The 57,201-nt window shown below is 71.9% G+C and carries 45 protein-coding genes and 1 pseudogene (1 of these 46 only partly in view); 20 read left to right on the top strand and 26 right to left on the bottom strand.

All coding sequences use genetic code 11. The annotated features are described in order from the left end of the window. Positions 1–257 precede the first annotated feature (257 nt). Entirely contained in the window at positions 258–1,058 is an 801-nt protein-coding gene (locus ACIA5G_RS52840; protein ID WP_395937995.1) for a polysaccharide lyase family 7 protein, read from the bottom strand. Between the two features lie 166 nt (positions 1,059–1,224). Further along, on the bottom strand, positions 1,225–2,667 hold the full coding sequence (locus ACIA5G_RS52845) for a PLP-dependent aminotransferase family protein (protein WP_395937997.1): 1,443 nt from the start codon (positions 2,665–2,667) through the stop codon (positions 1,225–1,227). Between the two features lie 46 nt (positions 2,668–2,713). Here ACIA5G_RS52845 and ACIA5G_RS52850 point away from each other — a divergent pair, with 46 nt between their 5' ends. From ACIA5G_RS52850 to ACIA5G_RS52860, 3 genes are read left to right on the top strand one after another with little or no spacing between them, the layout of a single operon-like run. Beyond that, positions 2,714–3,931 (top strand): MFS transporter, encoded by a 1,218-nt coding sequence (locus ACIA5G_RS52850; RefSeq protein WP_395937999.1) that lies wholly within the window; start codon positions 2,714–2,716, stop codon positions 3,929–3,931. Between the two features lie 10 nt (positions 3,932–3,941). Continuing rightward, the gene (locus tag ACIA5G_RS52855) at positions 3,942–4,523 is read left to right on the top strand and encodes an SDR family oxidoreductase (protein WP_395938001.1); all 582 of its coding nucleotides are present in this window, start codon (positions 3,942–3,944) and stop codon (positions 4,521–4,523) included. A gap of 18 nt (positions 4,524–4,541) precedes the next feature. Continuing rightward, positions 4,542–4,958: a DUF6924 domain-containing protein gene (locus tag ACIA5G_RS52860; protein ID WP_395938003.1), complete on the top strand. Its 417-nt coding sequence runs from the start codon at positions 4,542–4,544 to the stop codon at positions 4,956–4,958. 23 nt (positions 4,959–4,981) lie between these two features. Here ACIA5G_RS52860 and ACIA5G_RS52865 read toward each other — a convergent pair whose 3' ends face one another. Further along, positions 4,982–6,079 (bottom strand): NADH:flavin oxidoreductase, encoded by a 1,098-nt coding sequence (locus tag ACIA5G_RS52865; protein WP_395938005.1) that lies wholly within the window; start codon positions 6,077–6,079, stop codon positions 4,982–4,984. Positions 6,080–6,172: 93 nt separating this feature from the next. Here ACIA5G_RS52865 and ACIA5G_RS52870 point away from each other — a divergent pair, with 93 nt between their 5' ends. Continuing rightward, on the top strand, positions 6,173–6,541 hold the full coding sequence (locus ACIA5G_RS52870; RefSeq protein ID WP_395938007.1) for a MerR family transcriptional regulator: 369 nt from the start codon (positions 6,173–6,175) through the stop codon (positions 6,539–6,541). Here the strand turns inward: ACIA5G_RS52870 and ACIA5G_RS52875 are convergent. Next, the gene (locus ACIA5G_RS52875) at positions 6,489–7,430 is read right to left on the bottom strand and encodes an NADP-dependent oxidoreductase (RefSeq protein ID WP_395938009.1); all 942 of its coding nucleotides are present in this window, start codon (positions 7,428–7,430) and stop codon (positions 6,489–6,491) included. The genes ACIA5G_RS52870 and ACIA5G_RS52875 overlap by 53 nt on opposite strands. Positions 7,431–7,510: 80 nt before the next feature. Between ACIA5G_RS52875 and ACIA5G_RS52880 the strand changes: the two genes are divergently transcribed. The 3 genes from ACIA5G_RS52880 (at position 7,511) to ACIA5G_RS52890 (ending at position 12,935) form a co-directional block, all read left to right on the top strand. Next, positions 7,511–8,050 carry a TetR/AcrR family transcriptional regulator gene (locus tag ACIA5G_RS52880; protein ID WP_395938011.1) on the top strand — a complete coding sequence of 180 codons (540 nt, stop codon included), beginning with the start codon at positions 7,511–7,513 and terminating at the stop codon, positions 8,048–8,050. Positions 8,051–8,169: 119 nt separating this feature from the next. Continuing rightward, the gene (locus tag ACIA5G_RS52885) at positions 8,170–11,004 is read left to right on the top strand and encodes a PQQ-dependent sugar dehydrogenase (protein WP_395938013.1); all 2,835 of its coding nucleotides are present in this window, start codon (positions 8,170–8,172) and stop codon (positions 11,002–11,004) included. A 431-nt stretch (positions 11,005–11,435) separates the two neighbouring features. Beyond that, positions 11,436–12,935, top strand: a complete 1,500-nt coding sequence (locus ACIA5G_RS52890) for a serine hydrolase domain-containing protein (RefSeq protein WP_395938015.1) — start codon at positions 11,436–11,438, stop codon at positions 12,933–12,935. 11 nt (positions 12,936–12,946) lie between these two features. Here ACIA5G_RS52890 and ACIA5G_RS52895 read toward each other — a convergent pair whose 3' ends face one another. Next, positions 12,947–13,522: a hypothetical protein gene (locus ACIA5G_RS52895; RefSeq protein WP_395938017.1), complete on the bottom strand. Its 576-nt coding sequence runs from the start codon at positions 13,520–13,522 to the stop codon at positions 12,947–12,949. A gap of 28 nt (positions 13,523–13,550) precedes the next feature. Between ACIA5G_RS52895 and ACIA5G_RS52900 the strand changes: the two genes are divergently transcribed. Together ACIA5G_RS52900 and ACIA5G_RS52905 are read left to right on the top strand one after the other, a co-directional pair. Then, a complete protein-coding gene (locus tag ACIA5G_RS52900; protein WP_395938019.1) occupies positions 13,551–13,976 on the top strand; it encodes a winged helix-turn-helix transcriptional regulator in 426 nt (141 codons plus the stop codon). Continuing rightward, positions 13,973–15,022: a hypothetical protein gene (locus ACIA5G_RS52905; protein WP_395938021.1), complete on the top strand. Its 1,050-nt coding sequence runs from the start codon at positions 13,973–13,975 to the stop codon at positions 15,020–15,022. Before ACIA5G_RS52900 ends, ACIA5G_RS52905 begins: the two co-directional genes overlap by 4 nt. On the opposite strand, the gene ACIA5G_RS52910 is transcribed toward ACIA5G_RS52905, so the two are convergent. Together ACIA5G_RS52910 and ACIA5G_RS52915 are read right to left on the bottom strand one after the other, a co-directional pair. Then, the gene (locus tag ACIA5G_RS52910) at positions 14,922–16,349 is read right to left on the bottom strand and encodes a caspase domain-containing protein (protein ID WP_395938023.1); all 1,428 of its coding nucleotides are present in this window, start codon (positions 16,347–16,349) and stop codon (positions 14,922–14,924) included. The two genes, ACIA5G_RS52905 and ACIA5G_RS52910, sit on opposite strands and share 101 nt — an antisense overlap. Next, complete coding sequence (locus ACIA5G_RS52915; protein ID WP_395938025.1) at positions 16,350–16,700, bottom strand: hypothetical protein; 351 nt, start codon at positions 16,698–16,700, stop codon at positions 16,350–16,352. It lies immediately after the preceding gene. Positions 16,701–16,735: 35 nt separating this feature from the next. Here ACIA5G_RS52915 and ACIA5G_RS52920 point away from each other — a divergent pair, with 35 nt between their 5' ends. Then, positions 16,736–17,464, top strand: a complete 729-nt coding sequence (locus ACIA5G_RS52920; RefSeq protein WP_395938027.1) for a hypothetical protein — start codon at positions 16,736–16,738, stop codon at positions 17,462–17,464. Between the two features lie 37 nt (positions 17,465–17,501). Here ACIA5G_RS52920 and ACIA5G_RS52925 read toward each other — a convergent pair whose 3' ends face one another. The 5 genes from ACIA5G_RS52925 to ACIA5G_RS52945 all read right to left on the bottom strand — a co-directional run bounded on the left by ACIA5G_RS52925 (position 17,502) and on the right by ACIA5G_RS52945 (position 33,085). Continuing rightward, a complete protein-coding gene (locus ACIA5G_RS52925) occupies positions 17,502–18,719 on the bottom strand; it encodes a cytochrome P450 (protein WP_395938029.1) in 1,218 nt (405 codons plus the stop codon). A 13-nt stretch (positions 18,720–18,732) separates the two neighbouring features. Then, on the bottom strand, positions 18,733–19,605 hold the full coding sequence (locus ACIA5G_RS52930) for a TauD/TfdA dioxygenase family protein (RefSeq protein ID WP_395938030.1): 873 nt from the start codon (positions 19,603–19,605) through the stop codon (positions 18,733–18,735). A 13-nt stretch (positions 19,606–19,618) separates the two neighbouring features. After that, entirely contained in the window at positions 19,619–28,477 is an 8,859-nt protein-coding gene (locus ACIA5G_RS52935) for an amino acid adenylation domain-containing protein (protein WP_395938032.1), read from the bottom strand. Then, the gene (locus ACIA5G_RS52940) at positions 28,474–32,244 is read right to left on the bottom strand and encodes an amino acid adenylation domain-containing protein (RefSeq protein ID WP_395938034.1); all 3,771 of its coding nucleotides are present in this window, start codon (positions 32,242–32,244) and stop codon (positions 28,474–28,476) included. The genes ACIA5G_RS52935 and ACIA5G_RS52940 overlap by 4 nt, the downstream gene beginning before the upstream one ends. 160 nt (positions 32,245–32,404) lie before the next feature. Continuing rightward, the gene (locus tag ACIA5G_RS52945) at positions 32,405–33,085 is read right to left on the bottom strand and encodes a hypothetical protein (RefSeq protein ID WP_395938036.1); all 681 of its coding nucleotides are present in this window, start codon (positions 33,083–33,085) and stop codon (positions 32,405–32,407) included. A gap of 100 nt (positions 33,086–33,185) precedes the next feature. Between ACIA5G_RS52945 and ACIA5G_RS52950 the strand changes: the two genes are divergently transcribed. The 8 genes from ACIA5G_RS52950 (at position 33,186) to ACIA5G_RS52985 (ending at position 41,625) form a co-directional block, all read left to right on the top strand. Next, complete coding sequence (locus ACIA5G_RS52950; RefSeq protein WP_395938038.1) at positions 33,186–34,391, top strand: glycosyltransferase; 1,206 nt, start codon at positions 33,186–33,188, stop codon at positions 34,389–34,391. 196 nt (positions 34,392–34,587) lie between these two features. Beyond that, on the top strand, positions 34,588–35,415 hold the full coding sequence (locus tag ACIA5G_RS52955; RefSeq protein WP_395938040.1) for an endo alpha-1,4 polygalactosaminidase: 828 nt from the start codon (positions 34,588–34,590) through the stop codon (positions 35,413–35,415). Then, on the top strand, positions 35,415–36,683 hold the full coding sequence (locus ACIA5G_RS52960; protein ID WP_395938042.1) for an ABC transporter substrate-binding protein: 1,269 nt from the start codon (positions 35,415–35,417) through the stop codon (positions 36,681–36,683). Before ACIA5G_RS52955 ends, ACIA5G_RS52960 begins: the two co-directional genes overlap by 1 nt. Positions 36,684–36,692: 9 nt before the next feature. After that, the gene (locus ACIA5G_RS52965; RefSeq protein ID WP_395938044.1) at positions 36,693–37,616 is read left to right on the top strand and encodes a carbohydrate ABC transporter permease; all 924 of its coding nucleotides are present in this window, start codon (positions 36,693–36,695) and stop codon (positions 37,614–37,616) included. Further along, positions 37,613–38,485: a carbohydrate ABC transporter permease gene (locus tag ACIA5G_RS52970; protein ID WP_395938046.1), complete on the top strand. Its 873-nt coding sequence runs from the start codon at positions 37,613–37,615 to the stop codon at positions 38,483–38,485. Before ACIA5G_RS52965 ends, ACIA5G_RS52970 begins: the two co-directional genes overlap by 4 nt. Before the next feature lie 2 nt (positions 38,486–38,487). Next, positions 38,488–39,426 carry a carbohydrate kinase family protein gene (locus ACIA5G_RS52975; protein ID WP_395938048.1) on the top strand — a complete coding sequence of 313 codons (939 nt, stop codon included), beginning with the start codon at positions 38,488–38,490 and terminating at the stop codon, positions 39,424–39,426. Further along, positions 39,423–40,730, top strand: coding sequence for an alpha-glucosidase/alpha-galactosidase (locus tag ACIA5G_RS52980; RefSeq protein WP_395938050.1), 1,308 nt, complete (start codon positions 39,423–39,425; stop codon positions 40,728–40,730). Before ACIA5G_RS52975 ends, ACIA5G_RS52980 begins: the two co-directional genes overlap by 4 nt. 13 nt (positions 40,731–40,743) lie before the next feature. Continuing rightward, positions 40,744–41,625, top strand: a complete 882-nt coding sequence (locus tag ACIA5G_RS52985) for an SIS domain-containing protein (RefSeq protein ID WP_395938052.1) — start codon at positions 40,744–40,746, stop codon at positions 41,623–41,625. A gap of 112 nt (positions 41,626–41,737) precedes the next feature. Here ACIA5G_RS52985 and ACIA5G_RS52990 read toward each other — a convergent pair. After that, a pseudogene (locus ACIA5G_RS52990) lies at positions 41,738–42,560 on the bottom strand (transposase family protein); the annotation flags it as partial. 346 nt (positions 42,561–42,906) lie between these two features. Here ACIA5G_RS52990 and ACIA5G_RS52995 point away from each other — a divergent pair. Next, positions 42,907–43,956, top strand: coding sequence for a glycoside hydrolase family 43 protein (locus ACIA5G_RS52995; protein ID WP_395938054.1), 1,050 nt, complete (start codon positions 42,907–42,909; stop codon positions 43,954–43,956). Positions 43,957–44,000: 44 nt separating this feature from the next. On the opposite strand, the gene ACIA5G_RS53000 is transcribed toward ACIA5G_RS52995, so the two are convergent. The 3 genes from ACIA5G_RS53000 to ACIA5G_RS53010 are packed head-to-tail and all read right to left on the bottom strand — an operon-like array spanning position 44,001 to position 47,310. Further along, positions 44,001–44,756, bottom strand: coding sequence for an SDR family NAD(P)-dependent oxidoreductase (locus tag ACIA5G_RS53000; RefSeq protein WP_395938056.1), 756 nt, complete (start codon positions 44,754–44,756; stop codon positions 44,001–44,003). Positions 44,757–44,767: 11 nt separating this feature from the next. Next, on the bottom strand, positions 44,768–45,760 hold the full coding sequence (locus ACIA5G_RS53005; RefSeq protein ID WP_395938058.1) for an LLM class flavin-dependent oxidoreductase: 993 nt from the start codon (positions 45,758–45,760) through the stop codon (positions 44,768–44,770). Next, positions 45,757–47,310, bottom strand: a complete 1,554-nt coding sequence (locus tag ACIA5G_RS53010; protein WP_395938060.1) for a long-chain fatty acid--CoA ligase — start codon at positions 47,308–47,310, stop codon at positions 45,757–45,759. The genes ACIA5G_RS53005 and ACIA5G_RS53010 overlap by 4 nt, the downstream gene beginning before the upstream one ends. Before the next feature lie 116 nt (positions 47,311–47,426). Between ACIA5G_RS53010 and ACIA5G_RS53015 the strand changes: the two genes are divergently transcribed. Beyond that, a complete protein-coding gene (locus ACIA5G_RS53015; protein WP_395938062.1) occupies positions 47,427–48,044 on the top strand; it encodes a TetR/AcrR family transcriptional regulator in 618 nt (205 codons plus the stop codon). Between the two features lie 11 nt (positions 48,045–48,055). Here ACIA5G_RS53015 and ACIA5G_RS53020 read toward each other — a convergent pair whose 3' ends face one another. The 10 genes from ACIA5G_RS53020 to ACIA5G_RS53065 form a co-directional block, all read right to left on the bottom strand. Beyond that, positions 48,056–49,045, bottom strand: a complete 990-nt coding sequence (locus ACIA5G_RS53020; RefSeq protein WP_395938064.1) for a response regulator transcription factor — start codon at positions 49,043–49,045, stop codon at positions 48,056–48,058. 170 nt (positions 49,046–49,215) lie between these two features. Further along, positions 49,216–50,280, bottom strand: a complete 1,065-nt coding sequence (locus tag ACIA5G_RS53025; RefSeq protein WP_395938066.1) for a radical SAM protein — start codon at positions 50,278–50,280, stop codon at positions 49,216–49,218. A gap of 26 nt (positions 50,281–50,306) precedes the next feature. After that, positions 50,307–50,849, bottom strand: coding sequence for a flavin reductase family protein (locus ACIA5G_RS53030; protein WP_395938068.1), 543 nt, complete (start codon positions 50,847–50,849; stop codon positions 50,307–50,309). A 55-nt stretch (positions 50,850–50,904) separates the two neighbouring features. Next, positions 50,905–52,260: an FAD-binding oxidoreductase gene (locus tag ACIA5G_RS53035; protein WP_395938070.1), complete on the bottom strand. Its 1,356-nt coding sequence runs from the start codon at positions 52,258–52,260 to the stop codon at positions 50,905–50,907. After that, entirely contained in the window at positions 52,257–52,607 is a 351-nt protein-coding gene (locus ACIA5G_RS53040) for a hypothetical protein (RefSeq protein ID WP_395938072.1), read from the bottom strand. The genes ACIA5G_RS53035 and ACIA5G_RS53040 overlap by 4 nt, the downstream gene beginning before the upstream one ends. Further along, the gene (locus tag ACIA5G_RS53045; protein ID WP_395938074.1) at positions 52,604–53,905 is read right to left on the bottom strand and encodes an ATP-grasp domain-containing protein; all 1,302 of its coding nucleotides are present in this window, start codon (positions 53,903–53,905) and stop codon (positions 52,604–52,606) included. Before ACIA5G_RS53045 ends, ACIA5G_RS53040 begins: the two co-directional genes overlap by 4 nt. A gap of 37 nt (positions 53,906–53,942) precedes the next feature. After that, a complete protein-coding gene (locus ACIA5G_RS53050) occupies positions 53,943–55,034 on the bottom strand; it encodes an NAD(P)/FAD-dependent oxidoreductase (protein ID WP_395938076.1) in 1,092 nt (363 codons plus the stop codon). Continuing rightward, positions 55,031–56,578: a class I tRNA ligase family protein gene (locus ACIA5G_RS53055; protein ID WP_395938078.1), complete on the bottom strand. Its 1,548-nt coding sequence runs from the start codon at positions 56,576–56,578 to the stop codon at positions 55,031–55,033. The genes ACIA5G_RS53050 and ACIA5G_RS53055 overlap by 4 nt, the downstream gene beginning before the upstream one ends. Continuing rightward, the gene (locus tag ACIA5G_RS53060; protein WP_395938080.1) at positions 56,575–56,946 is read right to left on the bottom strand and encodes a cupin domain-containing protein; all 372 of its coding nucleotides are present in this window, start codon (positions 56,944–56,946) and stop codon (positions 56,575–56,577) included. The genes ACIA5G_RS53055 and ACIA5G_RS53060 overlap by 4 nt, the downstream gene beginning before the upstream one ends. Next, positions 56,943–57,201, bottom strand: the 3' portion of a protein-coding gene (locus ACIA5G_RS53065; protein WP_395938082.1) for a SidA/IucD/PvdA family monooxygenase. Its footprint extends 1,082 nt past the window's final position; 259 of the gene's 1,341 nt are visible here — the last part of the coding sequence; its start codon lies beyond the right edge, outside the window; the stop codon is at positions 56,943–56,945. Before ACIA5G_RS53065 ends, ACIA5G_RS53060 begins: the two co-directional genes overlap by 4 nt.

Consider the following 57,201-nt stretch of genomic DNA (forward strand, 5'->3'; position numbering starts at 1 on the left):
ACCGCACCACAGTGAGCAGCGCGGAGACACGGTCGGCCAAGGCCACCGCATCTGCTTGCCACACCGTTTCGCTGTCCACGCACCAAGATTACCGAAAGTCGAACGCGTGTTCATCACTCGATCAGGTGGAAGCGGCGGCCCGGCAGGGACACCGTTGCGTGGGGAATCGGCGCTCCCGCACCGAGCAGCAAGCAACCACGAGAAAGCGCCGATTTCCCACGCCCCGGCGAAGCCGTATCTTGAAAAAAGAAGCCAGGTCAGCTATGCGAAACGGTCAGCCCGTAGAAAGCGACCCGAGCACCCTTCGTAGTACTGCTCGACGAGGACTGGTTGTACGAACCAGCCTTGAAGTACTGCTTGTAAGCGTTGAACGACGACGGGATGCCGTAGTGCGTCGTGCTGCCGTTGACGGTGAGGTTGATGGTGTTGCCGCCGGAGATCCCGATCGTGTAGGTCCAGGTCTTGCCGACCGAAACATGGCCGACGGTGTGCAGGGTCTGCCCGCCGTCGGGGGAGTTCTCCGTGCCCAGCACGATGTCGCCGCTCGAACGGTAGTACAACTCGAGCAGGGGCTTGGTCGACGACCCGCCGGTGCCGAGGTGGACCTGGCCCACGCAGACGTTCGACGTCACCGACACCACGCGCAGGGTGGCACTCATCTTGTGCGACCCGCTCAGCGACCAGTTGGCCGCCGACCCGCTGCGGTTCATCTCGCGCAGCTCGGAGCGGGCGTAGTTGGAATTCGGGGTGGTGACGCCCTTTTCCGGCGCCCAGAAGGTCATCGCGCCGTCACGGGTGTCGGTGTAGAAGTAGCTGTCCTGGAAGCCGTTCGCGCCCTGCAGCCGCGAGGACGAGATGGTGGTCGGCGACCCGGGCGAGCCGACCGGCTCCTGCAGCTGCCAGATCCCGAGGTCGAAGTTGCCGCCGGGGGCGACGGACGGATCGGCGAGGATGCTCTGGCCGATCGCTCCGGTGGTGGGTTCGGCTACCGCGGGCAACGCGGATCCGGCGGCCAGGGCCGGAACCGCCAGCAGGACGAGCATGGCACGCACGCGCATCGTGGGTGTCCTTTCGCGACGAGGACCCGGGGCGGAGCGCAGGCGCACTCCGTCCCACCATTCGTTCACGGGTGTGAATAAATGGTCTGGACAACCCGGCGGCGAAATTGAAGGTTAAGAGCGGCGCCGCATCGTGTCAAGCATTGACATCCTCGGCTGGAAGCGGTTACCCGGTCACCGGCGGCAGCACCTCGCACAACGCCGCCAGCGCCCCCGACCACGCGCTGTCCGACGGAGTCGCATACCCGACAACGAGCCCGTCACCACCCTGGACGGACGGATGCGCGAAGTCACCGAGCCCACCGACCGCCAGACCGGCCTTCGCCGCCGTCGCGATCACCTCCCGCTCGGTGCCCGCCGGAAGGTCCAGCACCGCGTGCAGCCCGGCCGCGATGCCCGACACGCGGATCCCGGGCGCCCGCGACGCCACCGCCGCCACCAGCTGGTCGCGACGGCGGCGGTAGCGCAGCCGCATCGCGCGGACATGGCGGTCGTAGTCGCCGGACGTGAGGAACTCCGCGAGCGTCAGCTGGTCGAACGAGCCGGGGGCCCAGTCCACGTGGCCCTTGGCCGCGATCACCTCGCGCGTCACCGAACGGGGCAGCACCATCCAGCCGAGCCGCAGCCCGGGTGCGAGTGACTTGCTCGCCGTCCCGAAGTACGCGACGTGGTCGGGGTCGAGGCCCTGCAGCGCGCCGACGGGCTGGCGGTCGTAGCGGAACTCGCCGTCGTAGTCGTCTTCGAGCACCAGTCCGCCCGTCGCCCGCGCCCAGTCGACGACGCCGGTGCGGCGGGCCGGGCTCAGTGCGCCGCCGGTGGGGTACTGGTGTGCCGGGGTCAGCAGGACCGCGCCGGCGTCGGTCAGCTCTTCCGTGCGCGCGCCGTGCTCGTCGAGCGGGAGTGCGGGGGTCCGCAACCCCGCGTCGGTCAGCAGGTCGTGGTACTGCGGCACGCCGTACGCCTCGACGGCGACCGTCCGCACACCACGCCCGTGCAGCACGGCGCCGATCAGGCGCAGCGCGTGCACGAACCCGGCGCAGACGACGATGCGGTCGGGCGTCGCGTGCACACCGCGGGCGCGGGCCAGGTAGCCGGCGAGGGCCGTGCGCAGTTCGATGCGGCCGCGCGCGTCGCCGTAACCGAGTGCCTCGTGCGGCGCGGCCGTCAGCGCGCGCCGGGCCGCCGCGAGCCACTGCGCACGCGGGAAGCTCGCCAGGTCCGGGTTGCCGGGCAGCAGGCTGAACCGGGTGCCGGGCGTGCGGATCGGTGTCGGCCGCGCGAGGGCGACGCGGTCGGTCCCGGCCTTCGGCGCCCGGCCGGGTTCCGCGCGCTGGGCGACGCGGGTGCCCGAACCCTGACGTGCGGTGAGCCAGCCCTCCGCCACGAGCTCCGCGTAGGCGTCGGCGACGGTGTTGCGCGCGATCGCCAGGTCCGCGGCCAGGGTCCGGGACGACGGCAGCCTCGCGCCGGGCGGCAGGCGTCCGGCGCGCACGGCCTCGCGCAGGGCGTCCGTCAGCGAGGTCCGCAGGCCGTGGCGGCCGCGGAGACCCACGTGGTCCAGGTGCAGATCGGCGCCGAGACCGCCGGAATTGGCCCGCGTTTCCGCCATGAAAATGGACCATACTCCTGAGCCGGTTCGCCTTAGCGTCGGAATCATGAGCACGCTCGACGTCCGGGAGTCCGCCGGACCACCCACCATCAGCACCCGGTTCGCCCTCCTGCTGGCCGTCGCCTGCGGGATCGCGGTCGCCAACATCTACTTCGCCCAGCCGCTGCTGGAGGAGATCGGGCGCGACCTCGGAGTCGGGCCGGCCGGGCTCGGGTTCGTGACGACGGTGACCCAGCTCGGCTACCTCCTCGGCCTGCTCCTGATCGTGCCGCTCGGGGACCTGCTCAACCGGCGGGTGCTCATCCCGGCGGGCTCGGTGGTCGCCGCCGTCGCGCTGGTCGCCGTGGCCGGGTCGCCGGGGCCGGTGACGTTCTTCGTCGCCAGTGGTGTGCTCGGGCTCGCGACCGTGGTGCAGCAGGTGATCATCGCCTACTCGGCGGTGCTGAGCGGTCCCGGCTCCCGCGGCCGGGTCCTCGGGATCGTGACGAGTGGCGTCGTGATCGGCATCCTGCTCGCCCGCACGGTGGCCGGGCTGCTCTCCGACGCGTTCGGCTGGCGCTCGGTGTACGTCGTCTCGGCGCTGCTCATGCTCGGTGTCGCGGTGGTCCTCGGTGTCCGGCTGCCGCCGGAGCGGCCGGGCCGGCCGCCGGTGTCCTACCGCCGGCTGATCACGTCGGTGTTCACGCTTACCGTGCACAACCGGGTGTTCCGCGTCCGGAGCCTGATCACGCTCTTCATGTTCGCCGGCTTCGGCGCGCTGTGGGGTTCGATGGCGCTGCCGCTGTCCGCGGAACCCTGGCACCTGTCGACGTCGGAGGTGGGGCTGTTCGGCCTCGTCGGCGCGGCGGGCGCGATCGGCGCGGCCCGGGCGGGCGCGCTGGCCGACCGCGGCCGGGCGCAGTGGGTTACCGGCGTCACGCTGACGCTGTTCGCGGTGTCCTGGCTGCCGATCGCGTGGCTGCCGCACTCGCTGATCCCGTTGCTCGTCGGGATCGTGGTCATCGACTTCGCCGGGCAGGCCGTGCACGTCACCAACCAGCACCTGATCGTCGGGGTCGACCCGAACTCGAGCAGCCGGCTGATCGGCAGCAACATGGCTTACTACTCCGTCGGGTTCGGCGGCGGCGCCGTCGCGGCGACAGCCACCTACAGCGCGTGGGGCTGGGGCGCGGTCTGCGTCCTGGGCGCCGGGTTCAGCGTCGCCGCGCTGCTGGTCTGGGCCGCCGACCGCAGCATCCCCCGCAAACCGTCCACAGTGGATTAAGGAGAACACGATGAAGGTATTCCTCGCCGGCGCCACGGGTGTGCTCGGCCAGCGGCTCGTCCCGCTCCTGGTCGCGGCCGGCCACGAGGTCGGCGCCATGACCCGCTCGGCCGCCAAGGTCGAGCCGCTGGTCCGCCTCGGCGCCGTCGCGATCCTCTGCGACGTCTTCGACCGGGACGAGCTCATCCAAGCCGTCCGCGACTTCAAGCCGGACGTCGTCCTCAACGAGCTCACCGACCTGCCCGACGACGTGACGAAGATCGGCGACCACGCGGAGCGCAACGCCCGCATCCGCACCGAGGGCAACCACAACCTGATCGAAGCCGCCCGCCGCAGCGGCTCGCCGAAGATCTTCGCCCAGAGCGTCGCCTGGCCGCTGCCCGACGGCCCTGACGCGCGGGCCGTCGCGGACCTCGAGCGGTCGGTCCTCGCCGAGGGCGGTGTTGTCCTGAGCTACGGCCAGTTCTACGGCCCCGGCACGTACAACGAAGACGCGAAGCCCGCGGAGCCGCGGGTCCGGATCGACCGCGCGGCCGAGCTGACGGTCGAGGCCCTCGACGCGCCTTCGGGTGTCGTCACCATCGTCGACTGAGCCGCTAGGGTCGTTGGCATGACAGCGTTGCCGAGCATCCCGGTCCTCGTCCGCACGTGGTTCGGCGACAACGCCGCCTGGGCGGCGCTGGTCGAGGAGGTCCGCACACCCAGTGAGGACGACTTCCTCGCCAACGTCACCCCGGTGGACGACCCGGCGTTCGAGGGCCTGGACGCCGAAGCGCTGAAGGAACTCCAGACGGACGGGCCGATCGTCTCCTTCCTCGCCGACGAGGTGACGCTCACGAGCGCCGACCACCCCGTCCTCGCCGTTCGGGTCCTGCCCACCGCCGACAGCGACACGCGGGACCTCCGGCCGTTCCGCGTGGTGCCGGCCGAGCTGTGGAGCGTGGAGAACAACATCAACCTGGCGAACATGGACTGGGCGGACTTCAGGTCGTCGACCGGGGAAGACGGCGTCCACCGCGGGTTCTGAAGGCGGGCCGAACCCACTGGAGGCTAGTGCAGCACGCCCAGCGCCGCCGGCGTGAACGGTGTGACCTCGTTTTCGCGGCCGGCAACAACTTTGGCGGCCCAGACGGGGTCGGCGAGCAGGGGACGGCCGACGGCGATCATGTCGAACTCGTCGGCTTCCAGGCGGTCCAGGACCCCGCTGATGCTCGTGGGCGTCGCGGGTTCGCCGGCGGTGAACTCGGTGTCGAGCCCGATCGAGCCGACCGTGATGGCGGGCTTGCCGGACAGCTTCTTGGCCCAGCCCGCGAGGTTCAGGTCGGAGCCGTCGAACGCCGGCTCCCAGAAGCGGCGGGTGGAGGCGTGGAAGGCGTCGGCACCCGCGTCGGTGAGGGCGTCGAGGATGACCCCGAACTCCTCCGGGGTCTCGGCGATCCGGGCGCCGTAGTCGTTCATCTTCCACTGGGAAAGCCGGACGACCACCGGGAAACCGGGGGAGACCGCCCGCCGGACCTCGGCGACGACTTCGGCCGCGAACCGGGTCCGGGCGCGGAGGTCGCCGCCGTAGGCGTCGGTGCGGTGGTTGGTGCCCGCCCAGAGGAACTGGTCGATGAGGTAACCGTGGGCGCCGTGGAGTTCGACACCGTCGAAGCCGAGGCGCTCGGCGGTGGCCGCGGCCTCGGCGAACGCCTGGACGACGGCGTTGATGTCGGCCTGCGTCATCGTCCGGCCGGGCTCGCCGGCGCTGCCGTCCGCGGAGACGGGCACGCCGGACGGTCCGATGGCGGGTGCGCCGGGGTGCGGGACCGGCCCGGGCTTGCGGGTCATACCGACGTGCTGGAGCTGGGGGAAGATCACGCCGCCGGCGTCGTGGACGGCGTCGACGACCCGGGACCAGCCGGCCAGGGCCGCGTCGCCGTAGAGGCGTGACACCTGGTCGTGTTCGCCGGACGACGGGTGCCCGACGTAGCTCGCCTCGGTGATGACCAGGCCGGTGCCACCGGCCGCACGGCGGGCGTAGTAGGCGGCGAGCTGCTCGGTCGGCACGCCGTCGGGCGATTGCCCCCGGGTCATCGGCGCCATCGCGATCCGGTTCGGGATGGTGAGCTCGCCGAGCACGAGCGGGCGGGACAGGGGGTTCGTCACGGGGATCTCCTTGGTTGAGTTCCCTGTTACGCTAAAACCTCACGTGGACGTGAGATTCAACTTCGAGTGCGGTAGATCACTCCGGGAGCGGCGATGCGGATCGGCGAACTGGCGGCGAAGTCCGGCGTGAGCGTGCGGGCCCTGCGGTACTACGAAGAGCGGGGAATGCTCGTCCCGGAGCGCAGCGCCGGCGGGCACCGCCACTACTCGGAGCGCGGTGTCGAGCTGGTCTGGCTGATCCAGCAGTTCTACTCCGCGGGCCTGTCCAGCAAGTCGATCCTCACGATCCTGCCGTGCGTGGAGACCGGGGAGACCAGCCCGGAGGCGCTCGCCGTGCTCGTGGCCGAGCGGGAACGCATCGACCGCCAGCTGGCCGAGCTGGCGACCGCCCGGAAGAAGCTCGACACCGTCATCGAGAACGCGTCGTCGGCGTCGTGCGCCGCGGACCACTGCCCGGACTGAGCACCACCAGCTTTCCCCGCCGCGGGCCGTGTTCCGCGGCGGCGTGGGCGGCGGCCGCGTCCTCGAACACTTCCTGCACGGGCACCCGGAACGAGCCCTCGGTGAACAGGCGCGCGGCGACCGCGAGGCCGTGCCGCCCGTCGGGCTCACCGCCCAGGGCGCCGACCGACAGGCGGACGCCGTGCTCCGGCCCGCTGAAGTCGGCGAGCGTGACCACCGACGACGGTGCCCCGGTCAGCGCGACCAGTTCCGGCAGCGAGCCCTTTCCGGCCACGTCGAGGGCGGCGTCGACCGGCCCCGGCACGCGCTCACGCAGTCCCGGGCCGTAGGGGACCGGCGTTGCGCCCAGCCCGGCGACGAACTCCTGGTTGCCGGGCGCGGCCGTGCCGTGCACCCGGGCGCCGCGCGCGAGCGCAAGACCGACGGCGAGGCTGCCGACCCCGCCGGAAGCGCCGTCGATCAGCAGGGTCGAGCCCGGCCGGACGTCGAGCAGGTCGAGGGCGCGGGTGGCCGTCTCGATCCCGGACGCCGCCGCGCCCGCCTGCTCCCACGGCATGGACGGCGGTTTTGCCGCCCAGAAGGCGAGGACGGCGAACTCGGCGGTCGCGCCACCGAGCCGGGCGAGGTCGACCGCGCCGAAGACCTCGTCGCCGATCGCGACGCCGTCGATCTCCGCTTCGTCGACAACGCCGGCCGCGTCGACCCCGGGGATGTGCAGCAGCGGGATCGGCGACCGCGACTTCCCGGCGCGGATGGCCAGGTCGACCGGCGACACCCCGGCCGCGTGGACGCGGATCCGCACCTGGCCGGGGCCGGCGTGCGGCTCCGGCAGGTCACCGACGGACAGGACTCCGGGCGGGCCGAACCGCTCGAACCGGGCTGCGAACACGGGGACTCCTGGGAAGTTCCGGTGGGCTGACGGCGTTCACGCTAGAAGTGATCATCGGCCGGCAGCGGGAAGTGAGAGCCGTGCGCGAGGAAGTGACGCAGAACCGGCGGTCGGACGCCGAACGCAACCGCCGCCACCTGCTTTCGGTGGCCCACACGACGTTTTCCCGGCTGGGCACGGAAGTCCCGGTCCGCGAAATAGCCCGGCGCGCGGGCTTGGCGACCGCGACGGTCCACCGGCACTTCGCGTCCCGGGACGACCTCGTCGCGGCGGTGTTCGCCGAGCAGGCATCGCGGTGCTCGGCGCAATTGGGCGCGGCTCTCGACGACCCGGACGTCCGGCGAGCGCTGACCCGGACGTTCCACCGCTTCGGCGAGTGGCAGGGCCCGCTCACGGACGCGATGCTGGCCCGCCCGTCCTACGGTCCGCTGCGTCGTGAGCACGGCGAGGTGTTCGCCCGGCTGGTGGACCGCGCACGGGAGGAGGGCGTCCTGCGCCCGCGGGTCACGCTCGAGGATGTCCGGCTGGGGCTGAGGGCGTTGACGTCGGTGCGCGCGTCGCCGGGGGATGCGGTGCGGCGCCTGACGGGTGTGGTGCTTTCCGGGCTGCTGGTCCCTTAGCCCGGCCGGTGGGCTTTAACCGTGGTTGGCCGGCTGGTCACGAAAAGATTACGTTACTCGATCGAGTGCAACCGGTGTCCCTGTTCGGGCGATAAACGACCGCCTAGAAGGGGGCCGGTATGACTTTGGGAAGGCTCAGAGCACTCAGACACGCCTTGGTGGCGGCGGTGCTGACCGGGGCGTTACTGCCCGTCATCTCCACCGGGGTCGCGGACGCGGCTCTGCCGCAGGGATTCGTGCTGAGGGACACGGACACGGGACTGGGGCAGTACCAGCTGACCGACTTCGGGTACCTGCCCGACCAGTCCGTTCTCGCCACGGCGAAGGACGGGCGTGTCCAGTGGGTCCCGGCCACCGGGACACCGCGGACGCTCGCGACGCTGCCGACCCGCGTCATCGGCGACCTCGGTCTTGTCGGATTGGCCGTCGCGCCGGACTACGCGACGTCACACAGCGTCTACCTGACGCGGTCGCTCGACGTCGGCACCGGTTTTGTCATGCGGCTGTCGCGGTTCACCGTGAGCGTGGACTCGGCGGGCGCGCCGACCGGGCTGACCGGTGAGCAGTCGCTGTTCGAGGTGCCCGGTATCCACAACGTGCACGGCATCAACGGCGTCATCGCCGCCGCGGACGGCACGCTGTGGACCTCCATCGGGGACAGCGGCGACTTCACGCAGGTGGACCCGGGAGCGTTGCGCGCCCAGGACGTCAACCAGCCGTACGGCAAGATCCTGCACTTCACCCCGGACGGCAAGGGGGTGCCGGGGAACCCTTACTACGACGCCGCCAACCCGTCGTCGACGGCGAGCAAGGTGTTCGCACGCGGGTTCCGCAACCCGTTCCGGTTCAGCATCGACCCGAACCTCGGCCTGCCGGTGGCCGGTGACGTCGGCTGGAACACCTGGGAAGAGGTCGACGTCGTGCAGCGCGGCGCCAACCAGGGCTGGCCGTGCTGGGAAGGCAATCACCCGACGCCCGGGTACAGCGGGCTCGCGGGTTGTGTCGGCGTGGCGAACCAGCCGCCCATCTTCGAGTACCTGCACGGCACCGGTGCGATGCAGGGCAACAGTGTCACGGGCGGCATCGTCTACAACGGATCGAGCTATCCGGCCGCCTACCGCGGTTCGTATTTCTTCGGCGACTACGTGACGCACAAGATCTGGACGATGAAGTACGACGACCAGGGCAAGCTCACGCAGGCTCCGCAGAACCCGCCGGTCTTCACCGACATCGGCGGCCCGACGAAGTTCGCGGCCGCGCCGAACGGCGACGTCGTCTACTCGGACATCCTGACCGGGAAGCTGCGGCGGCTGACCTATACCGCCGGCAACACCGCGCCGGTGGCAGCGGCGTCGTCGACCACGGACCCGGACACCCGCACGGTTTCCTTCGACGGCTCGGCGTCGGTCGACTACGACAACGACCTGCTGAAGTACGACTGGGACTTCGGTGACGGGGCCACCGCGGCCGACGCGGGCCCGAAGGTGAACCACGTCTACGCGGCGGGCACCGAGTCGTTCACCGCGAAGCTGACGGTGCGGGACCCGCTGGGCGCGACCGGCACGACCACGGTCAAGGTGGCGCCGGGCAACCACACCCCGGAGCTCACGTTGACCACGCCGGGTGACACCGCGACGTTCGCGGTGAACCAGCAGGTGAGCCTGGGCGGCACCGCGGCGGACGCCGAGGACGGTGCCTTGCCGATCACGTGGACCACGGCGGTCCGGCATTGCCCGAGTGAGTCGACCTGTCACTCGCACCCGGGAGTCGGCGGGACGGGAGCGAGTTTTGCGCAGCCGTTCACCGAGCACCCGGACTCGCGGATGGAGTTCACGGCGACGGTGACCGACAGCGCCGGGGTGACCGCGTCCAAGACTTATGTGGCGCGACCGCGTGAGCACCGGATCACCTTGGTCGGCACGCAGCCGGCGGCCTTGAGCATCCCGGTGGAGGGCGGCGTCAGCTCGGCGATGGTCACGGAAGGCGCGACGTTCGACGTCGAGGCCGCGCCGTTGGGCACCGACGGTCTCTCGAAGTTCACCAGTTGGCAGGGCGGTCCGACGAGCACCACGTGGGTGGTCACCGTCGGCACGACCGACATGACGCTGACAGCGAACTACGCCACGCCGATCGACCAGCGCTATGACGGCGACGCGGCGTTGCGCGCGAAGCTGGGCGCGCCGACGGCGGCCGAGGTCACCGACGGCACGGTCCACTACCGCACGTATGCCAACGGGCGGTTGTACTGGAGTGCCGTGGGTGGCACGAAGTTCATCACCGGTCCGGTGCGGGACAAGTACATCGCCTTCGGCGGCCACGCCAAGCTCGGCCCGCCGACGAGTGACACGGTGTCCACTCCGGACGGTGTGGCGCAGTACAACCACTTCAACAACAACGGCAACGTCGGGTCGATCTACTACACGGCTTCGACGGGCGCGCACGCGATCTACGGTGAGATCCGGAAGCGGTGGGCGGCGCTGGACTACGAGCGTGGCCTGGGCTACCCGACGACGGATGAGGCCGGCACGCCGGACGGCATCGGTCGCTACAACCACTTCGTCAAGGGCACCAACGTCGGTTCGATCTACTACACGGTCGCGACCGGCGCGCACGCGCTCTACGGGGAGATCCGGAAGAAGTGGGCGGCGCTGGACTACGAGCGTGGCTTGGGCTATCCGACCACGGACGAGACCGGCACGCCGGACGGTGCCGGCCGGTACAACCACTTCTTGCAGGGCGCTTACGAGCACTCGATCTACTACACGGTGGCCACCGGTGCGCACGCGGTGAAGGGCGAGATCCGCAAGCGCTGGAAGGCGCTCGGGTGGGAGGGCTCCTACCTGCACTACCCGACCACCGACGAGTACGTGTCGAACGGGGTGTACCGCAGCGACTTCCAGGGCGGCTACATCACCTACACCGTCGCGGCCGGGGCCGTCGACCGTCCTTGGTGACGCCTGAGTGAGTAAAAGCGACCCGCCTCCGGAAGTTCGGAGGCGGGTCGCTTTCGTCGGCTGAGTCGCGTGGGCAGGCATGACGGGGTTGGCGCAGCTCATCACCGAGTCCGGTGCAGCCCCGCTTTGGGTAAGGCGAAGGTCGGCTTCACTCCATATCCGTTGTGGAAGACGCAGTCCTCGGCGGAATCCGGTGGTTCGCCGGGCGCGCAGGGCCAGATCTCGAGGGTGACTTCAGCGGAAAGTGCGCGGTCCGAGGCGTGGAACAACGCGCCACCGGTCCTGGCCCGGACATGCACCTTCCTGCTCGTGCGGCTTGCGAGCCAGGATAGATCAGCCTCGCGGGGACCCGGTGGCACACGGCTTCCCCGGAGCGGGGGATGATCTCCTGCCGAACGGGCACACGATCGTGGCACCTGGCGAGGAGAAGCATGCTCGACGACGTGATGGGGGCGCTCGACACCGTCCTGCCCCGGCTGGCGGCGGTCACCGGCACTCCCGGGGTCGCCGTCGCGGTGGCGACCAGCGCCGAGCTGCGCACCGCCGCGACCGGGTTTGCGGACCTGGGCGCCGGCACGCCGATGACCGGCGAGACGGTGGCGCCGGCGGGGTCGCTCACCAAGCCTGTCACGGGGCTGGCCTTCATGCAGCTGGTCGAGGCCGGCTTGCTCGGCCTGGACACGCCGATCGACCAGGTGCTGCCCGCGGGGCTGCGTGGGCTCGACCCGGCGCCCGTCACCGCGGCCATGCTGGCCGCGCACCAAGGTGGTTACTACGGCGACATCGTCACGGCCACGGCGCACGCCGCACCGGCCGAACCGGTCCTCGACTTCGTCCGGCGCCGTCACGAATCCGGGCGCGCCGTGGAGTACGGCGGGGCGCTGCCGCTGGTGACCGAACCGGGTCCCTACTCGTATTCCAGCTTCGGTGTCGGCGTGCTGGGCGGCGCCGTCGAGCACCTGACCGGCGAACCCTACGGTGCGCGTGTCCACGAGCACGTGTTCGCCGCGGCCGGGATGGACACCACGAGCATCAACGACGGCACGCGGGATCCGTGGGCGACCGGCGCACCGGACCGGACCGGCGAGCAGGCGACCGGGTACATGGCGTTCGGCGACTGGTGCCTGCCGAGCCCGCCGCTGCGCACCTCGGCCTACCCGGGGGTCGGGATGCACACGAGCGTCGCGGACGCCGGGCGGCTGCTGCAGTCCTTGCTGCGCACCGCCCGGGGCGACCACGGTCTCGTCCGGCCGGAGTCGCTCGCGGCCATGGTGACCCCGCGGGTCGCGCGCCCGAGCCACGGCGTCCGGTCGTTCTCCGGCCTGACGCTCGAGCTCGCCGACCCGGAGCTCGGCGACGACTGGTGGTGGGGGCACACCGCGGCGTTCCCGTGGGGGTTCTGGTGGGAGGCACGGGTCTGGCCGCACCGCGACCTCGCCGCCGTCGCGGTCGGCAACCGGTGGGACATGGCGCGGTTCCACAACCCCGCCAGCCGCAGCGCTCCGGGGCTGGCCGTCGAGTGGGCCGGCCGCTGGGCCGTGTCCGGCGCGCCGGAAAGCCTCCCGGACATGGACGGGCGAGCCCGTTGGACCGGTCCCCGCCCCACCCCGGAAAGCTCGCGCTGGATGGGCGTGCTGGCCGGGGAACGCACCCACGGCCTGCTCGGCGTCACCGACCCGCTGCCGGCCACGACGCTGAAGGCGATGACCGGCGGGGCGCGCAGCCTCGGCGACACCGACCCGGGCGGTTGGGACCCGGATGCGTTCGTACGCGGGGTGGAGCAGGCGCGCGCGGCCGCCCCCGATCCGGACGCGCTCGGCACCTTGGGCCGGGAACTCGGTCCCGCGGCGGCGTTGTGGATGCTCGAGTGCGGGGCGTCCAGCGCCGACGTGACGATGCCGGTCGGCGCCTTCGCCCGCGCACCACGCTGAGCGCTCGTCCGCTACCGGCGGGTCCGGCGATCCACGGCCAGCCAGTTCGTTTCCCACGTCGTGCCGCCGTCGGCCGAGAACGCCTGCTCGAACCTCGCCTCGTCCGGGCCCGGCCGGAAGATCAGGAACCGCACCTTGATCGGGCGGCCGGCGAGCTGGTCGTCGCCGTAGAACTCGCCCGCGCCGTTGTGGAAACCGCCGTACACCGACGGGGTGAGCAGGCCGTCGCGGAGGTTGACGAAGGTCAGGCTCCACCGCTGGGCCTGGGGTTCGTACAGCCGCATGTTGAGCGCGTTGATGCTTCCGGCGGCCCCCGACACCACGAACTCCACCACGTTCGCCCGCCGGTCCAGGAGCGGACGTACGGTGCTGGTGCCCGCGAACTGCAGCCACGTGTCGGCGGATTCCGAGAGCGGCTCGGCGAGGACCCGCACCGTGCTGCGCCAGGTGCCGATCTCCCAGTCGAAGTCTTGCTGGCCACTCGCCGGCGACGCGGGAGGCGTTGCCGCGCCGCCCGACGCCGCGGTCGCGACCAGCAGGAGGGCGGAAAGGACGGCGATCAGGATTCGCTTGTATGGCACGGTCATGGTCCGACTATCGGAGTGGAGCACCGGCATGGACAAGAAGGCACCTGCAGGTAACCCCGCGCGCCCCAACCCGCTGCCCGGCTGCCCGATGGCCGCGGCGTTCGCCGCGATCGGCGGGAAGTGGAAGCTGACCCTGCTCTACTGGCTCGCCCACGGCGAGTCCCACTTCGCCGGCCTCCGCCGCCGGGGCACGCCGATCACGCCCAAGGTGCTCGCCGAACAGCTGCGTGAGCTCGAAGCCGACGGGCTTGTCGAACGTGTGGTGACCGGCCCGGTCCCGGCGCGCGTGCTCTACCGGCTCACGCCCTACGGGACGACTCTCCTGCCCGTCGTCGAAGGAGTCCGGGTATGGGGTGAGGCCCACCTGCGGCGCACGCAGGGCGGGACGGCGCCGGACTCGGTGATGAGCTGCGCCGACAGCGTCGTGCTCGCCGGGTACGCTGACCTGTCGTGATCAGGGCTGGGCTTGTTGTGATCGTCGCGGGCATCGCGGGTTTGCTCGCGCACCTCGTTGTCACCGTTCCGCCGGGAAGCTCCGGTGTGGTCACGGGTGGGTCGTGGGTCGCCATCGGCATCGGCACCCTGCTGGCGCTGGCCGGGATCGCCGACTTCTACGACTTCGGCTTCGGCGTCTTCCCCCTGGCCATCGGGATCGCGGTGATCATCGCGCAGCGCGCGACGCACTTCACCGAGGCGATCCACATGCCGCAGCTGCCGCTGGGGATCGTGGCGGCGGTGCTGATCGGCGTCGGCGTGCTCGCCGTGTCCTTCTCCGAAGGCGTGGACGACGCCATCATCAGGCTGCCGTTCTTCGCCGCTGCCTCACTGCTCAGCGACATCTTCGTCGACTTCGGTCCCGGCTGGGACGAGGTGCTGAACGTGACCACCGTTTCCCTCGCCGCCGCCGCGGCCGTCGCCGTGGTGGTGGTCTTCACCGAGGACGGCCTGAGTGACTCCGACTTCGCGGTGGAGCACTACAGCAGCCGGCTGCTGCTGGCGGCGGTGGCCGGGACCGGCCTGGCGGCGGTGCTGATCGCCGTGATGGCGTCGTTCGAGCTGGCGGTGTTCGCCGACGTCCTGCTGACGTCGGCGGCGGTGGTCGGCGGGTACCTGGTCGTGCCGCTGCTCGTGTCCCTCGTGATCTACTGGCTCACCGGGACCCAGGCGGTCGAAATCGCCCCCGTGAGCGTGGTCGAGAACGCGATCGGCGCCATGGAACGTCGCCTCACCGGGATCGGTGCGCTGGCCGCCGGCCTCGTCGCCGTGGCGGCGCTGGTCACGCTGTTCTTCTGGGGCCCGCCGGGCTGGCTGCTGGTCGTCCTGCTGGTCACGGCGGTCGTCGCGGCCGCGGCCGCGGGCTGGGGCGGGTACCGGGCGGTCACCGAACTGGCCCCGCTCATCAGGTCGGGGGTGACCCCGGGCCGGATCGCGGTGGTGCTGGAAACCCTGCGCCGGTCGGACCCGGTGTTCCGCCTCCTGCCCGGGGCAGGAAGGCCCTGACCCCGGCGGCCAGCGCGGGATCGGCCTGCCGGTCGCGGAGCACACCCCGGGCGATCCACTCCGCCTCGTCGTGGTGACCGAGGTCGGCGAGCTCGCGGATGGCCTGGACGCGCACCGCGGTCGGCAGCTCGGCGGCGGCGAGCAGCATGGCCATGGCCACGCCCCAGAGGTGCCGGGCCTGAACGTCGGTGACCTCCGCGTCGGCCGTGGCCGGAACCAGGTCGCCGGTGTCCCACCTCGGGTCGTCCCACACCCCGCTGTTGCCCAGGTCGGTGTGCAAGCGTTTGACCGCGGTGACCGCACGCGCGGTGTCCGGCGGCTGGAACTTCCGCATGGCGCTCTCGGCGAAGAACGTCTCACCGGCGCGGGCCAGCGCCGTCACGAACCGCAGCCGGGCGAACACGGGCCAGATCGGGTGCCCGGCGGCCGAGGCGAGCTCGACGTTCGTGGTGTCACCGCGGGGAAAGCCGTTCGCGAGCGCGTCGGCTTCGGCGATGGTGCGCAGGGGCGACCGGGTGGTCCGGGGCGGCGTCACCGGGGGACTCGGCGGGCTGATCGGCCGGCTCGGCGGCAGGGTGTCCGCCGGACGGTGGGCCCGGTTGCGGACCAGGGCGAACTGCCCCACCGAGTCGCTGTGCACGATCTTCGGCTCGGGGTGGTCGCGGTCCCGCATCCGCCGGCGGAGCTGCTGGTAGACCGTGAACACCGGCAGCACGGGCCCCTCGCCGGGCAGCCCGTCCCGCAGCACCCTGATCAGCTCACCCGAGAACACCGTGTGCCGCTCACCCTCGACGAACAGGGCCGCCAGGTGGCGCGGCGCCGACGCGAGGCCGCACATGCCCCGCGTCTCGATCTGCTCGAGCACCCCGGACGCCTCGTCCGACATGACCTGGCCGAAGGCGCGGCCGGAGTAGCAGCAGTCCACGATGAAGACCTTGATCGGCGCCGGGCTCTCCTTGATGGCCCGGCGCAGCATCTCGACCCGCAGCGAGTGGTGCTCCTTCTCGGCCTCGAAGGTGTCACTCGTGGCCAGCAGGAGCTCACCGTTGACGTCGACCAGCCCGTGGCCGGCGTAGTACACGAGCAACGTGTCTTCGGCGGTGCGGCACCAGCGTGAAATCTCCAGCCCCGCGTCGTCCTTGTGCCGGGGGTTGACCATCGTGCGGACGTGCTCCGGCCGGAAGCCGCCGAGCCCGGGGTCGACGAGGATCGCGGCGAGGTCCGCCACGTTGGCCCGCGCCTGGGCGATGTCGGCCAGCTCCGGATCGTCGTACTGAGCGGCGCCGATCAGGATCGCCTTGGACCTCTCGGGGTCGGCCAGGCGCATTCATTCCCCGCCGAGCTGCTTGGCCAGGGCCGCCGCGGTGTTGTTGAGGTCCTTCATCGCGCTCTTGTGGACCCGTTCGCCCTTGAGCACGACGGTCTTGTCGCCGGCCTTGACCGTGATGTCGACCTTCATGCCCCGCGTCTTGAGGTACGCCACCAGCGCCGTGGTCATCCCGGTGAAACCGCTGGTGACCACCAGCGACACGGTGTCGAGCGCCGGCCCCATCGTGCCCGCGCCGCCGGCCCGGTTGTGCAGGCGCACCTGCCCCGGGAAGTCCTCCTCGAGCCATCGCTGCAGGCCGAGCGCGTCTTCTTCGCCCTCGACCGTGATCAAAACCGTGGTCCCCGTCACGCCTCGTATCCTAGTGCGCTGGCATCATGCGCCCCATGGCGGACACGAACACCGTGGCGCGGCTGGCGGGCATCGGCACCTTCACCGAACTGCTCGACGTGCTGGCCGGACTGCGTGCCGAACACGCTCCGGCCCGGATCCTCTGCACCCTCGACGACGTCGGCCAATGCCTGTACACGAGCGGGCACGCCACCGAAGACGACCGGCTCTGGTTCGACGACGGGGACCCCGGCGACGACCCCGCCGCCCGCCGCCGGGCCGACGACGCCCGGGTCGCGCACGTCGCCGCGGCCCTCGACGACACCAAACTGCGCGTCGCGTGGGACGAGCTCCCCGGCGCGCGCCTCGGCGGGGAAGCCGACGTCGCGGCCCTCGTCGAGGTGAACCGGAACCCGGACGGTTTTTTGGACGACGTCGTGCTCGTCCAGCGGGTGCCGGTGCCCAGGGACGATCTCGCCGTCGCGGGCATCCCCAACGGCTACTTCACCGCCGACTGGGACGTCTTCCAGAACCACACGATCATCCGGCGGATGGCCACCCACGGCTACCGCCACGTGGGGATCGGCGCGTCACTGCTCGGGTTCGACCGGCCGGCCGCCCCGTCGCTTGACGAGGCTCAGGCCGTTGTCGCCGACCTGAAGCATCTCTTCGGCGCGCCTGACGCCGCCGGCTGGGCCGAGCTCACCGCTCTGCTGCCGCAGCGGCGCCTGCTGCTCCTCGGCTACACGGAGAACTTCCCCGACCTGGTGGACGATCTCGCCTGAGGCCGGAGCAGAGCGGGCCGAACGCGTCTGGTGCGACTCAGCGCAACCGAACCTCCAGGTGGACGCGGTGCCGGCCACGCGGCAGTGGCACCCAGGCCGGCTCGGCCACCGGCGTCACTCCGGGGAACCGGTCGAACAGGGTGCGCAGCGCGACCTCGGCCTCCACCTTCGCCAGCGCCACGCCGAGGCAGAAGTGCGGTCCCCAGCCGAATCCGACGCTGCCTTCGCGGCCGCCGTGCCGGGCCTGCCAGCGGACGTCGGCGTGGTGCGGGTGCGCGAACTGCGCGGGATCGCGGTTGGCCGCGCCGAGCACCACCTGCACCGCGTCACCGGCGCCGATCCGCACGCCGCCCACCTCGAGTTCCGTTGCGGCGTAACGCAAGCGGGCGAGCTGCACCGGGCCGTCGGTGCGCACCAGCTCACGCACCGCCGCCGGCCAGAGCTCGGGCTCGGTGCGCAGCAGCTCCCGCTGGGCGGGGTCGCGCATGAGCGCCAGCGCCGCGTTGGACAGCATGTGCGCCATGGTTTCGTGCCCGGCGAGCACGAGGAACACCACCAGGGCCACGATGTCGACGTCGGTCAGGTCGTCCTGGGCGGCCACCTCGCTGAGCAGGTCGTCCCGCGGCTCGGCCCGTCGCTGGTCGACCAGCTTGTGGCAGAAGGAAAACATCTCGCCGAGTGTCGGCGTGACCCGCGCCGGGTCGCCGTCGACCAGCACCTTGCCCCAGCGCCACCAGTCCGCCCAGTCCGCTTCGTCCACCCCGACCAGTTCGCAGACCACGGCCATGGCCAGCGGGTAGGCGTACTCGTCGAGCAGGTTCACCGTCCCCGGCGCCGCGCCGAGGTCGTCGAGCAGGCCGTCGACGATCTCCTGCACCCGGGGGCGCAGCGTTTCGACCCGCGTCGCGCCGAAGGCGTGGCTGATGCTGCGGCGCAGCCGGGTGTGCTCGGCGCCGTCGAGGCTGAGCAGGCTCGCCCGCAGGTAAGGCAGGTGCTCCGGCGGTGTGCCCAGCGCGAGGAACGCCTCCTCCTGCGTCTGCGCCCCCGTGCCCGGCAGGCCGGCCGGATCGTTGCGCACGGCCGGATCGGAGAGCACGGCGCGGACGTCGGCGCTGCGGGTGACCAGCCAGCCCTCTTCGCCGTTGGGCAGCCGGGCCCGGCAGACCGGCGACTCGGCGAGGATGCGGTCGTACCCGCACATCGGATCGTCGAGGACGGCCGGGTCGCGCAGGTCCACCACGGGTTCGGAAGACATCGGGGGAGCTCCTTCAGCCCTTGAGCGGGCCGCCGTTGATCGCGATGCGGTGGCCGAAGCGGGTGTGCGGGTAGTAGTCGTACGTCGCGTGGTGCTGCACGCAGCGGTTGTCCCAGAACACCAGCGTGCCCGGCTCCCAGCGCACCCGGCAGGCCAGCATCGGCCGGTTCGGCACCATCGAGAACAGCAGGTCGAGCACCGCCTGGCTCTCGTCGGCCGACAGCTGCGGGATGCGTGACGTGTAAGCCGGGTTGACGTACAGCAGCGGCCGGTCGGTTTCCGGGTGCCGCACGACGACCGGGTGCTCGCTGGCCGGCGGCTCGTAGCCCTCCGGGATCTTGTGGCCGCGGAAGGCGTGCGCGCCATCGTGGATCGCGGTGAGCCCGGCCAGCAGCTCCTTGAGCTTCGGCGACAGCATGTCGTACGCGAGGTGCATGTTCGCGAAGAGCGTGTCGCCGCCGCTGCCCGGCTCGGGCATCCGCGTGATGTGGAGCATCGAGCCCAGCGACGGCTCGGCGTCGGCGGTGCCGTCGGCGTGCCAGCCGTTGCCGAACACGTTGGCCGACTCCGGGGCGGTCGCGACCTCGAGGATGTACGGGTCGCCGTGCTCGGGCGGCGGGTTCACCGGGCGCAGCTCGCCGAAGCTCGCGGCGAGCCGCTTGTGGTCCTCGACCGAGATGTCCTGGTCGCGGAACACCAGCACGTGGTGGTCCAGGAAGGCCGTCTTCAGCTCGGTGAGCTGCTCTTCGGTCAGCTCCCGGGTCAGGTCGAGGCCGGTGACCTCGGCGCCGATGATCGGGGTCAGGCCCCGCACCGCCAACGTCCGGTAGTCGCGCGCGGGCCGCGTCGTGATCCGCTTGACCGCGTCGAGTTCGTACTGCTCCATGGTTTCCTTTCCTTCACTCGCTTGCCGGAGTGATCGATGCGGCGACGTCGGTGACGTGCGGCGCGCGCACGATGCCGTAGTGGGTGGCGGGCAGTTCGTGCCAGCGGCTCGGTTCGGGCAGCAGGGTTCGCCAGCCGCCGCGGTCGGCGACCGGCAGGCCGGGTTCGGGTTCGGTGGCCAGCCAGACGTGGCTGGGTGTCGCGGTCAGGCTCGGCAGTTCGTGCCCGGTCATGCTGCGCAGGTTGGCCCGGCACGCGCGGGCGAGCCGCCGGGCGTGCTCACCCGCGGTGCCGCCGGAAGCACCCAATTCACGCTCGAAGACCGTCTCCAGCTGTGCGTCGCTGTAGTCCGCGGCGCTCGCGCCGGGCGGCGGCGGGTCGATGAGGTGCAGCGCCCGCACGGGCTGCCCGGCCGCCTCGGCTTCGGCGGCCATGCCGGTGGCCACCCAGGCGCCGAACGACCACCCGGCCAGCTGCCAGGTGTGGCCGGGCAGCCGCTTTTGCAGCGCCGCGTAGTAGCGACGGGCCCGGTCCGCGACCGGCCAGCCGGGCGGTTCCGGCCGGCTCAGCGCCGGGTCGGCGATCACGCAGACGCCGAGCTCGGGCGGCAGCGCCTCGACGAGCGGGCGGTAGGCGTGGACGTCCCCGCCGACCGGGTGCACCAGGCACACGGCTTCTTGTGTTGTGCCTTCGCGCCAGATCTGCACGACGACTTCGCCGGTGTCGCCTGCTTCGGAAAGCTTCGCCAGCAACGCGGCCATCGTCACTTCCGGACCGAGCCACGCGAGGTCGAGGTCGACGCCGTAAAGCCGTTTCACCGAGTCGACGACGTCCAGCAGCGTCAAGGAGTCGGCGCCCAGGTTGTAGAGCGGCACGTCCGGGTCGAGCTCGGCGACGCCCAGGAGGGCGCGTACCTCCTCGGTCAACTCGGCTTCGGCGTCTCCGGCCGGTTTTGTCGTGGTTGGCGCGGTGTCGCGTTCGTGGAACTTGCGCGCCGCCTCGAGGCCGGTCGTCGCGACCAGGAGCTGCGGCAGGCCGGTGCTCAGGGCGCGGGCGAAGGTGCGCTGTCCTTCTTCGGCGCTCAGGCCGACTGCCAGGTGCGCTTGGTGCCGGGCGTCGGTTTCCAGTGCCGTGACGGCCATGCCGGTGTCGCGCCAGACGTCCCAGCCGAGGGAGAGCCGGGCAGTCGGGCCGTCGCGGTGGGCGAGCGCGTCGAGGAACCCGTTGGCGGCGGCGTAGTCCAGCTGACCGGTGCCGCCGAACTGGGCGGACAACGACGAGCAGTAGACGGCGAACGCGGGCTGGTGGCGTTCGATGAGGGCTTCCGTCAGGAGCGCGCCGGCGAGTTTGACGGCTTGGGTGCCTTCGCCGCGAGTGGCGATAAGACCGCCGGCGGCCACTCCCGCGGCGTGCACGATCCCGGCGAGGGGGCCGCCGATCTCTTCGGCGGTGATCTTCGTGAGGTCCGCGGCGAGCAGGTCGACGCGGTCCGCCCACGGCTTGAGTGCTTCGGGCAGGTGGGGTTCGCGCGCCAGCAGGACGACACGCCCGGTGGTGCGGGTCAGGAGCACTTCGGCGACGGCGGTGCCGATGCCGCCGGTGCCGCCGAGGATCAGGTAGGTCCCGTCGTGGCTCATGGGCCCGCCGGCGGTGACCGGTGTGCTTTCCTGCGCCCACCAGAACCCGGCCCGCAATGCGACGCGATCCGGCGGGGTCGGCCCGGTGAGAAGGTCGGCGATCTGGTTCAGGCCGGGCCCGGGCAGATCGACCCAGTGGCCGGGAATCCCGCTTTCCTGCGGCCCGACGGCGGTGACCCCGGCGAGCAATCCGGCTTCGGGCCGCGTGACGGCGGTGTTCGCGGGCGCGGCCCCGGCGGAGACCCACCAAGTCCTGAGTGGACGGTCATGGGCGGCTCGCAGCAGGGCAGCGGGGGTGTCGACGCAGGCCCAGGTCGCGTGGTTGACGGATTCTTCGGTGAGGGGGCCGGTGATCCCGAGGGGGAGGGTGTGGAGCCAGTCGATCTGGTCGGTGGGCAGGGCATCGAGAACTTGGCGCAGGGAGGCGGTGTCGGCCGGGTCGGCTTCGAAGGTGTCGGGGCCTCGCCTCGCGAAGCTGTCCGCGGCGTGGACCCGCACGACGCGCCGGTAGGCGGCGTCGAGGGTGGGGGTGGTTAGCGGGCCTTCGCCGGAGATGACGAGGGTGCGGTCGGTTTTGGTGGCGGTTGCCGCCCGGCGGAGGCGGACCCAGGTGGGCTGGTGCAGCCAGTCGGTTTCGGGTTGTCGCGTGACGGCGGCCCGGCGCGGGAAGTCGAAGTCGCGGGAGGCGAAGGCGGGAGGCGGGAAGTCCCACGGCGCGGGGGCGGGGGAGTGGCCCCAGTCGACGGACTTCCCGGCCAGCCACGCGGCGGCCAGCTCTTCGGGCGGGAGTGTGGCGCCTTGCGGCGCGGGAGCCTCGGGTGCGAGCTCGGCGGCGGCCAGACCGGCGCTTTCGCGTGAAAGCGGCGGCGCGGGTGTGTCGAGTGAGGGCGCGGCAGGGGCTGGCTCGGCTGAAGGCGGCGCGGTGCTTTGCGGTGCGGGAGCCTCGGGTGCGAGCTCGGCGGCGGCCAGACCGGCGCTTTCACGTGAAAGCGCCGGCGCGGGGGTGTCGGGTGAGGGGGCGGCCATGGCCTGCCCGGCTGAAGGCAGCGCGGCGCTTTGCGGTGCGGAAGCCTCGGGTGCGGGCTCGGCGGCGGCCAGCTCGGTACCTTCACGGGAAAGCGCCGCGTTGAGCGGCTCGGCGGGAGGCGCTGCGGTCAGGCGGGCCAGCGCGGGACCATCAGGTGCAGGAACGACCTCTCGCGGTTCGGCCGTGCGCAGCCAGGCGATTGCCTCGGCTGCGTCCCCGCAGGCCGCTGCCAGGCGCCATGGCTGCGACGAGCGGCCCGTCTGCAAATGCCGGAGCACGTCCACATAGGACTCCGGGTGCTCGGCCAAGTACTCCGCCACCCGAGCCGCATCGAGGCGCAGTGCCGCGGCGCTGCGGGCCGAAAGCACCAGGCACCGCACAGGATCGGGCCGAGGCGGCGCCGACGGCCGGACCGACTCGACCACCACGTGCGCGTTCGTGCCGCCGATTCCGAAGCTGCTCACCCCGGCCACCCGCGGGCCCGCGGGCCACGGCTCCGCTCGTGTCGGCACCCGGAACGGTCCCAGGTCCAGAGCCGGGTTCGGCGCGCGGAAGTCCACCGTCGGGGGAAGCACGCCGTGGTGGACGGCGAGGGTTGCGCGGATCAGGCCCACCACACCGGCCGCCGCGCCGAGGTGGCCGATCTGGCTCTTCACCGAGGACAATGCACAGCCCGTCGAATCGGGCATGGCCTCGCGCAGGGCCGCGACCTCGATCGGGTCGCCGAGGCGGGTGCCGGTTCCGTGTGTCTCGACGTAACCGACGTCGGCGCCCGAGCGCCCGGCTCGCCGGAGTGCGGCCTGGATGGCCGCGCGCTGTCCGGCCGGGGACGGTGCGCTGTAACCCTGCTTCACCGCGCCGTCGTTGGTCAGGGCGGAGCCGGTGATCACCGAGTACACCGTGTCGCCGTCACGGCGGGCCGCCGACAGGGGCTTCAGCACCACCACACCCACGCCGGACGCGCCCACCGTGCCGCCCGCGTCGTCGCTGAACGGGCGGCAATGCCCGTCCGCCGAAAAGATGTGCTGCGGCCGGTACCGGTACCCCTCGGCCAGGGTGACGTCGACGAGCACGCCGCCCGCCAGCATCACGTCCGCTTCGCCGTCGCGCAGCATTCCGGCGGCCTGGTGGATGGCGACCAGCGAACTCGAACACGCCGTCTGGGTTGTCAGCGCGGGACCACGGAGGTCGAGGTGGTACGCCACCTTCGTCGCGAGGAAGTCCTTCTCGTGGTGCAGGGCGAGCTGGAAGCCGTCCGGGAGCGCGGCCGGGTCGGCCTCGCGCAGCATCTGCTGGAAGTACGTGTTCTCACCGCAGCCCGCGATCAGCCCGATCCGGCCCGCCTCCGGGATCCCGGCGTGGGACAGCGCTTCGACACACGCCATCAGCAACTGCCGCTGCTGCGGGTCCATCAGCGCCGCGTCGCGGTGGCTGATCCCGAAGTGTTCCGGGTCGAATTCCAGGGGCCCGTCCAGCAGGCTGCGCGCACCGACCAGGCCCTCGTCCGCCGGGAACTCTTCGATGCCCCGGCGGCCGGCGACGACCAGGTCCCAGAACGCGGCCAGATCCGGTGCGCCGGGCAGCCGGACCGCCATGCCGACCACCGCCACCGGTTCGTCGGTGGCACCACCATCCGAGACCCGAGCCGGGGCCGGACCGCTTTCGAGGTGCCGCGTCAGGTCCCGGAGCGTGACGTGCTCGAAGAGGTCGGCCGCGGTGAACCGGTACCCCGCTTCGGCGCAGCGCAGGTGGAACCGCATCAGCGAGAGACTGGTGGCGCCGGCGGCGAAGAACGTCTCGTCCGGACCGATCGGCGCGCCGGTCACCTCCTCGAACAGCGCCGCCAGCTCACTCGACGGCCGCGCCGACACACGGCGGAGGTCCGACCCCAGAGCGAGAGAAGCGGCGTCCCGGTCGAGCTTCCCGCTCGGCGTGCGCGGCAGGGCGGTGACCACGCGGAAACGGTCGACCCGCGCGTGCGGCGGCAGCAGCGGCGCCAAAAAGTCCGTCAGTTCCGACGCGGTCGGTGTCCGGCGACACTCCAGGTACGCGGCCAGCCGCTCGCCTTCCGGCGCCACCACAGCATTGACGACGTCGGGGTGCCGCAGCAGCGCCGCCTCGACCTGCCCCAGTTCAAGACGGTGCCCGCTCAGCTTGACCTGCCGGTCGGCCCGGCCGTCGAAGTGCAGCAGCCCGGCACGGTCGAAGTGCGCGAGGTCGCCGCTGCGGTAGTACAGCTCCGGCAGCTCGGCGAACCTGTCCGACGCCGGTTCGCCGAGGTAACACCGGTTCGCCGCGAGACCGCCGATGAGCAGCTCGCCGATCTGCCCCGGCGGCAACGGCGCGCCCGCGGCGTCGGCGACCCGCAGCACCGCGTTCGCCACCGGACGGCCGATGGCGGGCCGCTCGGGCCAGCCCGCCGGATCACCGTCGAGGGTCAGCGCGCTCACGACGTGCGTCTCGGTGGGGCCGTAGTGGTTGTGCAGGCGCGCGCCGGGCAGCCCGGCGAACCAGCGGCGGATCGCCGGCGTGCACACCAGCTGCTCGCCGGCGGTGATCACGTCCCGCAGCCGCGACGGGTACACCCCGAGCCGGACACCGTGCTCGGCCAACAATTGCAGTGCGACGTACGGCAGGAAGATCCGTTCGATCCCGGCGGTTTCCAGCTGCGCCAGCAACGCCGGGACGTCGTGCCGCCACTCCGGCCGGACCAGGTGCAGCCGGCCGCCGCCGCACAGAGTCGTGAAGATCTCCTGGAACGACACGTCGAACGACAGCATCGAGAACTGCTGGGTCGACGCGGGTGGCGCGTCCTGCCACTGCAGCAGGTTGGCCAGCGTGCGGTCCGGAACGCGCACGCCCTTGGGCACGCCGGTCGAGCCCGAGGTGAACAGTGTGTAGAGCGGCCGCCCGGTGTGCCGGGCCGGGACGTCCGGCACCGGCCCGTCGGTGAGCGTGACGAACCGCCGTTCGACGTCCGTCTCGAACGTTTCGCCCGGGGCGAGCAGGACGCACCGCGGCCGGGCCCGCTCGAGCATGTCGCGCAGCAATGCGGGCGGGTACGCGGGATCCAGGGGCACGGCGGTGATGTTCAGCCGCGCGAGCGCGAGGAGCGCGACAACGTGTTCGGCCGACGGCCGGAAGTACAGCGCGACGTCGGTGGCGTCGGCCGGCAGGGTGGCGGCGAGCCGGGCCGCGTGCGCGTCCAGTTCGGCGTAGGACAGCGTGGTGTCGCCGGTCAGCGCCGGGGCGTCGGGTGTCAGCGCGACCTGCCGCGCAAAGCCTTCCGCCACGGTTTCCCACGTCAGCTCCGCCGTGGCACCGCGGCCGTGGTCGCGGCGGTACGGCTCGGCCAGTTCGGCCGGAGTCCGTGCGGTGCCGTGCAAGGCGCGGTCGAAGACGTCGCCCAGCGCCGCCGCCTCGGCCTCGGTGAAGTGGCCTTCGCCGTACTCCCAGAGGCAGTCGAAGCCGTCCGGCCGTTCGACGACCGACAGGGTGAGCGCACACTTGGCCTCGGTTGCTTCAATCCACAGTGGACTGACCGTGCAACCGGGTAGCTGCAGCGCTTCGAATTCGGTGTTCTCCAGGACGAACAGGTAGTCGAAGGCCGCGTACTCGGGGTCGAGGTCGGCAAACGCGACGTCCTGGTGGTCCAGCACCGCACCCGACGTCTCACCGAGCCGCCGCAACTGGGTCTCCAGGTCCTCGTCGGGATCCACCGACAGCGGCAGCCGGACGGTGTTGGCGAACATGCCGACGCCGTCCTCGAACTCCCGCACCGGCCGGTTCGCCACCGGCGCGGCGATCCGCGGCCGGGTCCGTCCGGTCACCGCGTACAGGCTCCAGGCGAACACGCCGAGCAGGAGCTGGAAACGGGTCAGGCCCAGCTCCCCGGCCCACTCGTCGACCCGCTCGCGCCCGATGCTCGTTGTGTGCAGCCGCCCGGTGAGAGACGCTTCGCCGACCGGTTCGGCGTCGTCGTGCGGGGAGCTCAGCTGAGCGCGATAGCCGGGAGAGGCGAACCACCGGGACTGCCACCCGGCGAAGTCGAACGGCGTGTGCGCGTCCGGACGCGGCGAGGCGCCGGACAGCTCCCGGAACAGGATGTTCAGCGACCAGCCGTCAACGGCGATGTGGTGCAGGCAAAGCAAAAGCGTGCCGTCGGAACGCCAGGCCGCGCGCAACAGCCGACCCGACGCGAGATCGAACGGCGCGGTGAAGAAGTCGCCGGACGGCTCGGTCCACGGGTCGTACGGCGCCTTCGCCACCTGCCGCAGACCGTCGGGCGTCGCCTCGAACGCGGTGCGCAGCGCCGGGTGCCGCTCGACCAGGCCGCGCACGTCCCGGCGCAGAGCGTCGACATCGGGAGAGCCGGTGACGCGGAAGGCAAGCGGCACGTGATACGCCGTGGACGCCGGATTTCTTTGCTGCAGCAGCCAGAGCCGCTGTTGTTCGCTGGTGGCCGGGGCCGTCGTCGCGGTGGTCGGTGCACCCACCGCGGGGTACGCCGCATGCCCCGCCGAGGAGACGGCGGCGGCGAGATCGGCAAAACTGCCGCGCTGCACCACCGAAGGCGCCAGGTCCGCGCCCCAGCGTTCACGGATCGCGAACCGCAGCCGCAACGCCTTGAGCGAGTCGCCCCCGGACCGCAGCCACGTGTCGCCGGGGTGAAGATCCGGGACGCCGAGGACATCCGACACGACGTCGAGGAATTCGCGCTCCCACGCCGTCGCTTCGCCGCCGGTGTCCGGCCGCCACGACGGAAACCCGCCCGCCAGCAGCGCGGTTTCGTCAACCTTGCCGTTCGCGTTCCGGGGCAGTTCCTCGACGCGGAACACGTGGTGCGGCCGCATGTACGACGGCACGGTTGCGCTCAGATGAGCTTCGAACGCGTCGAAGGAAAGATCACCGGCCACGACGAACGCGAGCAGCTCGGCGGTGGCCGCGCGCCGCACAGCCACGTGCGCCTGCCGGATCTCCGGGTGCGCGAGCAGCCGCTGCTCCAGCTCACCCGGCTCGATCCGGAACCCGCGGACCTTCACCTGCCGGTCGGTCCGCCCGGCGTAGGCGTAGCGCCCGCCCGGCAGCACGCGGACCAGGTCGCCGGTGCGGTAGTACCGCGCGCGGCCCTCGTCGAGCCACGGCAGCCGCACGAAGCGCTGCCCGGTCTCCGCGGGCAGGCCGCGGTAGCCGAGCGCGACCCCCGGCCCGGAGATGTACAGCTCGGCGACCTCGCCTTCGGACGCCACCCGCTCGTCCGCCGTCACCGCGACCGCGCCGGTGCCCGGCAGCGGACGGCCGATCGGCACCACATCGCCGTCGAAGCCCCGGGGGATGGCGTAACTGAGCGCGAACGTCGTCGTCTCGGTCGGGCCGTAGCCGTTCTGCAGCCGGGTCGGCGAGTCCGGGTTGGCCTGGTACCAGCGGCGGATCAGCGGGGCGTTGAGCTGCTCACCGCCGATGACCACGCGGCGCACGGTGGCGAAGCTGCCCGGCACGGTCTCCGCGACCGCGTTGAACAGCGTCGCCGTCACGAACATCGTGTCGACGCGTTCGCGGACCAGCGCGTCGGCGAACGCCTGCGGGTCCCGGACGGTGGTGTCGTCGAGGATGACGCACGTGCCGCCGGTCAGTAGCGGCACCCACACCTCGAAGCTGATCGCGTCGAACGCCGGGTTGGCCAGGCAGGCGAACCGGGTGCCGTGGTCGAGCCAGCCCGGTTCGGCGAGCCGGAGGACACCCGCGTCACGGACCTCGACGCCCTTGGGGCGGCCGGTGGTGCCCGAGGTGTAGAAGAGGAACGACGCCGGCGCGGGCTCGGCAGGGACACCGGGCGACGCGGTCGTGGCCAGGAGTTCGGCGGGCGTCAGCGGCGGCAGGCCCGGCAGTCCATCGTGGACAACGGCGGCCGCGCCCGCGTCGGCGAGGATGACGTCGCGGCGCGCGGGCGGGCTCTGCCGGTCCAGCGGCACGACCTGCCCGCCCAGGCGCAGCACACCCAGCATGACGAGGACCAGTTCCGCCGAGCGGGGCAGCCCCACGGCGACCGCGTCACCCGGGCGAACCTCGCGGCGGGTCAACGACTCTGCGATCGCTGCGGCCCCGGCGTCCAGCTCGGCGTAGGTGAGCGAGCGGGAGCCGTCGGACACGGCGACGGCGTCCGGGTGCCGCAGGGCCCGGTCGTGGACGCGGCGGGCGATCGAGGTCATCGGGCCGCCAGCTCGGCCGTGATGAGTTCGGCGACGAGTGGCAACGCGTCGCTTTCGAGCATGTCCCAGTGCCCGCAGTCGGCGGGGACCACGGCGAAGTCGCCGCGTGCCCGGCGGCGCCAGAACTCGGCGGTGCCGGGGATCGTGTCCTCACCGACGGCCTGCACGAACACCACCCGGGCCTTCGACTCACCGGGATCGTGCGCACGCGCGGTCAGCCGGTTGTGGTTGTACGTGCGGTGGTAACGCTCGATCTGCGCGTCCTCGATGCCCGGGTACATCCCGTTGAACCGCACCAGTTTCTCGCGGAACTCGGCAGCCGGGACCGGTTCGATCGCCGCCCGCGCGGCGGGGTCGTCGGTGGCAGTGGTGTCGAGCAGGACAACGCTGACCCGTGGATGGTGCTCCGCCAGCCGGCGGCCCATCTCGTAGGCGACCAGGCCGCCGTAGGAAAGTCCACAAAGGACCAATGCTTCCTCCGGCTGCGGGTCGACAAATCGCAGGTACTCCTCGGCCATCGCCTCGACGCTCGGCAGCGGCTCTTCGCCGGGGTTGAGCCCGGGGGACTGGATGCCGACCACTCCGGCGTCCTCGGGCAGCAGGGCACTGAGCGGCAGGTAGCAGAACGCGGTCCCGCCCGCCGGGTGCACGCAGACCACGCGGGCCCGGCCGGCGCCGCGGCGGAACTCGATCAGGCTGCCGCTGTCCGGCGGGCGGTCCGTGCGCAGCAGCGCGGCCTGCGCCTCGATGGTCGGGTGCAGGATGACGTCGCGGATCGGCAGCTCGCGGCCGAACTCGTCGCCGATGGCGTGGGCCAGCTTGATCGCCGAGATCGACGTGCCGCCGACGTCGAAGAAGTCGTCCGAGACGCCGATCGCCTGGTGCAGCAGGAGGTTCCGCCAGATCCGCAGCAGCGCCAGCTCGACGTGGTCGCGCGGGGCGGCCGTGTTCACCGCGGCCGGTGCGCTCGCTCGAGCGTGCGCCAGCACGGCGTCCCGGTCGAGCTTGCCACTGCGGCTCAGGGGCAGCCGGTCGAACTCGGCGAACACGGACGGGATCATGTAGTCCGGCAGCCGTTCGGCCAGCGCGGCACGCCACTCGTGCGGAGTCCGGCCACCGCCGCCCGCGACGCCGGCGACGAGCCGGGGTTCGCCGTCGCGGTCCACCAGCACAGCGGCTTCCCGGACCCCGGGGACGGCGAGCAGCGCGGCCGTCACCTCGCCGGGTTCGATGCGGAACCCACGCAGCTTGATCTGGTCGTCGCGGCGGCCGGCGTACTCGGCTTCACCGTCGGGGAGCCACCGGGCCAGGTCGCCGGTGCGGTACATCCGCTCGCCGGGGGTGAACGGGTCCGGCACGAACCGCTCGGCGGTCAGTCCCGGCCGGTGCAGGTATCCGCGGGCCAGGCAGTCGCCGGCCAGGAAGACCTCGCCCGCCACGCCCGGCGGCACCGGGCGCAGCCGCTCGTCCAGGAGGTACAGCCGCGATCCGGGCAGCGGCCGCCCGATCGGCGCCGGGCGGTCCGACAGCTGGGAGTCGAAGTGGGCGGTCGCGTAGAGCGTGGCCTCGGTCGGTCCGTAGCCGAAGCAGATCCGCAGGCCGGGCAGGGCCGCGGCGAACCGGGCGAGCGCGGCTTCCGGTAGCGGCTCGACGCCGGTGAGGACCTGCCGCAGGGCGAGCCCGGCCACCCGGCTGACGTCTTCGTCGATCCACCGGACGTAGGCGGGCGGCAGGAACGCCTGCACCACCCGGTGTTCCCGCAGCCACACCATCAGCGCCGCCGGATCGGCCCGGACGTCCTCGGGCACCACGTGCAGCACCGCGCCGGTCGTCAGGGGGAGCAGCAGTTCGTGCACCGAGGCGTCGAAGCCGATGCTCGACCACGCCGACGTCGCCTCGCCGGGCGTCGCGCCGAAGCGGTCGAGCCACTGGTCGAAGAGGGCGAGGACACTGTGGTGGGTCACGGCGACACCCTTCGGGCGCCCGGTCGACCCCGACGTGTAGATGACGTAGGCGGTCTCCCGCGAGTCGGTCGGCACCAGGGTCCTGGCCTCGCCACCTTCGGCCTCGAGAGCCGGGACGTCGTCGCCCAGGACCAGCACCGGGCGCGCATCTTCGACCATCGCCGCTCGCCGGGCGGCCGGTTGGGCCGGGTCGAGCGGGAGGTAGGCGGCGCCGGTCTTCAGCACGCCCAGGACGGCGACCACGAGGTCCGCCGACCGTCCACTGAGGATGGCCACGACCTCGCCCGGCCCGGCTCCGCGGGCGCGCAGGGCGTTCGCCAGCTTTGTGGTGCGGCGGTCCAGCTCGCCGTAGGTGAGGGCCTGGCCGTCGCAGACGAGCGCGGGGGCGTCCGGGGTGGTGTCGGCGTGGGCGGTGAACCGTTCGACGAGCCCGCCGGGGCGCCGGCGCGACCGGGGCCCGGTGCTCCAGCCGGTGAGGATCTCGTGGCGTTCGGCGTCGTCCAGCAGTTCGTAGCTCGCGATGTCGGCGTCCGGCCGCGCGGCCAGCTGGTCGAGCAGCCGGACCAGGTACCGGGCGTACCGCTGCGCCGTGGTGTGGTCGAAGAGGGCGACGGCGTAGTCGAGGTGCCCGGCGACGTCGCCGTTCTCGTCGGCCAGGCCGAGGGCGAGGTCGAACTTCGCGGGCGCGTGCTCGACGTCGAGGGGCTCGACGGTCACGCCCGGCAGCTCCAGCAGGTCGTGCTGGGTCGGGACCCAGGCGAACATCGTCTGGAACAGCGGCGTGTGCGCCGGGCTGCGCGGCGGGTTGACCAGCTCGACCACCCGCTCGAACGGCAGGGCGGCGTGGTCGATCGCACCTCGCAGCGCCGTGCGGACCTGCTTGAGCAGGAGCGCACCGGTGGGGGAGCCGGCCAGCTCGGCGCGGACGGCGAGGGTGTTGACGAAGAAGCCGAGCGTGTCGGGGTAGTCACCCCGGCCGCCGCGGTTGGCGGTGGGGACGCCGACAACGATGTCAGCTTGCGCGGAAAGCCGGGACAGCAGGATGAACCAACAGGTCAGGATGGTGGAGTAGAGCGTGCCGCCGTGCTCGCGGGCCACCGCCTTCAGCCGGGCGGTGAGCTCCGGCCCGAGCGTGATCGGCACCCGCGCGCCGCGGTGGTCCTGCCGGGCCGGGCGCGGCCGGTCGGCGGGCAGCTCCAGCACCGGCGGCACCCCTTCCAGGCGGTCCCGCCAGTACTCCTCGTGCGGTGCCGGCCCGGTGCCGGCCAGCCAGTCCTGCTGCGCCTGGGCGTGCTCGCGGTAAGGGCGCGTCTCCGGCAGCGAGGCCGGTTCGCCGCTCATTTGAGCGGTGTAAAGGATTCCGAGCTCCCGCAGCAGCAGGGTGCGGGACCAGCCGTCAAAAACGGTGTGGTGGACGGTGATCAGCAGGACGTGCCGCTCGTCGCCGTCGGCGAGCAACCGCGCCCGGGCCAGCGGGGCGCGGGTCAGGTCGAACGGCTCGGCCGGCTCGGTACGGCGCAGTTCGGCCGTTTTGCCCGGCTCTCCGGCCACATCCGTGACGGTGAAGGGGAAACCGGCGGGCTCGACGATCTGCACGGGACGGCCGTCCTCGACGGCGAACCGGGTGCGCAGGGTTTCGTGGCGGTCGGCGAGGGCGTCGAAAGCCCGCCGCAGCGCCTCGCGGTCGAGGGGGCCCCGCAGCGTGAACGCCATGGCTTCGTTGTAGGCCGGGCCGGCCCCGTCCAGCTGGGAGACGGTCCAAAGGCGCTGCTGACCGGACGACAGCGGTGCGGACACCTGCATCGAGGACGGCCTTTCGGGGCGGGGCGGGCGAACCGGTACTGCGTTGTGCCGTCGCAGCCGAGGTCGGGGAAACGCGCTCTGTCTGTCCGGACAGTTAACACCACACCATCGGGTGATCACGAGTCGTGGACGAAGTCTGCCCGGAAGTCTCTGCCGCGAATCAGCCCGTGACGGTGTTGTAGTTCACGATGCTCTCCACCATGAGCGCGACCGCGCCGGCCAGCGGGCTGTCCGCTTCCCGCCGCGCCACGTCGGGCAACCGGTGCGCCTCCTCCTCGGTGACCGCGATCATGCCCCAGCACGCGTTGAAGCCCGCCGGGTCCGCCGGCTTCTCGGCGGCCGCCCGGACGGTCACGGCGCCGTCCTCCTCGCCGACGGTCAGCGCCCCCATCTGCCGCAGGACTCCGGGGTCCCGTTCCTCGACGGCCACCACGCTCCAGCCGGTCTCTTTTGTCCGTTCCACCGCGGTGACCAGACTGCCCGCGCCGGTGACAACGATGTCAGGAAGCACGAGGGCCACCGGTCCCTCCGTCAGCGGCAACGCGGACCGGATCGCCGCGTCGAGCCCGCCTTCGAGCGACTCGTCCTGGTAGACGAAGACGATCTGGAACTTCCCGGCGTAGCGCTCGAGGTAGCTCACGGTGTCCAGTTTGTGCGTCCGGAACACCACGATCAGGCGCACGGTCAGGCCGCTTTCGACCAGTTCGACCGCCGGCTCCAGGCTGCGGTCCAGCACGGTGACCCCGGGAGCCAGGCAGTGCAGCTCCTTCGAGTAGGGCGCCCCGAACCGGGATCCGAATCCGGCGCAGGGCAGGACGACCGAGACATCAGGGGTAGTCATCGAGTGGCTTTCTGGTCGCGGTGATGATCGGGAACCCGGCGGCGAGCGCCGTACACTCCTGCCGCACCATAGGGGAAGACAGGACCGAAGGGGGCTCGGGATGCGGGTGCTGCTGGCCACGTACGGGACGCGCGGCGACGTCGAACCGCTGGTGGCGCTCGCGGTGCGGCTGCAGGAACTCGGCGTCGAAACGCGGATGTGCACCCCGCCGGACGAGGAGTTCGTCGCCCGGCTCACCGGCCTCGGGATCCAGCCGGTGCCGGTCGGGCCGTCGATGCGCGCGTTGATGAGCCGGCCGGCCCCGCCGTCGGCGGCGGAGCTGTCCCGGTACCGGAACGAGCTGGTGGACGCCCAGTTCGCCCGCCTGCCCGAGGCGGCCGACGGCTGTGCCGCGCTGGTGGTGGCCGGCCTGGCGCAGATCGGCGCGCGGTCCGTGGCCGAGGCTGCGGGCATCCCCTACGTCTACGCGACCTATTCGGCGGTCAACCTGCCCTCGCCGCACCACGCGCCGCCCCCGCGGGCGGGCTGGCCGGAGCCGCCGGCCGCGGACAATCCGGCGCTGTGGGAACTGGACGCCCGCAACGTGAACGCGCAGTTCCGCGAGCCGCTCAACCGCCACCGGGCAGCGCTCGGGCTGCCCCCGGTGGACAACGTCCGCGACCACGTCTACAGCGACCGGCCGTGGCTGGCGGCGGACCCGGTTCTGGGGCCGTGGCGGGAAACCCCGGGCCTCGACGTGGTCCGGGCCGGCTCCTGGTTCCTGCCGGACGACCGCCCGCTCCCGGCCGACCTGGTGACCTTCCTGGCGGCGGGCGCGCCGCCGGTCTACGTGGGCTTCGGCAGCATCCCGCCGGCGCCGGGCATCGTTTCCCGGGCCGTCGAGGTGATCCGCGCCCGGGGTCTCCGGGTGCTCGTTTCCCGCGGCTGGGCGGATCTGGACGTGGTCGACGGTCAGGACGACTGCTTCGCCATCGGCGAGGTCAACCACCAGCGGCTGTTCGGCGAGGTCGCCGCCGTCGTGCACCACGGCGGGGCGGGCACGGTGCAGACGGCCGCCCGGGCGGGGGTGCCGCAGGTGGCGGTCCCGCTCCAGGTCGCGGACAACCCGTACTGGGCCGGCCAGGTGGCGGTCCTGGACATCGGCGTGACGCTCGACGGGCCGACCGCGACCGTCGAGTCCCTGGACGCCGCGCTCGAGACGGCCCTGGCGCCGGAAACCCGGGCGCGGGCGAAGGCGGTGGCCGCCGAGGCCCGGGTCGACGGAGCGGCCACGGCCGCGCGCATGCTGGTCGACGCCTTGCGGTGAGCGATGCTTGCGAGTGCATGTTAATTGGGCCGAACGCTCAGCAACGAGCACTTGACATGCGTGGACTTGCTGGTTTTACTTCTCGGCACGTCGGCATGGTTGCCCCGGCGTGAGAGGTACGCCCAGCCGGTATGTCGGCCGTCGCCGCGAGCCCGGACTGAGTCGCCAGGACGTGTTCGCGGTCCGAGGCGGGGTCGTGCCCACCATCATCCGGAGACCGATGATGTCCTTCTCCCGCACCCAGTTCCTCACCGGCGCCGCCCTGGTGGCCGCGGTCCTCGGTGGCACCGCGTGCTCGGCTTCCGCGGCGCCGGCAGCCACCCCCGCGCCGCCGCCGGTCAAGGCGGGCTTCGACTACCAGATCGGCGGCGCCTACACCCCGCCCGCGGGTGTCAAGATCGTCAGCCGCGACCACGGTGACGCGCCGGCCGCCGGGCTCTACAACATCTGCTACGTCAACGCTTTCCAGGCCCAGCCCGGTGCCGAAGGGGAGTGGAACGACCTGCTGCTGCGCGACGGCAACGGCAACGTGGTGGTGGACGAGGACTGGGGCGAGGCCCTGCTCGACCTGCGCACCGCCGACAAGCGCACGCGCGTCGCGGCCAAGGTGAACACCTGGGTCGACGACTGCGCGGCGCGGGGCTACCAGGCGATCGAGCCGGACAACTACGACAGCTTCACGCGCTCCCGGGGACTCCTGTCCGACAGCGACGCGCAGGCCTACATCCGCCTGCTTTCCGCGCACGCCCACCAGAAGGGCCTCGCGATCGGCCAGAAGAACACCTCCGAGCTGGCCGGGCAGCGCCAGGCCAACGGGCTCGACTTCGCCATCGCCGAAGAGTGCGGCCAGCAGAAGAACTGCGACGAGTTCACCCCCGCGTTCGGCGACCACGTGATCGTCATCGAGTACACCGACAGCGGGCTCAAGACCGCCTGCAGCCGGTGGAGCTCGCTCAGCATCGTGCGCCGCGACCTCGACGTCGTGCCCAAGGGCGAGTCCGGCTACGTCCGCAAAACCTGCTGATGGACCGGCGCGGATTCCTGCGCGGGGTCGGCGGTCTCACCCTCGGCAGCGCGCTGGCCGGCTGCGGCACGGCCAGCGGGAGCAATGGCGGGCCGGTGACGGTCGAGGTCTGGCACGGCCAGACCGACACCGGCAAGAAGGTCCTCGACGAGCTCGTCGCCGACTTCCACCGGACCCACCCGGGCATCCGGATCGACCTCGGCGGCGGGGTGCTCGCCGACGCGATGCTGCAGAAGATCACCGCGGCGCTCGCGTCGGGGTCCTTCCCGGACATCGCCTACGTCTTCGGCTCGGACCTCGCCAGCGTCGCGCGCAGCCCGAGCGTCGTCGACGTCACCGACCTGGTCGACGCGGGGCCTGGTTTCTGGGCCCCGGCCCGGGAAGCGGTCACGGTCAACGGCCGCGTCCGCGCGGTCCCGGCGCTGCTCGACTCACTGGCCGTCGTCTACAACAAGGCGTTGTTCGAGAAGACCGGCACCCCGCCGCCGGTCGCGGGCTGGACGTGGGCCGACTTCGTCGGCACCGCACGGAAACTCACCGACCCGGCGGGTGGTGTCTTCGGCACCGCGTGGCCGGCCACCGGCGACGAGGACACCGTGTGGCGGCTGTGGCCGATGCTGTGGGACCTCGGCGGCGACGTGATCGGGCCGGGCGGCCGCGGCATCGGGTTCGCGGACCAAGGTGTGCGGGCGCTCGAAGTCGTCCGCGACCTCGCCGCGGCGAAGGCCGTCTACCTCGACCCGAAGACCGGCAGCGAGCAGATGTACCAGGCGTTCGAGGGCGGCAACATCGGCATGGTCGTCACCGGGCCGTGGCAGCTGCCCGACATCACCGACGCCGGCGTCGACTACGCGGTGGTGCCACTGCCGAGCTTCAGCGGCCGGCCGCTGACCATCTCCGGGCCGGACACCTGGACGCTCTTCGACAACGGCGAGGAGCGCGTCCGCGCGGCGCGCACATTCCTGTCCTGGCTGGCGGACCCGGCCCAGGACGTCCGCTGGGACGACGGCGCGGGCAGCCTCCCGCTGAGCCGGGCGACGCAGCAACTGCCCGCGTGGCAGGAGAAGACCGCCGGGACGCCGGGCCTGCCGGTGTTCGTCGACGCGCTGGAGAACGCCCGGGTCCGGCCGGTGCACCCGGCCTACCCGCAGGTGTCGGCGGCGCTCGGCACCGCGATCGTCGCCGTGCTGCTCGGCCAGGCGACCCCGGCCGACGCGCTGCGCGACTGCGCCGCGGCCGCGAACGCCGCCCTGATCATTCCGCGATAGGGAGCCGCCATGCCCGGACTGCCGAGGCCCATCACCGTCACCCCGGTCCAGCACGTCAAGCGCCGCCGTCGCCGCGAGAGCGCGGCCGCGTGGGCCTACGTCTCACCCGCCGTGCTCATCATCCTCGGTCTCGGCGTGGTGCCGGTGGCCTGGTCGCTGCTGCTGTCCTTCCAGGTCGACGACCTCGTGACGCCCAGCCGCTGGACCGGGTTCGACAACTACGCCGCGCTCGCCCAGGACCCGCACTTCGCCCAGGCCGTCGGGAACACCGTGCTGTACACGGTGCTCTACGTGCCGCTGAGCATCCTGTTCGGCTTCCTGCTGGCGCAGGCGCTGAACCGGCGCATCCGGCTGATCGGCGTCTACCGGACGCTGGTCTTCGTCCCGTTCGTGCTCTCGGCCACGGCGCAGGGTGTGCTGTTCTCCTTCATCCTCGACCCGCAGTTCGGCGCGGCCAACTCACTGCTGCACCACCTCGGCGTGTCCCCGCAAGGGTTCCTGACCGATCCCGCGCAGGCGTTGCTGGTGCTCGTCGCCATCACCTTGTGGAGCGGCACCGGGTTCTGCGTCGTGGTCTACCTGGCCGCGCTGCAGGACGTCCCGCCGTCGCTGGTCGAGGCCGCGCGGCTGGACGGCGCGGGCGCCTGGCGGGTGCTGCGGCACGTGACGCTGCCGGCGATCATGCCGGTGACGGCGTTCCTGGTGGTGTGGCAGCTGATCACGTCGCTGCAGGTGTTCGACCTGGTGTACGTGACGACCAAGGGCGGCCCGCTCGGCTCCACCACGGTGATCGTCTACTTCGTCTGGGAGCAGGCGTTCAAGAACTTCACCGCGGGGTACGGCGCGGCGTCGGCCTACGTGCTCGCGCTCGCCCTGCTCGTCGTCGTGATCGCCGTGCGGGTGGTCCGCCGGCCCCGGAAGGTGCTCCGATGACCGCCCGGCTCGACGGGGTGCCCGCGCCGCGCGTCCTGCCCGCACTCCGCCGGCCCCGGCTGCCGTTCAGCCCGTGGCACCTGCTGCTCGTGCCGCTGGCGCTCGTGTTCGCCGCGCCGCTGGTGTGGCTGCTCCTCAGCTCGGTGATGAGCAACGCCGAGATCAACCGGTTCCCGCCCGCGCTCTGGCCGTCCCAGGTGGACTTCTCGGGCTACCGCTACGTGCTCGAGAACGCGCTGTTCGTGCGCTGGTTCACGAACTCGCTGATCGTGTCGGCGGTGACCGTGGTGTCGAACCTGCTCTTCGGCACGCTCGGCGGGTACGCGTTCGCGCGGATGCGGTTCGCCGGTTCGCGGGTGCTGCTCGGGCTGATGATCGCGACGATGGCGATCCCGTTCCAGCTCACCATGATCCCGACGTTCCTGGTGATGAAGAAGCTCGGCCTGATCGACAGCCTGGGCGCGCTCATCGTGCCGTCGCTGGTGACGCCGTTCGCGGTGTTCCTGCTGCGCCAGTTCTTCCTGTCCCTGCCGAGGGAACTCGAAGAAGCGGCGTGGATCGACGGCTGCTCGCGGCTCCGGGTGCTGTTCACGATCGTGCTGCCGCTGTCACGGCCCGCGTTGAGCACGGTCGCCGTGCTGACCTTCCTCACCACCTGGAACGACCTGACCTGGCCGCTCATCGCGCTCAACCACGACACGACGTACACGCTGCAGCTGGGCCTCACCACGTTCCAGGGCCAGCACCACACCAACTGGGCCGCCGTCATGGCGGGCAACGTGATCACGGTGCTGCCGGTGCTGCTCGCCTTCCTCGGCGCGCAGAAGACGTTCATCCAGTCCATCACTTCCAGCGGGCTCAAGGGGTGAGCGTGCACCGGTTCGACCTGCTCGTGGTCGGCGACGCCAACCCCGACGTCATCGTCGGTCCACTTCGGACGGACCTGGCGTTCGGCCAGCGGGAGCAGCTCGCCGCCTCCGGCGTGCTCACCCTCGGCGGCTCCGGCGCCATCACCGCCGCCGGCGCCGCCCGGCTCGGGCTGAAGGTGGCCATGGCCGGCCGGGTCGGCGACGACGAAGCCGGCCGGTTCGTCCGCGCCGCCCTCGAAGAACGCGGCGTCGACACGAGCGGATTGCGCACCGACCCGGACCTGCCGACCCCGCTGACCGCCGTGCTCACCCGGGACGGCGACCGCGCGATCGTCACCGCGCCGGGCACCCTCGCGGCCTTCGACGCCGGGGACGTGCCGCCGCGGCTGCTGGCGGAGAGCCGGCACGTGCACTCGTCGTCGTACTTCCTGCTGCCGAAGCTCGCGCCGGACCTGCCCGCGCTGCTGCGGGCGGCGCGCGGCCACGGCGCGACGACGTCGGCCGACACCAACGACGACCCGGCTGGGACCTGGGACGTCGGGGACCTGCTGGCCGAGACGGACTTCCTGCTGCCCAACGCGGCGGAAGCGGTCCGGCTGGCGGGTGCCGGCAGTACCCGGGAAGCCGCCGCCCGGCTGGCCCGCCGGGGCCCGGCCGTCGTGGTCAAGGACGGCGCGGAGGGCGCCTTCTCCTGCCACCACGGCGAATTCGCCTTCGCCCCGGGCAACCCGGTGACCGCCGTCGACACGGTCGGCGCCGGGGACAGCTTCGACGCCGGCTTCCTCGCCGGCGTCCTGGCCGGGCTGCCGCTCGCGACGGCCCTGCGCTGCGGTGTCGTCTGCGGCGGGTTCTCCGTCCGCGCCCGCGGCGGCACCGCCGGCCAGGCCACGTGGGACGACGTCCTCGTCCACCTCGAACGCACCGGATCGGACCCCGCATGACCCCCAAGATCACCTTTGTCGGCGCCGGCAGCGTCGTGTTCACCCAAGGCCTGCTCGCCGACCTCTTCGCCTTCCCCGAGCTGGACGGGGTGCACGTCGCCCTGCACGACATCGACCCGGAGCGGCTCACGACCGCGCTGGCCGCGGCCAAGCAGATCGCCGCCGTTCGCGGGGTGAAGCCGCTGCTCACCGCGCAAACCGACCGCCGCGAAGCCCTTGCGGGCGCGGACTTCGTCGTCGACATGGTCCAGATCGGGATGGGGGACGCGACCCGCACCGACTTCGCCGTCCCGGCGCGCTACGGCCTCCGGCAGACCATCGGGGACACCCTCGGCATCGGCGGGATCTTCCGGGCGCTGCGCACGTTCCCGTTCCTGGCGGAACTGGGCCGCGACATCGCCGACGTCTGCCCGGAAGCCTGGCTGCTCAACTACACCAACCCGATGGCGATGAACGTGCAGTACCTGGCCGAAGCGACCGGGCTGACCCGGGTCGTCGGGCTGTGCCACTCGGTGTACTGGACGGTGCACGGGCTCGCGCAGCTGGTCGGTGTGCCGTTCGACGAGGTCACCTACGTCGCCGCCGGGGTCAACCACCAGGCCTGGGTGCTGCGGTTCGAGCACCGCGGCACCGACCTCTACCCGCGGCTGGCGTCGCTCGCCGACGGGGACGAGCAGCTGCGGCGGCGCGTCCGGTTCGACATGTTCCGGCGCCTGGGTTTCTACCCGACCGAGACGAGCGAGCACTCCGCCGAGTACGTGCCCTGGTACCTGAAGCACGACAACGAGATCGAGCGGCTGCGGCTGCCGGTCGGGGCCTACCTCGAGATCGTCGCGGAGAACGAAGCCGAGTACGAGCGGACGCGGCAGGCGGTCGCCGCCGACGAGCCGCTGACCGTCGAAGGCACGAACGAGTACGCGCCGCAGATCGTCCACAGCCTGGTCACCGGGACACCGCGCACGGTGTACGGCAACGTCGTCAACCACGGCCTGATCGAGAACCTGCCGGCCACCGGGGTGGTCGAGGTGCCGTGCCTGGTCGACGGCACCGGCGTCCGGCCGACCCGGATCGGCGCGCTGCCGCCGCAGCTCGCCGCGCTGAACCGGACCTACCTGAGCGTCAACGACCTCGTGGTGCGCGCGGCCCTCGAGGACGACCCGCGGCACATCCGCCACGCCGCGATGACCGATCCCGCCACCGCCGCCGCCCTGCCGGTCGAGCGGATCTGGGAGCTGTGCGACGACCTGGTCCGCGCGCACGGTGACCGCCTCCAGCCCGCCCTGCGTGCCGTCCTCGGCCACTGACTCCGGGAGAACGATGTCCCACACCCTCGACGAGATCACCAGCCAGCCGGAGTGCTGGGCGCGCGTGCTGGACGAGCTGCCGCGGCACGCGCCGGCGTTGCCCGCCACCGGGGAGCGCGTCGCGGTCATCGGCTGCGGCACTTCGTGGTTCATGGCGCAGAGTTACGCGCAACTGCGCGAGGAAGCCGGGCACGGCCTGACCGACGTCTTCGCGGCGTCGGAGGCGAAACTCGACCGGTCCTACGACCGCGTGCTGGCGATGACCCGCTCCGGCACGACCACGGAGGTCCTGACGGCGCTGGGGCGAACGCGGCCGGGCACCCGCGTCACCACGATCACCGCGGTGGCCGGCTCGCCGGCGGCGGAACTGTCGGACGACGTGGTCGCGCTGCCGTACGCGGACGAGCGTTCCGTGGTGCAGACCCGCTTCCCGACGACGCAGCTGCTGCTCCTGCGCGCGCACCTCGGCCTGCCGGTCGACCGTGCACTGGCCGACGTCTCCCGGGCGCTGGCCGATCCGCTCGAGCCGGAACTGCTGGGGGCGGCCCAGATTTCGTTCCTGGGGGAGGGCTGGCACGTCGGCCTGGCGAACGAAGCCGCGCTGAAGGTCCGTGAAGCGGCGGCTTGGTGGACGGAGTCGTACTCGGCGATGGAGTACCGTCACGGCCCGATCGCGGTCGCGGCTCCGGGCCGGGCGGTGTGGAGCCTGGCACCCGTGGACGCGGGCCTGGTCCGGCAGATCGAGGCGACCGGCGCCCACCTCCGCCAAGGCGGGCTGGACCCGCTGGCCGAGCTGGTCGTGGTCCAGCGGCTGGCGGTGGAGCTGGCGCGGGCGGCGGGCCGGGACCCGGACCGCCCGGCGCACCTGACCCGGTCGGTCGTCCTGGCCGGCTGAGCCGTTACGCGGGGCCGGTCAGGTAGGAACCGGCGTCGCGTGTGGTGCAGCGAATGTGGCGTTGGGTGCGTGTGACGCACCCAATGAGGTTTTCTCGGTAGCGTCCGTGGTGTTCGTGGTGGGTGAGTACGAGGGTGGCCTGGGTGAAGGCGCCGATGCGTCGGGGGCAGAGGGTGATGCGGGTGAGGGCGCGCCATCGGGTTTTGAGCATGGCCATCGCGCGTTCGCCGAGGCAGCGTAGGCGGGTGTGGAGCAGGTTGTAGGCCAGGTTGTCGCTGGCGAGGGGTGGCTGACCTGCTGTTTTCTTGAACGGGGTGAGGATGCCGGTGCCGGCTGAGTGGTAGGCCTTGTCGGCGAGGGTCTTGAGGCCCTGGCCGGCGGCGGCGGTGAGGGCGCCGATGATGTCGAGTTCGCGGGCGGCGCCGAGGTCGTTGCGGGACCCGGGCACGACCTCGGAGACCCAGAGCGGGAACCCGTCGGCAGTGGCCAGGAACTGGATGTTGCCGCCGAAGGCGCGGTGTTTGCCGGAGTACCACAGGTGCACGGTGTCTCCCCGGTTTTGCCTTTGGTTTTGATCGTGGTCGCTGCGACCCGGTCGGCGGTGATGAGGGTGCCGTCGAGGATCAGGTGGGTGTCGCCGGCGGCGTGGCGGGTGGTGAGGACGTGGTGGAGGTCGGGGGCTTGTGCTGCTAGGGCGGTGATGCCTTCGTGCAGGTAGCGGTAGGCGGTGGCGGCGCTGATGGTGTTGTCGGTGGCGAGGCGGTGGACGGGGTGGCGTCGCGGAACCAGCGCAGGATCAGCACTGCTTGGTGGTAGGGGATCAGTGCTCGCCGGTTGCGGCGGGTGCCGCGGGCTTGGCGTTCGGCGCGGAGGACACCGGCGACGAACAGGGTCAGCTCGTGTGCCACATCGAGCGTGGCATCATGGGAGATCACGTGGGGCCTCTGGGCTTGTGGACTTGGTCTTCGCAAACTCAGTCCTACCAGCGGCCCCACGTATGATCTCAGGGCAACACGCACCCCACGCAGCCCTACTGAGAAAACCTCAATGTGGCGTTGGGTGCATCGCCGCTCGGCGCACCAGGCGACCTGGTCCGTACCCGCGGGAGCCCACCGGAACGCGGGCCGCGCCGAACTCCGTTGAAGACTCACCGGTTCAGACCAATTCCGGCCCGGCTGGATCGAGCAAGTGCCCCTGGCGCTACCGGATCTTCCGGTCGCGGGTGATCCTGCCTGAGGTGCCCCGCTCCGCCGGGACCGCGACCGACCGAGGGATGTGGCCATGAAGCTGTCCCGTTGTGCCGCCGCGCTTGTTCTCCTCGTCGCCGTGGCCCTCGGCGGGGCGCCGGCCGCCGTTGCCGGGCAGACCACGCTGCGGGCGGCCGATCCGGGTGTGCTCCGGGTCGGCTCCACCTACGTGGCCGTGCAGTCCTCCGGTGGTGGGATCGTCGTTCGGCAGGCCTCGTCCCCCGATGGCCTGGCGGGCGCGGGCGCCCGGCGGATCTGGTCGGACAGCCGGGGGCTCGGTGAGGTGTGGGCGCCGGAAATCGTCGTCGACGGGGGCCGGTTCTACGTCTACTTCTCGGCCGGAACCGGTGCGGCGCACCGGATGTACGTGATCAGCTCCGCCGTCGCCGACAGCGGCTACACCGCCGAGACCCAGCTGGCGCTGCCCGACGGGAAGTGGGCCATCGACGGCACCCTGTTCACCTTCAACGGGCAACGCTGGTTCGTCTGGTCCGGGTGGGCCGGCGACACCAACGTCGAGCAGAACCTCTACCTCGTCCGGATGAGCACGCCGACCACACCGGCCGGCGCGCGGTACGTCATCTCCCAGCCGCGGGAGAGCTGGGAACGTGTGGTGGGCAACCCGTACATCAACGAGGCGCCCGTGGCGATCAAGGACCCGAACGGGCAGCTGCACATCGCCTACTCGGCCAACGGCAGCTGGAGCGACCAGTACTGCATCGCCGAGGTCCGCCTGCGCGCCGGCGGCGACCCGGCCTACGTCTGGGACTGGTACAAGTCGAACGGCTGCCTCTTCGGCTCCCACCGCGAGACGATGATGGCCGGCTGGGACCCGACGCTCCACGTCGACGGGCCGGGCAGCCACAGTTTCGTCCTGCTGAACGGCGACATCGCGACCAGCCCGCCCGCCGGGCCGAAGTTCCCGCTGATGTTCCACGCCGTCCCCAAGGGCACGCCGTACTCGTGGGCGAACCGGTACTGGTACACCGGCACGTTCTGCTGGTGGGGCTCGACGACCTACCGGCGCGCCAACGTGCCGGGCGCCACCACGGACACCGGCTGGAGCCTCAAGTTCTTCGAATGACCGGCCGGCGGGCCGCTTGGGGGCAGGGCCCGCCGACCGGAGTCTCACACGAGCGACGCGGTCAGCCCGCCGTCGAGGACGTAGTGGCTGCCGGTCACCCAGCTCGCCCGGTCGGACGCCAGGAACGCCGCCACCTCGGCGATGTCCTGCGGGGTGCCGAGCCGGCCCTGCTTCGCGGCGACGAGGTCGCCGAAGGGAACCTGGGTCGCCGCTTCGAAGTCGGGCACGAGCCGCTCGACCATCGCGGTGTCGGCGAAGCCCGGGCACACCGCGTTGACCCGGATCCCGGCCGGCCGCATCTCCACCGCGGCGACGCGGGTGAGCTGGATGACCGCGGCCTTCGTCGCGCAGTACGAACCGAGCAGCGGGCTGCCGCCGACCCCGGCGATGGACGAGATGTTGACGATGTTGCCCTTGGACTCGACCAGGTGCGGGGTCGCCGCCTTCATCGCCACGAACGTGCCGCGCACGTTGACCGCGAAGATCTTGTCGAAGCTCTCCGTGGACTGCTGCAGCAGCGGCGACGAGACCTCGATCCCGGCGTTGTTGACCAGGACGTCGAGGCCGCCGAGGATCTCGACCGCCTGCTGGATCGCGGTCTGGACCTGGATTTCGTCGGTGACGTCGCAGTTGGCGACGCCGGCCGCGCCGATCTCCTCGGCGGCCTGCTTGGCCGAGAGGGCGTTGAGGTCGCTGACCACGACCTGGGCGCCGCGTTCGATGAACAGCTTCGCGATGGCCTTGCCGATCCCGGCGCCGGACCCGGTGACGAAAACACGCTTTCCTTCGAGTTCGGACATTCCTGTTCCTCTCACATCGCGTCGATCTTGGGCATGATCTCTTCTTTGAGCCGCTTCAGGTCGTCGAGCGTCTTCGCCACCGGCACGTCCTGGAACGGCGGCCACAGGAAGGGCATCGTCAGCCCGGCGTCCTGGTAGCGCTTGAGCTGGTCGGTGATCTGCGCCGCCGACCCGACGAGCAGGTTGGTGCCCTTGCCCCGGGGCGTCTGGTCCATGTCCTGGTCGGTGATGACGAACCAGATCATGCTGGCGATCTCGAGGTCGTCGACCGACCGCCGGGTGTCGAGCTGGTCGAGCTCGCGCTGGATCTCGGTGCGCCACCGCCGGATGTCCTCGGGCGAGTCCTGGATCCCGATCCAGCCCGACAGGCCGTACTTGGCGATGCGGCTGGCCGAGCGCTTCGGGTCCTTGAGACCGCTGAAGAAGATCGGCGGGTGCGGCTTCTGCACCGGCTTGGCGCCGAACCCGGCCGGCTCGAAGTCGGCGAACTCGCCGTGGTACTCGAAGACCTCGTTGGTCCAGATGCCCTGCATGATCTCCAGGGTTTCGCGGACGTGCTTGTGCCGCTTGGGAAAGATGTGCGCGGCGCTGGCGGCGGCGAACTCTTCCGGCATCCAGCCGGAGCCGACGGCGACGTTGAGCCGGCCGCCCGAGAGGTGGTCGATGGTGGCCAGCTCCGCGGCGAGCACGCCGGGGGACCGGTACGGCGTGTCGATGATGCTCATGCCGATCCGGACCTTCGAGGTCTTCGCGGCGAGCCAGGGGAGCAGCGGCATGCCCTGGAGGAACTCGCCCCGCGAGCTCACCGGGAGCTGCCGGCCCATTTCGTCCAGCATCCCGAAGGGGTACTGCATTTCCCCGCGGTCCGAGGCCTCCGGCACGATGATCCGGTCGAGCGTCCAGACGGAGTCGAAGTCGAGGTCTTCGGCGAGCGCGGTGAGGTCTTCGAGCTCCCGGACGGTCACCTTGTCCCGGAAGTTCGGCAGGTAGAGCGCGAGTTTCATGGTCGGACAGCCTCCTTGCTGCGTTCGGTGAAGGTGGAGCGGATGTCGGCTTTGAGCACCTTGCCGACGGTGGAGCGCGGCAGCTCCGGCCAGATCTCGATCTGCTTCGGCGCCTTGACGCTGCCGATGCGGTCCTTGACGAACGTGATCAGCTCGCCGGTGTCCAGCTCCCGGCCGGGCTGGAGCTGGACGACGGCGGTGACACGTTCACCCCACTTGTCGTCGGGCAGGCCGATCACGGCGCAGTCGCGGACGGCGTCGTGGGCCATCACCGCCTGCTCGACTTCGGCGGAGTAGACGTTGAAACCGCCGGTGATGACCATGTCCTTGGCGCGGTCGACGATGTGGAGGAAACCCTCGTCGTCGAGGAAGCCGATGTCGCCGGTGTGGTGCCAGCCGTGGGCGGAGGCCTCGGCCGTCGCCTCGGGGTTGCGGTAGTAGCCCGCCATCACCAGTGAGCCGCGTACGCAGATCTCCCCGCGGTCCCCCTTCGGCACGGGCCGCCCGTCTTCGTCGAGGATCACCACCGTGACCAACGGAGAGGGGCGGCCGGCCGACGAGAGCCGTCCGGTGTGGACGGTGCCGTCCGGCCGGCGGTGGTCCGCGGGTGACATCGTCGAGATCATCATCGGGGCCTCGGACTGGCCGAACAGCTGCGCCATCGGCCCGATGCGGTCGAGGGCCTCGGTCAGCCGGGCCGTCGACATCGGGGCCGCGCCGTACCAGAAGCACTGCAGCGACGAGAGGTCCGTGCGATCGAGCGCGTCGTGGCCGAGCACCATGTAGATCAGCGTCGGCGGCAGGAACGTGTGGGTGACGCGGTGGCGTTCGATCAGCTCCAGGAACCGGCCGACGTCGGGCTCGGCCATGATCACGACTTCGCCGCCGCGGGCGAGGATCGGGAAGCAGAGCACGCCGGCCGCGTGGGTGAGCGGGGCCAGGGCCAGGTAGACCGGGCGGCCGTCGAAGGGGTAGCTCATCAGCGTGATCGCCGACATCGCCTCGAGGTTGCGGCCGGTGAGCATGACACCCTTGGGGCGACCGGTGGTGCCGCCGGTGCCGACCAGGGCGACCACGTCGTCGGGTTGCGCGGCTTCGACGCCGGGATCGTCGCGAGCGGCGTCGAGCCACTCCGGGAAGCCGGCCGCGAAGTCGTCGCCGTCACCGAGCCGGACCAGGGTGGTCAGCTTGGGCAGTTTCGGCGCGATCTGACGGACGAGGTCCTCGAAGCCGGGCTGGAAGATCAGCGTGGTGCAGTCGAACAGGTCCAGGAGCTCGGCGTTCTCACCGGCGGCGTTGCGCGGGTTGATCGGGCACCACACGGCGCCCGCGCGGGCGATGCCGAAGACGCAGGTGAAGGCGGTCGGGTCGTTGGCCGAGAGGATGCCGACCTTGTCCCCGGGCCGCACGCCGGAGTGGCGCAACGCGCGGGCGACGGACTTCGCGAGATCGACCACCTGGCCGTAGGAGACGGAGCTCCCGTCGAGGGTCAGGCAGGGCGCGTCCGGGTCCAGGGAGGCGCCTTTTTCCAGGTAGAAGTACAGAGACATCGTCGTCCCTCCCGAGCTCCGTCGGCGGCTGGTCCTGACCTTGGCGGCCGTTTGGACGAATGTCAAGATTTTCTTGGACGATTGGTCAGAAAGCGGCTCGATGGTATCTTCGGGCGGTGAGCAGCCCAGCCGCCGTGAGGCGCCGGACCAGGGTCGACAAGTTCGAAGAGCGCCGCCGGGAACTCGCCGACGCGGCCCTGTTGGCGTTGGCCGACCTCGGTTACGCCCGCACCAGCCTGCGCACGATCGCGGAGCACACGAAGTTCTCCCACGGGCTGCTGCACTACTACTTCGCCGACAAGGTCGAGCTGATCACCTACTGCGTGCGGCGCTACAAGGCCGCCTGCGTGCAGCGCTACGAAGGCGGCGTCGGCGAAGCGGCCACGCCCGCCGAGCTCGCCGCGGCCTGCGCGGACGGGCTGGCCGCGGCGCTCGAGGAAGCCCCCCTCATGCACCGGATGTGGTACGACCTGCGCACCCAGTCGATGTTCGAGAAGGCGTTCCGTGACGACGTCGCCGAGATCGACGAAAGCCTGCAGGACATGATCTGGCGCAACGTCCGCGCCTACGCCGACCTCGCCGGCGCCGAGCCGAACTGCGCCCCGGCCGAGGCGTACGCCCTGTTCGATGGCCTGTTCCAGCAGGCCCTGCTGCGTCACCTGTCCGGCGCGGAGGAAGCCCTCGACGACTTCCGGAGCCGGGTGCGCGAGCTGTTCCCCCGCGTCGTCGGCTGAGGCTGCCGGGGTCAGCGCGCCAGGTGCTTCCGGACGTCCTCGGCGACGGCTGCGCGCCCGCTCATCCGGTACTTGCCCAGGATGTTGCGGACGTGGGTCTTGACGGTGTGGGTGCTGACGCCCAGCTCTTGCGCGATCTCGTCGTTCGGCAGGTTGCCGCAGAGCAGCACCGCGACCCCCTGCTCGGCGGCGGTGAGGGACCGGAACCGTTCCTCCGGGCCCGGGTCGATGTCGAGCGTGAGCTCCACGAGATCCGACTGGAGCTGCTGGCAGTCGGTGACGATCCGGTGCAGGGCTTCGCGCGTCGAATCCGGATCGGGCGCCGCCAGGGCGTCCTGGGCTCGCTGACGGACATCCGCCACGCGTGAGGACAGGAGCTCGACGATGTGGTCGGCCGTGACCGGCTGCGGCGCGTCTTCGACGTCGGCCGGTAGCCGGCGGAGGGCGTCGAGGTCCTCGGCCTCCTTCGTCAGCACCCGGGCGACCAGCTCGGCCAGCCACTCGAAGGCGCGCACGGAGTTGTCGTCGAAGGTGCCCGGGCGGTAGCTCTGCATGGACATCATGCCGAACACGACGGGCTCATCACCGCGGCGGCGGAACAGCGGGGTGGTGACCGCGTCGGCGGAAGCGCGGCTGGTGTCCCCGGACGCGACCCCGGCGTTGAGCGCGGCGCCGTTGTCGTACTGCATCCGGTAGGTCTGGCGGTGCTTCAGCAGCCAGGCGGCCTGGCCGTGCGGCCCGTAGATGTGCGACGCCGGATCGGTGTACATCCCGCCGTCGTAGCCGTACGGGTAGCGGACGCGGTTCGCGCCGTGGAAGAAGCCGATGTAGAAGTGGTCCAGGGCAACGATCTTGCTCATCACGGCGCGGGCGTAGTCGTAGAGGCCGTAGTGGTCGTTGCGGTAGTTGGCGTCGATCTTGTGGAAGGCCTCCCGCAGCACCAAGGTCGTCTCGGCGTCGACCCGGAGCCGGGGTGGCCGGCTGGACCCGGCTGGAGGCATCCCGTCAGTTTCCTCCTTTTTGCCCCCGGCCGATGAGGCTCGAGGCGACATCGCCTCACTCCGCGAGCGATGGATGTGCGTCAGGCCCGCTGCCACGGTTCAGGCACCGCCGCGCGCTTGCGGACGAGACGGAGGAGCTTTCATGGAGACCCACTGACGGACCGACCGGGTCAGAACAGCGTTGCCTGCTCCGGTTCCGCGTCCGGCTGGTTGCGCCGGCCGTTCAGGGCGAACTTGTCCTCGACGGATTCGTCCGGGTCCGGGAACCCGTACCGGGCGATGATCGCGCGGATCCGGTCGCTCACCTCGTGGCGGTACGGGCGCAGGGTCTCCGAGCCCGACGAATACAGCGTCACGTAGTCCGGCACCAGGTGCGGGTACGCGCCGCGGAGCCAGGTCATGAACACGTCCTTGACCCCGGACGACAGGTACAGCGGGTGGAACAGCACGCTCGTCGCCCCCGCCGCGGCGACCGCCGACACCAGCTCCTCCAGCTGCTCGGGGGAGTCGGTGAGCCGGGGGAGGATCGGCGAAAGGAACACCGTGCAGTCCAGGCCCGCGTCGCGGATGGCGCGGACCGTGGCCAGGCGGGCCGTTGTGGTCGCGGTGCCGAACTCCACCGACTGCTGGAGCTCTTCGTCCATCATCGAGATCGACAGCCCCAGGTGCACCGTCGTCGCGCGGCTGGCCTTGACCAGGTGGTCGAGGTCGCGGCGGATCGTCGTCCCCTTCGTCAGGATCGAGAACGGGACGCGGTGGCCGGCCAGGGCGTCGATGATGCCCGGCATCAGCGCGTAACGGCCTTCGGCGCGCTGGTACACGTCGGTGTTCGTGCCGAACGCCACCCGCGGCGGCAGCTTCCGCTTGCGCGCCAGCTCGTTGCGCAGCACCTCGACGATGTTCGTCTTGACGATGATCTCGTTGTCGAAGTCGCCGGCGGCGTTCAGCCCGAGCCGCGTGTGGGTGGGGCGGGCGAAGCAGTACTGGCACGCGTGGGTGCAGCCGCGGTACGGGTTGATGGTGTACTCGCCGGGCAGCATGCGCGCGTCCGCGGGCACGTGGTTGAGCGCGCTCTTGGCCAGCACCTCGTGGAACGTCACCCCGCGGAACTCCGGCGTCCGCACGCTGCGGACGAACCCGCTCATCCGCGCCAGGCCCGGCAGGGTGCCGTCGTCGACGCGGTCGGTGCGTTGCCCGCTCCAGCGCATGGCGTCGCCGTCTTCGGTGCTCGTCAAGGATCCCCCCTTTGTCCGGGCCGAATTTACACTGCCTCACCCCAATGACCCGGCCCCGACAGGTCGAGCGTCGCGGCCGGCGGCTGGGTGACGGCGTGGTATTCGCCGTGGACGAACACCAGTGCCGGTGTCCTTCGATCGTGTCCGGTGGCCAGGACGTTTCCGACGACCAGGGTGTGGTCGCCGAGGTCGAACCGCTCCTGCAGCCCGCATTCGAGCCAGGACGCGCCGTCGAGCACCAGCGCGCCGGTGTGCGTGCCGGGTGACGCCGCGAGCGTGGTGATGTGCTCGGCCCGCCGTTCGCGAGGGCCGGCGAAGCGGCCGGCGAGCTCACGCGCGCCGGCGGGCAGGATCGAGACCACCCACCGGCCGCTGGCCAGCAGGTCCGCGAGAAACGCGGAGCCCTTGCGGAAGCACAAGGAGATCAACGGCGGGTCGAGGGAGATCGAACTCAGCGAATTGACGGTCACGGCGTCGTGGTGGCGGCCTTCGGGGGTGTCGCGGTACGTGCTGGCGACGCACACCCCGGTGGCGAAGGTGCGCATCGCACCACGGAGGTCGGGCGGCATACGGCTGCTCCTGGGGCAGGGGCCGGCCCGCGCGGGACGCGGGCCGGCCGGTGGGTCAGAGGGCCTGGGGGAAGCGGAAGAACCGGTCGGGGTCGTACCGGCGCTTGACCTCGGCGAGCCGGCCGGCGTTGGGCCCGTAGTAGGCCCGCCGCCAGTCCTCGAGGTCCGGATCGGTGAAGTTGACGTAGGAGGCGTCGGGCGCGAACTCCCCGGTCTCGGCGTGCAGCGCGTGCAGCCAGTCGAGGTTCGCCTCGACCGTCTGCGGCGAGTCCTGCTCGGTCCACGACGTGTCGAGGCTGAGCAGGAACTTCGTGTCGCGGTGCGGAAAAGCCGTTGCCGCCACCGGGACGCGGTTGATCGCCCCGCCCCACGCGAACAGCGCGGCCCCGGCGCCGTCGGGATTGCCGCTGCCCGGCCACTTGTCGACCGCGCGGACGAGCGCCGTCAGCCCGGTGTCCCCGATCGGGTGCGGTGTGCACCGGGTGCGGGCGGCGAACGCCCCACCGTCGCTGCTGTGGTGCAGGTACTGCGCCGCGGCCCAGAAGTCGCGGTCCTCGATGTCGGCACGGTCGGGGACGGCGACGGCGAACACCGGCGCGAGCAGCTCACGCAGCTCCTCGGCCGGGCCGAGGTGGTGCCCCACCACGGAAACCACCCCGTCGTCCGCCGCCGAGCGGGCGATGCCGATCCGGGCCGAGAACCGGTCCGGCGCGGTCAGCATGATCTCCTGCATGGTGGCCAGCACCTCGACCGCGTGCGGCCACGACCAGAGCAGCAGGCACGTGGAGCCGGCCGGCGCGGGCCGCGCCTGGAACGTGAAGCTCGTGTTCACGCCGAAGTTGCCACCCCCGCCGCCGCGGCAGGCCCAGAAGAGGTCCGGGTGCTCCGTCGCCGACGCGGTGACGGTCCGGCCGTCGGCGAGCACAACCTCGGTCGACACCAGCGCGTCGCAGGTGAGGCCGTGCGCGCGGGAGATCGTCGTGACGCCGCCGCCGAGGGTCAGGCCGCCGATGCCGACGGTGTCGGAGTTGCCGAGCGGGAAGGTCAGGTCCCACGGCCGGAGCCCGGCGTAGAGCGCCTTCATCGGCGTGCCGCCGCCGACGGTGACCCGCCCGGTGTCGCAGTCGATCCGGATCCCGGCGAGCCGCCGCAGGTCCAGCACCAGCCCGGTGCCGGCCGAGTGGCCGGCGTAGCTGTGCCCGCCACCGCGGGCGACCAGCGGCACCGACTCCGTGCGCGCCCATTCCACCGCCCGCGCGACGTCTTCGGCGTGCGCGGCCGAGAGGACCGCCGCCGGGCGGGTGGCGGCGAACCGGCGGTTCTCCGGCGAGGTGGCTTCGTCGAAGCCGGGCTCGCCGGGGAGCCGCAGGTCGCCGTCCACCAGGTCGGCCAGCGAGCGCCACGCGGTCACGACGCCGCTCCCACCGGGACCGCGGCGGGGATCTCTTCGAGGTAGGAGACGCCGGTTTCGGCGTGGTCGCCGTAGCGCTCCCAGACCTCGCGCAGCACCAGGGTGCCGCCGTGCCGCTGCGGGCTGTTGGTGCTGTGCCCGGCGATCACCTCGCCGCTGTCCAGCACCATCGTGTAGGCCAGGCGCAGCACGCCGGCCGCGTCGCAGGTGCCGGTGATCGTGCCGCGCCGGACGCGCCCGCCTTCGAACACGGCCCAGACGAGGTTCCCGCGCTGGTGGTACTCCGCGCAGGTGCCGTCCCCGCCGCCGAGCTTGCGGAACCGGCGGCCGTCGTAGTCGATAGTCATTCGTCCACGTCCAGGAGCCCGGCCGGCATCTCCAGCGTGGTGCCGGCGGGCGGCGGCTCGACGTCCTCGGTGACGATCTCGACCAGCGAGGCCGCGTGCGCCAGCCGCTGCGAGACCTCCGCCGGGCCGGAGCCCTCGCAGACGACCAAGGAGTGCCGCGCGATGTACCCGCCCGGCGGCAGCCGCAGCGTGGTGCCCGGCTCGGCCATCGGCGAGGCGAGCACCAGCCCGGGCGCGGCCTCGGGCACGGTGACCGCGTGCAGGACGCAGTCGTGCGCGGGGTAGCCGAAGCGGATGCCGGCGGTGCCGGCGCGGGTGTGCGCGACGTCGGGGCGCTGCCCGGTGGCGACGTCGAACAGCACGCCGCCGGGGTCGATGCCGGTGGCCGTCTTGCCGAGGAACGGGATCAGGTCGCCGCCCAGGCGGCCGTTGACCTCGATGATGACCGGGCCCTTCGCGGTGAGCCGGACCTCGGTGTGGGTGATGCCGTTTTCGATGCCCAGCACGTGGTGGGCCCGGGTCAGCACGTCCAGCAGGGCCTCGTCGCGCAACAGCGGGTCGGCGGCGTCCACGACGTGGCCGGTCTCCTCGAAGAACGGCGGCATGCCGGTGCTCTTGCGGGCGAGGAACATCGGGAGGTACTCACCCTTGTAGACGGCGCCGTCGATGCTGATCTCCGGGCCGTCGGCGAAACCCTCGATGAGCGCGCCGCCGCGGTACGGCTCGTCGCCGACCAGGCTGGCTTCGTGGGCGACACGGTAGGCGGACTCGAGCTCTTGTTCGTCGCTCGCCAGGGAAACACCCATGCTGGCGCCGAGCGCCCGCGGCTTCACGATCACCGGATACCCGATGCGGGCGGCGGCCGCCCGCGCCCCGGCCAGGTCCGGGACCAGCTCGAACCCGGGCTGCGGCAGGCCGGCCGCGGTCAGCCGGGTGCGGCAGCTGTGCTTGTCGCGGCAGCCGTGCACCCCCGGGATGCTCAGGCCCGGGACGCCGAACTCGGCGGCCAGCTCGGCCGCCGGCATCACGAGCGGCTCGTCCCAGCAGAGGACGCCGCTGACGGTGTAGCGGGTGGCCAGCTCACGGGCGGTCTCGGCGAGCAGGGTGTGGTCGAAGACGTTGACCACGGTGATGTCGTCGAAGTAGGCGTGCTGCCAGGTGGGCTTGAGGTTGTTGACGAGCACCAGCTTCAGGCCCGCCTCGCGGGCGCGCTCGGAGACGGTGCGGACGATGTACTCGCGGTAGAGCTTGAGACCGCTGCCGATGACGAGCAGCGCCCCCGGGGCGTTCGTGGTCATGAAGGTCGTCCTCCGGTCGGATGGGGGTGCACCGCGGTCAGGCCGCGGCGCGGACGGTGTGGCGGGCGAGCTCGGCGACAACGGCGTCGGCCGCCAGGGGAGCGGTGCGGAAGCCGTCACCGCCACTGGCGGCACGGGCCCACACAGCGGGCCCGACGCGGACGAAGCCGGTTTCACCACCGGATGTGGTGGCGTAGTGGCAGTGCCGGACGCGGGCGACGTCGTATCTGTCCACTTCGGACACGATGCCGGCCGAGAGCACCCGCCCGGCCCAGTTCGTGCCGTCGTCCGGAGTGGACAGCCCGCGCACCTCGCGGCGCGCGGCGTCGGTGCTGATCTTGAGCAGGGTGCCCGCCACCGACGGCAGCAGCCAGGCCCGGCCGTCGGCGCCGATGCCGCCCGCGGTCGGCGTCGCCGCCCACGCGTGGGCGAGCTCGGCCGGCGGGCGCAGGTACACCATGGTCTGGCGGTGCACCGTGACCGGCCGGTCGACCAGCGCCGACGACCACGGTCCGGCGGCGACGAGCACGACGTCACCGTGCTCGCTGATGCCGTCGGCCAGGTGGACCCGTCCGGTATCGGCGTCCACGTCCACCGCCTCGCGGCCGGGCCGCAGCTCGGCTTCGGGGTGGTGGCGCAGCCAGCGGGCGGCCGCGTGCAGCACGCGGTCGGCCAGCAGGGTCCCGGCGTGCGGTTCGAGCACCGCGCCGGCCCCCGCCGGGAACCCGATCAGCGGGAGGCTCGCCGGGGTGGCGACCCGGATCGGCACCCCCGCGGCTTCCGCCGTCGCGACGGCTTCCCCCACCTCGCCGGCGGGCATCGCGGTCAGCACGCCGACGCGGCGGTAGAGGCAGGCACCCGGCAGGTGGTCGCACAGCAGCGAGTCCAGCGCCCGCCACCGGCGGTGCAGGTCCGCGTTCCGGCGCGTGGCGGCCGGATCGCCGGCGACCAGGGCGCGCAACGCCCGGTGCTGGTCGAAGGACGTCGCCCCGGGGTGCGGGACCGGGCCCCGCTCCAGCAGCACCACGTGGTGCCCGGCCAGCACGCAGCCGATCGCGGTGAGCAGCCCGGTGATGCCGCCGCCGACCACCACGACCCGCAGGCCGTCCTGCCGGGTGCCCGCGGTCATCGCGCGGCCTTCGCCGGGCGCAGGCGGGGCAGGGCCACCGGCGTGAACGAACCGGTGACGGCCGGCGCGGGAACCGGGCCGGAGCCGAAGACCTGGGCCGCGAGGTCGATCAGGACCGGCGCCGCGGCCCGCAGCAGCCGGTCGACCTCGAAGCAGAAGTCCCCGGCGTCCGCGCCGGTCACCTCGTGGTTGTCCAGCCGGGCGAGCTGCTCGGTGATCGCCTCGGCCGCCCGGTTCAGGCTGAAGCCCGCCAGCTCGTAGGAAGCCGCGAACCGCTCGTCCATCCGGGCCGCGGCCCGGATCGCCCGCTCGGACACCGGCAGCGGGCCGAGCCCGACCCAGCGGTTCACCTGGTCGGCCACCCGGTTCCACGGGCCGACCAGCCGGGTCTCGGTGACCTGAGCGAGCGCGTCCCGGCTGAAGCTGGTCCGCTGGTGCTCGGGACTGGTCGCGGCCAGGTGGAACCGGATCAGGTCGCGCGGCACCTCGGCGGCCAGCTCCCGGCTCCAGATCACGTGCCCGCGGCTGGTCGAGAACTTCCGGTAGTCCAGCTCGTAGAACTCGTTGGTCAGGTACCGCGTCGGCAGCTCGTACGTCCCGCCGAGCGCGAGCAGCATCGCCGGCCCGGAAACCGCGAACGGGTAGATGTTGTCGAACCCGAGGAAGTACACGATCTCCGAGCCCGCGCCGGCGAGCCAGAGCGCGTCCTCGGTGCCTTCCGCGACACCCCGGGCCTCCGCCGCCAGCGCCGAGGCGTGCATGCTCCACGCCATCGGCTCCGCGTTCGGGTTGACCACCTGCCCGGGCACCTCGGGGAACGGCACCGGGATGCCCCACGAGATCGGGTAGGTCACCGGGAAGTCCGGCAGCGGCCGCGCCAGCATCGACGCCAGCGCCTGGGCCATGTGCGGCCGGATCCCGGCGGCGTGCGCCTCGAAGTGCGCCCGCAGCTGCTCGCGGTACCGCTCGACCGGGAGCACGAGCACGTCGGCCTCCCGCAGCTCCACCGGGTCCTCCGGGTCCAAAGTGGACCGGACGCCGATGAGCTCGCCCGCGGCGACCAGCCGGCCGCAGCTCTCGCACAGCCCGGCGCAGCAGTCGGCCAGGCACTCCGGGCAGTTGCCGGAGGCGAACCCGTCGACCAGGAACTGCCCGGTCCGCGCCGAGTACGGGAACTTCATCGTGCGCAGCTCGAGCTTGCCGGCCGAGTGCAGCCGGCCGATGAAGTCGACGACCCACTTGGTGAACCGGTCGTCGTCCCCGGTGTACCCGTCGATGCCGATGCCCAGCGCGGCCAGGCTGGCCTCGATCTGCGCGGCCGAGTTGGCCACCAGCTCCGCCGGCGGGACACCGCGGCGGTGCGCGGTGGTGACCACGAAGGTGGAGGTGTCCTGGAACCCGGTGCCCAGCAGCACTTCCCGGCCCTGGGCCCGCGCGTAGCGGGTGTGCACGTCCGCGGCCAGGAACGGCCCGGCGATGTGCCCGAGGTGCAGGTCCCCGTTCGCGGTCGGCGCGGGGGAGATGATCACCGTCCGGGCGTTCATGGTGCGCTCGCTTCGTGCCGGGCCACGAACCGCGTCGACATCTCGGGGTCCCACCAGACGCCGAAGTACTCGAAGTCGGCGTCACCGTCGTTGACGACGCGGTGCGTCGAACCCGGCGGCAGCCGGACGACGTCGCCGGCGGCGAACGGGCGCCGCTCGTCGTCGACGACCAGCTCGGCGGAACCGCTGATGGCGATGAAGATCTCGTACTCGTGGTGGGCGTGCGGAGTGGACTCGGTCCCGGCGCGCAGGACGCACCAGGCGCCTTCGAAGGGGGCGTTGAGCTCGGGCCAGGGCAGCAGCCGCTGCCCGTCGAGGCCGTAGGCGCGTTCCAGCCGCGTGCGGTCCAGGGGACGGACGTCGATCATGCCGCCACCACCACGGACTGGTCGGCCGACCCCGAGGCGGCCGCGGGACGGGCGCCGCGCCGGTCGAAGATGTCGCCGGAGATGTCGCCCGAGCGCTGGGCGAGCACGCTGATCAGCGAGTCGGAGATGCCGTGCGTCGCCTCGTTGACCCCCTGCAGGTACAGCGCGCCGCGGGCGTTCTCGCCCAGGTCCGCGCGGTACTGCCGGTTGACGGTGACCTCGGGCAGGCCGATCGCGTCGGCCAGCTCGCGCACC

Origin of the sequence: Amycolatopsis sp. NPDC051758 (genome assembly GCF_044453095.1) — a bacterium.
Classification (GTDB): Bacteria; Actinomycetota; Actinomycetes; order Mycobacteriales; family Pseudonocardiaceae; genus Amycolatopsis.

What these genes read in the sequence shown, in the direction of transcription:
- ACIA5G_RS52840 (WP_395937995.1), bottom strand. Translation starts at nt 1,058, where the DNA reads ATGCGCGTGCGTGCCATGCTCGTCCTGCTGGCGGTTCCGGCCCTGGCC.
- ACIA5G_RS52845 (WP_395937997.1), bottom strand. Translation starts at nt 2,667, where the DNA reads ATGGCGGAAACGCGGGCCAATTCCGGCGGTCTCGGCGCCGATCTGCAC.
- ACIA5G_RS52850 (WP_395937999.1), top strand. Translation starts at nt 2,714, where the DNA reads ATGAGCACGCTCGACGTCCGGGAGTCCGCCGGACCACCCACCATCAGC.
- ACIA5G_RS52855 (WP_395938001.1), top strand. Translation starts at nt 3,942, where the DNA reads ATGAAGGTATTCCTCGCCGGCGCCACGGGTGTGCTCGGCCAGCGGCTC.
- ACIA5G_RS52860 (WP_395938003.1), top strand. Translation starts at nt 4,542, where the DNA reads ATGACAGCGTTGCCGAGCATCCCGGTCCTCGTCCGCACGTGGTTCGGC.
- ACIA5G_RS52870 (WP_395938007.1), top strand. Translation starts at nt 6,173, where the DNA reads ATGCGGATCGGCGAACTGGCGGCGAAGTCCGGCGTGAGCGTGCGGGCC.
- ACIA5G_RS52885 (WP_395938013.1), top strand. Translation starts at nt 8,170, where the DNA reads ATGACTTTGGGAAGGCTCAGAGCACTCAGACACGCCTTGGTGGCGGCG.
- ACIA5G_RS52890 (WP_395938015.1), top strand. Translation starts at nt 11,436, where the DNA reads ATGCTCGACGACGTGATGGGGGCGCTCGACACCGTCCTGCCCCGGCTG.
- ACIA5G_RS52895 (WP_395938017.1), bottom strand. Translation starts at nt 13,522, where the DNA reads ATGACCGTGCCATACAAGCGAATCCTGATCGCCGTCCTTTCCGCCCTC.
- ACIA5G_RS52900 (WP_395938019.1), top strand. Translation starts at nt 13,551, where the DNA reads ATGGACAAGAAGGCACCTGCAGGTAACCCCGCGCGCCCCAACCCGCTG.
- ACIA5G_RS52910 (WP_395938023.1), bottom strand. Translation starts at nt 16,349, where the DNA reads ATGCGCCTGGCCGACCCCGAGAGGTCCAAGGCGATCCTGATCGGCGCC.
- ACIA5G_RS52920 (WP_395938027.1), top strand. Translation starts at nt 16,736, where the DNA reads ATGGCGGACACGAACACCGTGGCGCGGCTGGCGGGCATCGGCACCTTC.
- ACIA5G_RS52925 (WP_395938029.1), bottom strand. Translation starts at nt 18,719, where the DNA reads ATGTCTTCCGAACCCGTGGTGGACCTGCGCGACCCGGCCGTCCTCGAC.
- ACIA5G_RS52930 (WP_395938030.1), bottom strand. Translation starts at nt 19,605, where the DNA reads ATGGAGCAGTACGAACTCGACGCGGTCAAGCGGATCACGACGCGGCCC.
- ACIA5G_RS52935 (WP_395938032.1), bottom strand. Translation starts at nt 28,477, where the DNA reads ATGACCTCGATCGCCCGCCGCGTCCACGACCGGGCCCTGCGGCACCCG.
- ACIA5G_RS52940 (WP_395938034.1), bottom strand. Translation starts at nt 32,244, where the DNA reads ATGCAGGTGTCCGCACCGCTGTCGTCCGGTCAGCAGCGCCTTTGGACC.
- ACIA5G_RS52945 (WP_395938036.1), bottom strand. Translation starts at nt 33,085, where the DNA reads ATGACTACCCCTGATGTCTCGGTCGTCCTGCCCTGCGCCGGATTCGGA.
- ACIA5G_RS52950 (WP_395938038.1), top strand. Translation starts at nt 33,186, where the DNA reads ATGCGGGTGCTGCTGGCCACGTACGGGACGCGCGGCGACGTCGAACCG.
- ACIA5G_RS52960 (WP_395938042.1), top strand. Translation starts at nt 35,415, where the DNA reads ATGGACCGGCGCGGATTCCTGCGCGGGGTCGGCGGTCTCACCCTCGGC.
- ACIA5G_RS52965 (WP_395938044.1), top strand. Translation starts at nt 36,693, where the DNA reads ATGCCCGGACTGCCGAGGCCCATCACCGTCACCCCGGTCCAGCACGTC.
- ACIA5G_RS52970 (WP_395938046.1), top strand. Translation starts at nt 37,613, where the DNA reads ATGACCGCCCGGCTCGACGGGGTGCCCGCGCCGCGCGTCCTGCCCGCA.
- ACIA5G_RS52980 (WP_395938050.1), top strand. Translation starts at nt 39,423, where the DNA reads ATGACCCCCAAGATCACCTTTGTCGGCGCCGGCAGCGTCGTGTTCACC.
- ACIA5G_RS52985 (WP_395938052.1), top strand. Translation starts at nt 40,744, where the DNA reads ATGTCCCACACCCTCGACGAGATCACCAGCCAGCCGGAGTGCTGGGCG.
- ACIA5G_RS52995 (WP_395938054.1), top strand. Translation starts at nt 42,907, where the DNA reads ATGAAGCTGTCCCGTTGTGCCGCCGCGCTTGTTCTCCTCGTCGCCGTG.
- ACIA5G_RS53000 (WP_395938056.1), bottom strand. Translation starts at nt 44,756, where the DNA reads ATGTCCGAACTCGAAGGAAAGCGTGTTTTCGTCACCGGGTCCGGCGCC.
- ACIA5G_RS53005 (WP_395938058.1), bottom strand. Translation starts at nt 45,760, where the DNA reads ATGAAACTCGCGCTCTACCTGCCGAACTTCCGGGACAAGGTGACCGTC.
- ACIA5G_RS53010 (WP_395938060.1), bottom strand. Translation starts at nt 47,310, where the DNA reads ATGTCTCTGTACTTCTACCTGGAAAAAGGCGCCTCCCTGGACCCGGAC.
- ACIA5G_RS53020 (WP_395938064.1), bottom strand. Translation starts at nt 49,045, where the DNA reads ATGCCTCCAGCCGGGTCCAGCCGGCCACCCCGGCTCCGGGTCGACGCC.
- ACIA5G_RS53030 (WP_395938068.1), bottom strand. Translation starts at nt 50,849, where the DNA reads ATGCCGCCCGACCTCCGTGGTGCGATGCGCACCTTCGCCACCGGGGTG.
- ACIA5G_RS53040 (WP_395938072.1), bottom strand. Translation starts at nt 52,607, where the DNA reads ATGACTATCGACTACGACGGCCGCCGGTTCCGCAAGCTCGGCGGCGGG.
- ACIA5G_RS53045 (WP_395938074.1), bottom strand. Translation starts at nt 53,905, where the DNA reads ATGACCACGAACGCCCCGGGGGCGCTGCTCGTCATCGGCAGCGGTCTC.
- ACIA5G_RS53050 (WP_395938076.1), bottom strand. Translation starts at nt 55,034, where the DNA reads ATGACCGCGGGCACCCGGCAGGACGGCCTGCGGGTCGTGGTGGTCGGC.
- ACIA5G_RS53055 (WP_395938078.1), bottom strand. Translation starts at nt 56,578, where the DNA reads ATGAACGCCCGGACGGTGATCATCTCCCCCGCGCCGACCGCGAACGGG.
- ACIA5G_RS53060 (WP_395938080.1), bottom strand. Translation starts at nt 56,946, where the DNA reads ATGATCGACGTCCGTCCCCTGGACCGCACGCGGCTGGAACGCGCCTAC.